The sequence below is a fragment of the Turicibacter sp. TJ11 genome, from assembly GCF_021497505.1.
Lineage (GTDB): Bacteria > Bacillota_I > Bacilli_A > MOL361 > Turicibacteraceae > Turicibacter.
In genome coordinates this window covers 2,538,701-2,596,371 of sequence record NZ_CP069349.1, presented here as the reverse complement: position 1 = coordinate 2,596,371, position 57,671 = coordinate 2,538,701, and the positions used below count along the sequence as shown (strand labels likewise).

54 protein-coding genes (2 of these 54 running past the window's edge) are annotated in these 57,671 nt (G+C 31.5%); 9 read left to right on the top strand and 45 right to left on the bottom strand.

The window, feature by feature from the left end; translation table 11 throughout:
• The 13 genes from JRC48_RS12440 to JRC48_RS12380 all read right to left on the bottom strand — a co-directional run.
• A protein-coding gene (locus JRC48_RS12440; protein ID WP_235071073.1) for a DUF1430 domain-containing protein crosses the window boundary here: on the bottom strand, positions 1–231 show its 5' end (the start). Its footprint begins 1,926 nt before the window's first position; the window shows 231 of its 2,157 coding nt (coding positions 1–231); it begins with the start codon at positions 229–231; its stop codon lies beyond the left edge, outside the window.
• Positions 232–333: 102 nt separating this feature from the next.
• A complete protein-coding gene (locus JRC48_RS12435) occupies positions 334–714 on the bottom strand; it encodes a lactococcin 972 family bacteriocin (protein WP_235069805.1) in 381 nt (126 codons plus the stop codon).
• Between the two features lie 356 nt (positions 715–1,070).
• Positions 1,071–1,643, bottom strand: coding sequence for an accessory gene regulator B family protein (locus tag JRC48_RS12430; RefSeq protein ID WP_235069804.1), 573 nt, complete (start codon positions 1,641–1,643; stop codon positions 1,071–1,073).
• A 49-nt stretch (positions 1,644–1,692) separates the two neighbouring features.
• The gene (locus JRC48_RS12425; protein WP_082411241.1) at positions 1,693–1,839 is read right to left on the bottom strand and encodes a cyclic lactone autoinducer peptide; all 147 of its coding nucleotides are present in this window, start codon (positions 1,837–1,839) and stop codon (positions 1,693–1,695) included.
• An 11-nt stretch (positions 1,840–1,850) separates the two neighbouring features.
• Complete coding sequence (locus tag JRC48_RS12420) at positions 1,851–2,030, bottom strand: GHKL domain-containing protein (RefSeq protein ID WP_235069803.1); 180 nt, start codon at positions 2,028–2,030, stop codon at positions 1,851–1,853.
• Positions 2,015–3,047, bottom strand: a protein-coding gene (locus tag JRC48_RS12415) for an IS630 family transposase (RefSeq protein ID WP_235069802.1) whose coding sequence is annotated in 2 segments (ribosomal slippage) — positions 2,015–2,548 and positions 2,550–3,047 — 1,032 coding nt in all. Because the reading frame shifts where the segments join, the coding sequence is not laid out codon by codon here. Before JRC48_RS12415 ends, JRC48_RS12420 begins: the two co-directional genes overlap by 16 nt.
• Before the next feature lie 115 nt (positions 3,048–3,162).
• Complete coding sequence (locus JRC48_RS12410; protein WP_235069801.1) at positions 3,163–4,338, bottom strand: GHKL domain-containing protein; 1,176 nt, start codon at positions 4,336–4,338, stop codon at positions 3,163–3,165.
• Positions 4,332–5,045, bottom strand: a complete 714-nt coding sequence (locus JRC48_RS12405) for a LytTR family DNA-binding domain-containing protein (RefSeq protein WP_235069800.1) — start codon at positions 5,043–5,045, stop codon at positions 4,332–4,334. The genes JRC48_RS12410 and JRC48_RS12405 overlap by 7 nt, the downstream gene beginning before the upstream one ends.
• Before the next feature lie 322 nt (positions 5,046–5,367).
• On the bottom strand, positions 5,368–7,596 hold the full coding sequence (locus JRC48_RS12400; protein WP_235069799.1) for a S8 family peptidase: 2,229 nt from the start codon (positions 7,594–7,596) through the stop codon (positions 5,368–5,370).
• Between the two features lies 1 nt (position 7,597).
• A complete protein-coding gene (locus JRC48_RS12395; RefSeq protein WP_235069798.1) occupies positions 7,598–8,641 on the bottom strand; it encodes an ATP-binding protein in 1,044 nt (347 codons plus the stop codon).
• Between the two features lie 1,389 nt (positions 8,642–10,030).
• A complete protein-coding gene (locus JRC48_RS12390) occupies positions 10,031–10,795 on the bottom strand; it encodes a hypothetical protein (RefSeq protein ID WP_235069797.1) in 765 nt (254 codons plus the stop codon).
• Positions 10,796–10,822: 27 nt separating this feature from the next.
• A complete protein-coding gene (locus JRC48_RS12385; RefSeq protein WP_235069796.1) occupies positions 10,823–11,524 on the bottom strand; it encodes a hypothetical protein in 702 nt (233 codons plus the stop codon).
• Between the two features lie 78 nt (positions 11,525–11,602).
• On the bottom strand, positions 11,603–13,297 hold the full coding sequence (locus tag JRC48_RS12380) for an ABC transporter ATP-binding protein (RefSeq protein ID WP_235069795.1): 1,695 nt from the start codon (positions 13,295–13,297) through the stop codon (positions 11,603–11,605).
• Positions 13,298–13,630: 333 nt separating this feature from the next.
• On the opposite strand from JRC48_RS12380, the gene JRC48_RS12375 reads away from it, so the two are divergent.
• Positions 13,631–14,575, top strand: coding sequence for a hypothetical protein (locus JRC48_RS12375; protein WP_235069794.1), 945 nt, complete (start codon positions 13,631–13,633; stop codon positions 14,573–14,575).
• Positions 14,576–14,891: 316 nt separating this feature from the next.
• Here JRC48_RS12375 and JRC48_RS12370 read toward each other — a convergent pair whose 3' ends face one another.
• The 9 genes from JRC48_RS12370 to JRC48_RS12330 form a co-directional block, all read right to left on the bottom strand.
• Positions 14,892–15,503 carry an ATP-binding cassette domain-containing protein gene (locus JRC48_RS12370; protein WP_235069793.1) on the bottom strand — a complete coding sequence of 204 codons (612 nt, stop codon included), beginning with the start codon at positions 15,501–15,503 and terminating at the stop codon, positions 14,892–14,894.
• A gap of 637 nt (positions 15,504–16,140) precedes the next feature.
• Positions 16,141–16,776: a hypothetical protein gene (locus JRC48_RS12365; protein WP_235069792.1), complete on the bottom strand. Its 636-nt coding sequence runs from the start codon at positions 16,774–16,776 to the stop codon at positions 16,141–16,143.
• Positions 16,769–17,653: a hypothetical protein gene (locus tag JRC48_RS12360; RefSeq protein ID WP_235069791.1), complete on the bottom strand. Its 885-nt coding sequence runs from the start codon at positions 17,651–17,653 to the stop codon at positions 16,769–16,771. Before JRC48_RS12360 ends, JRC48_RS12365 begins: the two co-directional genes overlap by 8 nt.
• 62 nt (positions 17,654–17,715) lie before the next feature.
• A complete protein-coding gene (locus JRC48_RS12355; RefSeq protein WP_235069790.1) occupies positions 17,716–18,147 on the bottom strand; it encodes a hypothetical protein in 432 nt (143 codons plus the stop codon).
• A gap of 637 nt (positions 18,148–18,784) precedes the next feature.
• Positions 18,785–19,012, bottom strand: coding sequence for a DUF3791 domain-containing protein (locus JRC48_RS12350; protein WP_235069789.1), 228 nt, complete (start codon positions 19,010–19,012; stop codon positions 18,785–18,787).
• Entirely contained in the window at positions 19,012–19,491 is a 480-nt protein-coding gene (locus JRC48_RS12345; RefSeq protein ID WP_235069788.1) for a DUF3990 domain-containing protein, read from the bottom strand. The genes JRC48_RS12350 and JRC48_RS12345 overlap by 1 nt, the downstream gene beginning before the upstream one ends.
• Positions 19,491–19,715 (bottom strand): DUF3791 domain-containing protein, encoded by a 225-nt coding sequence (locus JRC48_RS12340; RefSeq protein ID WP_235071071.1) that lies wholly within the window; start codon positions 19,713–19,715, stop codon positions 19,491–19,493. Before JRC48_RS12340 ends, JRC48_RS12345 begins: the two co-directional genes overlap by 1 nt.
• A 52-nt stretch (positions 19,716–19,767) precedes the next feature.
• The gene (locus JRC48_RS12335; protein WP_235069787.1) at positions 19,768–20,538 is read right to left on the bottom strand and encodes a Fic family protein; all 771 of its coding nucleotides are present in this window, start codon (positions 20,536–20,538) and stop codon (positions 19,768–19,770) included.
• A gap of 460 nt (positions 20,539–20,998) precedes the next feature.
• Positions 20,999–21,544 carry a GyrI-like domain-containing protein gene (locus JRC48_RS12330; protein ID WP_235069786.1) on the bottom strand — a complete coding sequence of 182 codons (546 nt, stop codon included), beginning with the start codon at positions 21,542–21,544 and terminating at the stop codon, positions 20,999–21,001.
• Between the two features lie 260 nt (positions 21,545–21,804).
• Here JRC48_RS12330 and JRC48_RS12325 point away from each other — a divergent pair, with 260 nt between their 5' ends.
• Positions 21,805–22,020: a hypothetical protein gene (locus JRC48_RS12325; protein WP_235069785.1), complete on the top strand. Its 216-nt coding sequence runs from the start codon at positions 21,805–21,807 to the stop codon at positions 22,018–22,020.
• 248 nt (positions 22,021–22,268) lie between these two features.
• Here JRC48_RS12325 and JRC48_RS12320 read toward each other — a convergent pair whose 3' ends face one another.
• Entirely contained in the window at positions 22,269–23,207 is a 939-nt protein-coding gene (locus JRC48_RS12320) for a hypothetical protein (protein ID WP_235069784.1), read from the bottom strand.
• A 286-nt stretch (positions 23,208–23,493) separates the two neighbouring features.
• On the opposite strand from JRC48_RS12320, the gene JRC48_RS12315 reads away from it, so the two are divergent.
• On the top strand, positions 23,494–24,912 hold the full coding sequence (locus JRC48_RS12315) for a VanZ family protein (protein ID WP_235069783.1): 1,419 nt from the start codon (positions 23,494–23,496) through the stop codon (positions 24,910–24,912).
• Positions 24,913–25,020: 108 nt separating this feature from the next.
• On the opposite strand, the gene JRC48_RS12310 is transcribed toward JRC48_RS12315, so the two are convergent.
• From JRC48_RS12310 to JRC48_RS12255, 12 genes are all read right to left on the bottom strand, one after another.
• Positions 25,021–25,338, bottom strand: a complete 318-nt coding sequence (locus tag JRC48_RS12310; RefSeq protein WP_235069782.1) for a cation transporting ATPase C-terminal domain-containing protein — start codon at positions 25,336–25,338, stop codon at positions 25,021–25,023.
• Between the two features lie 229 nt (positions 25,339–25,567).
• Positions 25,568–27,367, bottom strand: a complete 1,800-nt coding sequence (gene pepF / locus JRC48_RS12305; RefSeq protein ID WP_235069781.1) for an oligoendopeptidase F — start codon at positions 27,365–27,367, stop codon at positions 25,568–25,570.
• Between the two features lie 794 nt (positions 27,368–28,161).
• Positions 28,162–29,136 carry a CehA/McbA family metallohydrolase gene (locus JRC48_RS12300; RefSeq protein ID WP_235069780.1) on the bottom strand — a complete coding sequence of 325 codons (975 nt, stop codon included), beginning with the start codon at positions 29,134–29,136 and terminating at the stop codon, positions 28,162–28,164.
• A complete protein-coding gene (locus JRC48_RS12295) occupies positions 29,114–29,587 on the bottom strand; it encodes a hypothetical protein (RefSeq protein ID WP_235069779.1) in 474 nt (157 codons plus the stop codon). The genes JRC48_RS12300 and JRC48_RS12295 overlap by 23 nt, the downstream gene beginning before the upstream one ends.
• Before the next feature lie 41 nt (positions 29,588–29,628).
• Positions 29,629–31,161: a sodium:solute symporter gene (locus JRC48_RS12290; RefSeq protein ID WP_235069778.1), complete on the bottom strand. Its 1,533-nt coding sequence runs from the start codon at positions 31,159–31,161 to the stop codon at positions 29,629–29,631.
• A gap of 20 nt (positions 31,162–31,181) precedes the next feature.
• Positions 31,182–31,856 (bottom strand): glycerophosphodiester phosphodiesterase, encoded by a 675-nt coding sequence (locus tag JRC48_RS12285; RefSeq protein ID WP_235069777.1) that lies wholly within the window; start codon positions 31,854–31,856, stop codon positions 31,182–31,184.
• 224 nt (positions 31,857–32,080) lie between these two features.
• Complete coding sequence (locus JRC48_RS12280) at positions 32,081–33,034, bottom strand: TDT family transporter (RefSeq protein ID WP_235069776.1); 954 nt, start codon at positions 33,032–33,034, stop codon at positions 32,081–32,083.
• Positions 33,035–33,186: 152 nt separating this feature from the next.
• Complete coding sequence (locus JRC48_RS12275) at positions 33,187–34,431, bottom strand: conjugated bile salt MFS transporter (RefSeq protein ID WP_235069775.1); 1,245 nt, start codon at positions 34,429–34,431, stop codon at positions 33,187–33,189.
• Between the two features lie 78 nt (positions 34,432–34,509).
• A complete protein-coding gene (bsh, locus tag JRC48_RS12270) occupies positions 34,510–35,499 on the bottom strand; it encodes a choloylglycine hydrolase (RefSeq protein ID WP_235069774.1) in 990 nt (329 codons plus the stop codon).
• A gap of 669 nt (positions 35,500–36,168) precedes the next feature.
• Positions 36,169–36,996, bottom strand: a complete 828-nt coding sequence (locus tag JRC48_RS12265; protein ID WP_235069773.1) for an MIP/aquaporin family protein — start codon at positions 36,994–36,996, stop codon at positions 36,169–36,171.
• Between the two features lie 108 nt (positions 36,997–37,104).
• A complete protein-coding gene (locus tag JRC48_RS12260) occupies positions 37,105–38,544 on the bottom strand; it encodes a 6-phospho-beta-glucosidase (RefSeq protein WP_235069772.1) in 1,440 nt (479 codons plus the stop codon).
• Positions 38,545–38,573: 29 nt separating this feature from the next.
• Positions 38,574–40,457 (bottom strand): beta-glucoside-specific PTS transporter subunit IIABC, encoded by a 1,884-nt coding sequence (locus tag JRC48_RS12255; protein WP_235069771.1) that lies wholly within the window; start codon positions 40,455–40,457, stop codon positions 38,574–38,576.
• Between the two features lie 231 nt (positions 40,458–40,688).
• Here JRC48_RS12255 and JRC48_RS12250 point away from each other — a divergent pair, with 231 nt between their 5' ends.
• Positions 40,689–41,396, top strand: a complete 708-nt coding sequence (locus tag JRC48_RS12250; protein WP_235069770.1) for a GntR family transcriptional regulator — start codon at positions 40,689–40,691, stop codon at positions 41,394–41,396.
• A gap of 92 nt (positions 41,397–41,488) precedes the next feature.
• Here JRC48_RS12250 and JRC48_RS12245 read toward each other — a convergent pair whose 3' ends face one another.
• The 3 genes from JRC48_RS12245 to JRC48_RS12235 form a co-directional block, all read right to left on the bottom strand.
• Positions 41,489–42,808 carry an MATE family efflux transporter gene (locus JRC48_RS12245; protein WP_235069769.1) on the bottom strand — a complete coding sequence of 440 codons (1,320 nt, stop codon included), beginning with the start codon at positions 42,806–42,808 and terminating at the stop codon, positions 41,489–41,491.
• 75 nt (positions 42,809–42,883) lie between these two features.
• Complete coding sequence (locus tag JRC48_RS12240) at positions 42,884–43,666, bottom strand: MerR family transcriptional regulator (RefSeq protein WP_235069768.1); 783 nt, start codon at positions 43,664–43,666, stop codon at positions 42,884–42,886.
• Between the two features lie 332 nt (positions 43,667–43,998).
• A complete protein-coding gene (locus JRC48_RS12235) occupies positions 43,999–44,301 on the bottom strand; it encodes a hypothetical protein (protein ID WP_235069767.1) in 303 nt (100 codons plus the stop codon).
• A gap of 215 nt (positions 44,302–44,516) precedes the next feature.
• Between JRC48_RS12235 and JRC48_RS12230 the strand changes: the two genes are divergently transcribed.
• From JRC48_RS12230 to JRC48_RS12210, 5 genes are all read left to right on the top strand, one after another.
• Entirely contained in the window at positions 44,517–45,191 is a 675-nt protein-coding gene (locus tag JRC48_RS12230) for a GerMN domain-containing protein (RefSeq protein WP_235069766.1), read from the top strand.
• Between the two features lie 168 nt (positions 45,192–45,359).
• Positions 45,360–46,169, top strand: coding sequence for a MerR family transcriptional regulator (locus JRC48_RS12225; protein ID WP_235069765.1), 810 nt, complete (start codon positions 45,360–45,362; stop codon positions 46,167–46,169).
• Between the two features lie 334 nt (positions 46,170–46,503).
• Complete coding sequence (locus tag JRC48_RS12220) at positions 46,504–48,444, top strand: FAD-dependent oxidoreductase (RefSeq protein ID WP_235069764.1); 1,941 nt, start codon at positions 46,504–46,506, stop codon at positions 48,442–48,444.
• 395 nt (positions 48,445–48,839) lie between these two features.
• Entirely contained in the window at positions 48,840–50,822 is a 1,983-nt protein-coding gene (locus tag JRC48_RS12215; RefSeq protein WP_235069763.1) for a penicillin-binding transpeptidase domain-containing protein, read from the top strand.
• 381 nt (positions 50,823–51,203) lie between these two features.
• Complete coding sequence (locus JRC48_RS12210; RefSeq protein WP_235069762.1) at positions 51,204–51,845, top strand: undecaprenyl diphosphate synthase family protein; 642 nt, start codon at positions 51,204–51,206, stop codon at positions 51,843–51,845.
• Positions 51,846–52,040: 195 nt separating this feature from the next.
• On the opposite strand, the gene dapF is transcribed toward JRC48_RS12210, so the two are convergent.
• From dapF to JRC48_RS12175, 7 genes are all read right to left on the bottom strand, one after another.
• Positions 52,041–52,871: a diaminopimelate epimerase gene (gene dapF, locus JRC48_RS12205; protein ID WP_235069761.1), complete on the bottom strand. Its 831-nt coding sequence runs from the start codon at positions 52,869–52,871 to the stop codon at positions 52,041–52,043.
• Between the two features lie 108 nt (positions 52,872–52,979).
• Positions 52,980–53,690, bottom strand: a complete 711-nt coding sequence (gene dapD / locus JRC48_RS12200) for a 2,3,4,5-tetrahydropyridine-2,6-dicarboxylate N-acetyltransferase (protein ID WP_235069760.1) — start codon at positions 53,688–53,690, stop codon at positions 52,980–52,982.
• An 11-nt stretch (positions 53,691–53,701) separates the two neighbouring features.
• Entirely contained in the window at positions 53,702–54,463 is a 762-nt protein-coding gene (gene dapB / locus JRC48_RS12195) for a 4-hydroxy-tetrahydrodipicolinate reductase (RefSeq protein WP_235069759.1), read from the bottom strand.
• Positions 54,464–54,479: 16 nt separating this feature from the next.
• Positions 54,480–55,349 carry a 4-hydroxy-tetrahydrodipicolinate synthase gene (dapA, locus tag JRC48_RS12190; protein ID WP_235069758.1) on the bottom strand — a complete coding sequence of 290 codons (870 nt, stop codon included), beginning with the start codon at positions 55,347–55,349 and terminating at the stop codon, positions 54,480–54,482.
• A 14-nt stretch (positions 55,350–55,363) separates the two neighbouring features.
• Positions 55,364–56,344, bottom strand: coding sequence for an aspartate-semialdehyde dehydrogenase (gene asd / locus JRC48_RS12185; protein WP_235069757.1), 981 nt, complete (start codon positions 56,342–56,344; stop codon positions 55,364–55,366).
• Position 56,345: 1 nt separating this feature from the next.
• Complete coding sequence (locus JRC48_RS12180) at positions 56,346–57,488, bottom strand: M20 family metallopeptidase (RefSeq protein ID WP_235069756.1); 1,143 nt, start codon at positions 57,486–57,488, stop codon at positions 56,346–56,348.
• Positions 57,489–57,502: 14 nt separating this feature from the next.
• Positions 57,503–57,671 carry the end of an aspartate kinase gene (locus tag JRC48_RS12175; RefSeq protein ID WP_235069755.1) on the bottom strand. It continues 1,028 nt past the right edge of the window, so the window shows 169 of its 1,197 coding nt (coding positions 1,029–1,197); the start codon falls outside the window, past its right edge; the stop codon is at positions 57,503–57,505.

Below are 57,671 nucleotides of genomic sequence, written 5' to 3'. Positions count from 1 at the left end.
GACAACAAATTGCTGTCTAAAAAAATTAACCTGAAGTTCGTTTGCAATTCTCTCCAAACAAGGATATATTCTCTCTGGATCACTTAGTTCTACACTATCTGGTATTTCAAATGCTTGACCTATTCGATATTCTACACTTCTAACATTATTCATTTGCTTAACATTTACTCGATTTTCTACTACACTGAATGAGAAAATTGAGATAAGACAAATAAATAAGCTCACTAACATTCTCACTAAAACTTCCTCCTAATAACTCCATCAAACTATATTAAAACCTCTTCATCATAAAAAGCAAACTATGTAAATTACACAGTTTGCTTAAAATATTCTTTAATCTACAAGATTCCATTGTGCATATCCTGTAGCAGATCTTTCTCCAGTTGCACTAGCTTTTGACCATACTGCTGCTTTAGTATCTCCACTATATGACCATGTAGATCCTGATCCTACCTTAGCAGATGACCCATGCTTTTTAGTTTCATGGAAATAATTAGAATGAGTTTTTTTCTTTAAACTAATAGTTAGTGTTGATCCGTAATCCCATTTCCCTCCTCCAACATCTGTCGTAACACGTGCATCTTTTGTAGTCTCTGTTAAAGCGACAGTCCCACTTGTAGCTGATGATGAATCATATGAAGCTAAAGCAGATTGACTCCCGATTCCTAAGCCTAGTGCTGCAATACATGTTAGTGCGATTACTTGTTTTTTCATTCTCTCATACTCTCCTCTATATGTCTTTTCTTGCACCTTTAAATTCAACGCAAGAAAAATTTACCACAAGATAGTCTTATATTGTAATATAGATGTGCTAACTGGTCGTTAACTGTAGCTATTTAGTCAAAATGAGATCATTTAACACTATTTTAATAATAAAGAACTATAAAAAACTTTAATTTTATGACTTACACAATTCAATATTTGCTCCATCACTAGCAATGATATTTGTTTTAACAAAGAAATTACAATTATCTATTTGATAAAAATCTAAAGGTAAACAGTAATACCGGTTTTAACTATAAAATAATTATATTTTATGTCAATAACCTTTTATAATGGAAGCTAATATTTTATTTTTTATACCGCCCTAAAACTAATAAGATAGCTATCCAAATTATCGCACATACCGGATAAAAAATATAAGTTGTAAAAATATCAAGTATCAGGGTAATTCCAATCAGCATACCTATCACTTTTACTAAGTTGATCGCCACATTTTTATACTGTTTCTTCTCTTCTTCACTCAATGGTTTATTTCGATGGTCTAATGGGGCAAATCGATAAATAATAATGAGGCTAATAATTAATAAAATGAGTAATGGAATTTTCATCTTATCCACCTCAAGATTATTCGTCAACAAAACTGTGACTAAATAAATTATAGTAAATATCAATGTACACTTTGTATAACTATTTGCGTGATAGCCCCCTGTAAACTGCCTTATGGTACAATAACACCCTAAAAATAAAAGTGTGTGAATAAATTTGTGAAAAAGAATCCCAATAAATACTGCTATTGAAAGGTTAACAATAAAATAAATTAACATCTCAAATCCATATCGATAAATTTCTTCATCTTCTTTTCCTATTATTTCATAATTAATTAATACCATTGTTATTTTATTTGCTAGATAAACAAACATACGATCTCCTTAAATACAAAAAACCTCCCTTGCTTAACGGGAGATTTACTTACTTTCTTTTCTTTAATTGTTCTAATTCTTTTGGTTCTTTCGGTTGATGGATAAACCACGTACTTGCACTATTTGCTGATAATACTGCTATTCCAAAACTTAACATTGAAAGTTTTTTAAGTAATTTAAATCCGATTTTTTTCATTTCTATCTCTCCTAACTAGGTATTGGAATCATAATGTTCAATATAAACTCATCATCAGAATAGTTAATAACAACTTCACCATTATATTTATCGGTAATATACTTGATACTTGAAATTCCGATTCCATGCCCAACTTTATCTACTTTAGTGGTATATATATAAACAGATAAGTTTTTCACATTTTTTCGCATAGTCTCTGGATCACTTCCGAAGGTCTCTCATTGATACGTCGAATAAATCCTTGAACAGCTTTTCTAATCTCATTTATATTTTTATAAAAGACGTTATGAATCACAGATTGTTTTAACCATTTCCATAATCCTTCAATTAAGTTTAATTCTGGACTATATGGTGGTAAAAAGATTAACCTTAATCTATTTTTGTGTTCGTTTAAAAAAGGTTGGATGAGTTTAGCGTGATGAATTCTTGCGTTATCTAAAATCATGACAATCTTTCCCGTTGGATATTGTTTCAGTACTTTTTTGAGGAATTCTAAAAAGATATCTGCTGTATAACGTTCTTCCTCCTGGACATAAACATGACCTGTCTCATAGTTAAGGATTCCTATTAATTTGACACTTTTATTATTTCCGTAAGTAGGAATAATCCGTTGTTTTCCTTTAGGAAACCAATTGTTGACTAATGATTGATAATCTCTGATAGAACTTTCATCTTGAAACAATAAATGATCAATCTCTCCACGAATCAAAATTTTTTAATTGTTCAAATTCCTGTTTAAATCCCTCTTGTTTTTCTTGACTCGCTCTCGCTAATGAGTAAGTCGGGCGTGTGTAGCTAAAACCTAAGCGTAACAACATGTCACGCATTCCACCTTTAGAGAATGAAATTCCAAAGGTTTGCTTCACCCAGATGCATAATAGCTTACAATCCCAAGTCATGTACGGTTCAATCCCAACATCAGCGGGCGTTTTATGGATGAGGGTATGGATTAACTCAGCTTCTTGCTCAGGTGAAAGTTTCTTCGGACAGCCTGATTTTGGGCGTGGGTTTAATCCCTCAAGTCCATATTTTTTATAATTTCTAACATGTGTTCCGATGGTCTGAGCAGTAAAGGGAACTATCCTAGCGATTTCTACATTTTTATATCCTTGTAAGTGTAAATAGATGACTTGATAACGAGTATAAAGTTGTTTCGATGATGTTTCACGCATCGCTGTTTCAATTAATTTTAATTCTGTCTGATTCATAGTTGCCTCAATTTCTATCCTAAAATGTATAGTTAATATCTACTATTTTAACATACATTTTAACGAATTTTGACTACAAGTATTTGAACTAGAAAACTATGAATTACATTTCTGTTTATATATATATTTGATCATCAATCACTTTTATCACATTTGATTTTGAATTAATAATCTTAATAATAATAAATCCTTTAATATCCCGACAAGTCACACTAATGTATTTTTTTGCACAAGATTCCATCTCTATACAAGCTTCAATTGCATTATCTAGAGCATTCGCAAACAGAGCGCATATCTCAAATTCCGCCATAAAATCTAATTTAGTTATTATAATATTATCCTCATATTCAATCCCATCTTTTTTACAACGATATATCTTTTCACCTAAAATGATATCTAATGTCCTATTTCCTGTATCCCTAAAATCTTCAAAACCTTCAATTTGCAATTCTAAATTAGTAATATAATCCTCTATTTCAGCTTTAGTTTGGAAATTTTTAAGACACAACAGATGATTTTTCAAATCATGATATACGTATCTTATCTGTCTATGGGCTTCATTTATCCGTTCATAATTTTGATAATTCACTTTAATTCGATTATTAATCAATTGAGATTCTAACCTTTTTTGTTTCTCTTTTAAAATTTTTCTAATAATGATTAGCAGTGAAATGGAAGATAACATTATCAAGACAGTGATTATAACTATCATTAAAATATTATATCGATTTTCAATATGTTGATTCAAATTATATCCATAGATGACTAATAAACTTGCTATATTCGTTGTCACAGGGATACCGATTAAAAAACTATCTTTCAACTTAAAGTCCACAGATAACTTAAAATACCTCCCCCCTATTAAAGTAATAAAAAGCAAAAATTTTGATAATACGATTGCTTGGAACCTTAAGGATCCCCCCCTTAATAATGGAGTAACACTATCAAGACCATTAAATAGAACCACCACTACTGTAGATATAGACTCGCTAATCATGAGGACAAGCCAAAACAATAGATTAACAATCATACATTTATAAAGACTATCTTCATATAAATATTTACAAAATAACACACCCATTACTATACATAAAATCATCCGCATATTAGGTGATATTTCTACAATATTCAAACATCCAATAACGAATAAAAGAAGAATAGCCACTAAGATATATTTTTTACTATTATCTTTTCTTCTTCCCACCCTATTAATTACAAAGAAAAAAATCAGCCAATCTATCTCAATCGTGAAAAAATCAATGAGCTTCCATAAAGTATCATGAGTTAACATACGATATCACCTAATGCATGCGTCATAGCAATCTTTAAACCTTTAAGTCGGTATTTACTAATAGGAATCTCTTGACCTTTTAGCATAACTGAATGATTTTCTATTGATTCTACGAACTTTAAATGAATGAGATAGCTGTTATGACATCTAAAAAAGCCATAACCATTTAGGCTTTTTTCTATTTGCGAAAGACTCATCCTAATTGTATATTGATTTTCAGATGTATAAATGATGATATTAGGACGCTGCGTTTCAATATAGATAATTGAATCAATCTCAATTCTATGAACAGAGTTTTTTACGTTAACAGTTAAGTAAGAACTTTTTTTTTGAAGAAGTTCATTAATACAAGGTAAAATATGTTTTAAAACCTTGTTTTCATTGATTGGTTTTAATATATATCGATAAGCCTTAACCTCATATCCTTCTTGTATAAAGTCAAGCAAAGAGGTCATAAAGATAATCTCTACTCTTTGATCAAAAACTCTAATTTCTCTTGTAGTATCCATCCCGTTTAATTTTTTCATTTGGATATCCATTATTAGTATATCTAAACGCTCAGGGTAGTTCGCTAAAAGCTCCTCACCTGATGAAAACTCATAAAAACGATACTCTATTGAACTTGATCTCAATATTGAATGCAATACCTCTTTTATCTTTGACCTAAAGTTTTCTTCATCATCACAAACTCCAATCTGGATAACCACTAAAAATCCCCCTTTCCCCTTCATTATTATACATATTTTATCAATTTTTTTAAAATTTTACAATTTTGTATTTTCTATAACGTGAATTGTCAATTTAAATCACACAATTATTTATCACAATTAATTAAATTTTATATTCATTTAAAGGCCTTCTTTGTATAGATTTGAATAGGTTACAATTAATTAGACAGTCTTTCTAGAACCTGTAGAATTATAAATAAAAAAGGAGGTTAGCATAACTAGCTAATCTCCCTCATTAATGTTCAGTATACTTTTCATTATATTGAATTCAATTTTAAATCTTTCGGAGTCATATCAGAATTTATTCAAATTCAATTGTTTCATTCGCAGTTTCATAAATATCGAGTCTATTTTCAATATTAATTCTATTAACTAACCACCCTCTAAAACTACATTGATGAATAAAATCTTCTATTCTATTTACTCCGTTAATTTCTTTTAACGTGACCACAACTCCAAATCGTATTCCTTCACCATCTCTACTATTCAATCTTTCTTTAGTCTTAATACTCATCCCCCACATTCTATCTTTATATACTTTTTTCCCCTTTGATCGTGGTTTAATTCCTTCACTAATATGTTTAATATTATCCCATTTTCTAAAAATTTTTCTCGCATCTTCTTCATGTAAATAATGATTTTCCCCTTCTATACTTTGTTTGTTCTCATTAACACTTTTAATTTCTCCCTTATTGTCCAAACGACCAAAGTAAATGTCTAGCTCTGTGTTCGTATAATCAACACCTTGGTTTCTTGAACATTTAGGAAAATAGCACAATGTCGCTTTTGCAATATAGGGATATTTATTATTAGCTACAGGAACCGGGAAGTTATAATTAAATGTATCGTACTGTTCAGAAATTCCTGACACTACAAATTTAATTTCATCATCAGGCGATTGAAGAATATCTTCTATTCTAACAGGAACCACACCATGCCCCTTTAGTGCTAAATCTAAAAAATCTGTATTCGCTTTCCATCCAATCGCAGAATCAATCAACATAGCTTTTGCAACCTCTCGATTAAGACCAATAATATCAATTAAATAAGATAATTTTCTAGCAATCCACGGTGCTGCATAAGATGTTCCTGAGACATAAGCCTTCCCTAAAGGTTCACAAACCGCCATGTAATTATCTGATGAACCACCATAATAACTTACATCTGGTTTTGTAAAAAATGATAAAACTATTCCTTGACGTGAATATGTCACTGGTTGTTTTTTTGAATCTACTGAATTTACTATTATTGAATTGATTGAGTCTGCTGGAGATCCAATTTTTTTCTCACCTTCAAAAGATCCTTTATTTGTTCCTGCAATTACAAAAATCACATCATTTTCAAATTGAATTTGATCAAGTACTGCAGCCTCTGCCGATATAAAATTTTTATTAATTTCTTCATTGGAACCTAAAGATAAATTCCAAACACGGATATCTGGATTTAGTGCAACTATTTCCTTTATTGAACGAATTATCGTAAATGAATTAAATGCACTGCGAGTCGCTACCCCAAAATGACGGACTTTAAACCTACCACAACCATCATCCAATTTTGGGTTTAAAGTTGGACCGTCAACAATTATAGAAGAGACTGCTGTCCCATGCCTATAGTCTTCTGAAGTAACGGGTATATTTTTATCAATCATATTATGAAACTCTACCCATTCACTAAAATAAACATTCTCATCAAATAAAGTATCAATCACACCAATTACTGGTTCTTGTTTTGGTCTAGGAATTAGATTTCGTTCGTATCCAACATTTTCTAAAAAATCGCTTGGTGCCAATTCAGATAGATTCTCAGTTGCCATCGCAACTAGATAAGGAGCCTTTTGCATCAAAATTTCTAAATAATTCGCATCCAACAAAACAGTTGTATCATTAATAATTCTATCATCTAAAACTTTAATACCAATTTTATTCAATAACTCTTTAGTATTCATATCTGTATTGTATATAGTAACAATAGCACTTTTATGTGATCCAAAATCACTATTTTCAACACCGAATTTTTCGACATAAGAGGAGTCAACAATAATATGTTGAAACTTTGTTTTTTTTATTGTGTATTTTTCAAAATCAATAGCATTTATATTGCTTTTTTCATTAAATTTAATATAATCTATTGAACCCCCGAATTCCTCATTCAAAATTCTAATTGCCTGTTCAATTGAAAGAATTGAGGCGTCGATGACTTCCATTGAAATATAATGCGTAATAATATGCTTATTACTTTTATCTGAGAATTTTGCACCAACTATCGATGAATTAGCAGGTTGTTTCGAGGATGATAAGAAACCACTAATCCTATTACTCTTGGCTACTACCTTGTTATAATAAACACTTATTAAAGCACCACTTAAAACTTCTTGTGATTCCCAGAATTCTTTGAGTACAATTAAATCAGTTCGCAAGCTTTCTAGATGAGAAACATTAACCATTGATCCTGAAGATAATCTGGGTGCCGCTGGTCTATTGTTACTTTTTTTTTGTTCAAATCTACCTTTTAGCTGCAAAATATCATTCATATTAATCCCCCTTTAACTCTCTTGCTACCTGGCTTTTCGATATCCCTGTAAGTACTTCAATTTCTCTAATAGTAAATCCTATATTATATAATTCTTTTAATCCGACTTCCTCAGAGTTTTTCACTACGTATTTTAGCAACCTTCTAAGATAGTCATACTCATTGTCAGGGGCACTAAATGCAAGTGAAATTTTAATCATATTTTTCAACTCTCCAGGATTCGGAATTTCATCCATACTTCGAATTATTTTTTTGAACAACTTCATATCTCTACCAGCATTTTTAAACTTCTTCAATAAAGAATTTAAAATTATTTCAGCAATTTCAACTAAGTCTTCTTTTTCATATCTATCGAAACTGATTACTGTATCAAACCTTCTAGTTAATGCTTTGTCAAATTTCTCAAATAGATTGGTAGTCGCCACTAAAACTACTTCCTCATTTAATTTGTCCAACTCTTTCAAAATTGTAGATGTAACTCGTCCCATTTCTCTTAAATCATTTGAATTAATCCTATCTAGTGCTATAGCATCAATTTCATCTAACAGTATCAATGCTTGAGTAGGAAAAGGCATCCGATTAATTTCATTGAACACAGTGACAATATTCTTTGAAGTTTGCCCCATTTTACTATCAATTAATTCGCTAAATTCAACGATATATAGTTGTCGTTCTAATAAACGTGCAACTTGCTTAACTGTTTCTGTTTTCCCAGTTCCTGGAGCTCCTTCAAATAAAAACTTATTAATTCCTACATTATGATTCACTGCATTTATGATACCCTTTATATCCTCAGCAATGGGTTTAGGGAGAGGAAGCGGTTCTGTGTTAAATTCAACTCTCTTTAAAAATAAACTTTCAAAAGCCTCCTCTTGTGGAATGAATGTATTGGTAGTCGATAAAAGACTCATAATATATTCTGCCAACTGATAATCACCAATTTGATCAAAATAACGTGCAATTTCAATAGCCTCATTTCTAAATTGAAACTCATTTTTTTCAGTATGGTATTTTATTAAATTTAATACATTTTTTTTCTTCAACATTAATCACTCCCATCTGTATTTAAATTCTTTTTCATCATTCCTATCAAGTAAATTATAACACACTTCGGGACAAAAAGTATATTTTTGGGACAATTTTAATCGATTATTATTCGAAATAAACTGAAATAAAAACAAATATTATCTTACTATAATGTTATAGTGTGCCATCTATGATACTAATTATTCGAACTTATCTTGATAGAGAATATCCAAAAATTCTACCACTTCAAAGAAAGAAAAAAATTCACTCTTTTTTTAATTATATTTCACCTTATATATATTTATCTTTTTACTACGAAACCAATCAATCATTAAATAATGAAATAATCTACGCCTTTTATTATTAAAAATTCTTCTATCTATTCCAAGCACTTTAACCGGGCAATTTTCAAAAATGTGTTAATTTTGGATTTTAACTTGACAATATTATAATGATAGATATAAAATAGACATTATTAAATTAGTGAGGTGAGCTACATGACAGGTCAAGAACTAATCGTTGTTCTAACGCTAATCTACCTTATCTGTAATAAGTAGTAGCGTAAAGTTAACAGAAAAGGGGCATTAATCTTAGCGCGCAAATTAGTGTTCCTAGAAAGTTAACTTGTACTAAAATAACTATTTTAGTCACCTGATCATAATGCCGAATATCAGCTTATATAAATATAATTAAATAGCAATAACTATACATAGGTGAAATACAATTCATATTTTTCTATATACTAACCATAGAAAAATATTTTGAAAAGAACTTATATCCAAATATTTTCCAGAATAAAAGTCCTTTTCATCTCATGTTAAAAAATTTCTACCATATATACACTTCAATTCTTAAAGATATACTTATAGAGTATTAGATAGTAACAGTAAATTAACCTAATTACATTTTATATCACTTTAATTTAAGCATATTCATACTAGCAAACTAATCTAATTACATTTTATATCACTTTAATTCATTGGTAATAATATACTTAATTAGTTAGATTTTGAATAAAAGATACCTTTGCGCGGAGGTATCTTTTATTTTTGAAAAAATCATAGTGTTAAATATCTTACATAAAAACACTAAGTTTAAATCTAATAAAAAAAAAGAATATGATTAAAATCTTGCTAGAAATTAAGAACTTAAATAAGATTTTTCAGTTCTATTTCGTACGTGTATTCTAACAGGTCCCCTCCTCATTCGAAGCATAGAAAAAGAGCTAAGTGGATGTAATAATCACTTAGCTCTTTTATATAATAGTAATTTTTTTTGCAACATTCGACATATATATTATCTCCTGACTAACTATCAAAGAAGTAATATATATTTATAAATGCAGTTGTTACATCTACTAGATGTAACTCCCCTATATTATCTAACTCATCTGTATATAAAAATTAATGTTATTTTGTTGTGGCTGGGAATGCTAGATCTGTCACGGATGGTAATGAGTTCGCGATATTTATTAGTTCCTCCCTTTCTTTTATATTCCCAGCTATAATAATAATCTTTTCTATATCATAGTAATACAAAAAATAATTTTCATAATCGTCTTTTGATATATATGCCTCATTTTCATTACTAAGTCTCACTTTTTGAGTCTCACTATTTTCAATAAAATGAAATCTATCCAATGTCGTAATGGTTATAATATTTTCTGGATCAACAAATACCCATAATTCTTGATTTTGTGAGTTAACTTCTACTTTTATTTTAAGAAAATTAAATTCTTCCATCGGCAGGTATAAGCCCTCTTTTTCCTTAAAAACAACATCTCCTATAGCCGATACTCTTAAAATAGCATCTAAAATCCACTCATCTTCCATATGATAAAGGAAGCTAGCATATCTATCCTTTCCCTCAGGAGAATGTATTGTCAATATCCCCTGATTGCCAATGATGGTTTCAGATATAATATCATTTTCAGTGGGTAATTGAGTACTTCCATCTTCAAAAATAACTTCAAATTGATGAGTAATAGCTTCCGAAGGTGTTTTACTGTGTTTTGGTGCTTCATTAATTTTTATTGATTCTACAATTTTTATGTTTTCTTCACTATTTTCTATATTAGCGTTACTACTGTACTCAGATTTAAAAGAATTCTCACAAGATAGAAGGAGTAATACAGAACAAAGTAATGAAAAAAAAGGTGTCATGTGCCATTTCATAAAGAGTGCTCCTTAGAAATAAATAATTTAATAGGGATATTTTTCTGTCTTTGCTAATTTTGCCTTATACTTTGGCCCTTTTACAGTAATATATCGTTTGTTACTCTGATTACAACTTTCTGTCAAATAATAATAATTACCTTTCCACGTTTCTGTATGAGCACCATAATCAATCCATCCCCAGTATCCTGGATCTACTGTTATAGTTGTTGCTTGCGAAGTAGTCCACGAATAACTACCACCTATTTCAAATCCAACTGTTGCTTCAATCACCTTCCAGTCAAATCCACCACTTCCTGTAATAGTACCTGAAACAGTTGCTGTACTACTAAGCTCAGATGTTTCTGTAATTGGCTTATTGGTTTTATTAATCACTCTAGTCCCCGATTTACCTAATGTAAAACCACTTGATGTTCTTGTACCATCGAACGCATTTCCCGCTATACACACGTTTGCGCATGGTTGACCCTCAGGTGTGCTTGCTTTATTTGTTAAATCATAGGGTAAATCAACCGTTAAACTTCCATTAATAAAATCATTTATTTGATTTTTGGGAACTTCATACTCAATTCCATCCACATAATAATAAGCATGTTGAATTGTTTGCGTTGCCATATCATCAATATTATTCTCCGTTGATTCAGCATGTACCTCTGAATTGAAATAAAAAAATAAAGAGGAGCAAACCGTCCCCACTAAAAGCATTTTAATAAATCTACAATTTTCCATATATCTTCCTCCCTATTGATTTTTCAAAACATCCATTTAATTTAATTAAAATATGTTGTTATTTTTATATAGTAATATTTACGATACAGTTTTCAAATTTTTGTAATGAGTGTCTGATTTTACCTTTCCTTGTTCCATTTCAATGATTCTAAAATCATCTTTGATAAATGTTTTTCGATGTGTTACGGATAAAACAGTAATTCTTTTTTCCTTACTGATGTTCTCTATTGTATTTAGAATTTTTTGTTCAGATTCTAAATCTAAACTTGACGTGATTTCATCTAATAAAAGTAATTTAGGTTGTTTCACGAGTGCCATCGCTAATGATAGTCGTTGACGTTCTCCCCCTGATAAGTTTAAGGCGTTTTCTGATAACTCGCTATCTAATCCTTGTGGAAGTCTCTCGATGACAGGTTGTAATTCTGCTAAGCGAATCGCTTCTAACATTTCTTTTTCTGTTGCTTTTGGATTAGCAATGAGCAAATTATATCGAAGCGTCCCTTTGAGTAAGTCCACATTTTGATTAACAAGAGCAATATTACTTCTTAAATTATTCATTGGGTAATTATTAATATCTACTCCATCAATTTGAATCATATGATTTGGCACACGATTAAACTTTAATAATAAATCTAATAACGTTGATTTTCCACAACCACTATCTCCAATAATCGTAACAAATTCACCTGGTTTTACTGAAAAGCTGATATCTTTTAAAATTTGACGTTGATCATAAGCAAATGATAAATGTTTAACTTCAATTTCTCCTTTTAAATGAGTTACTTTAGTTGAAGATGGCTCATCACTGTATTCATCATCTAATGCTAAAAATTTAAAGTTTTTATTTTGTAACCCTAACTGCTTTTGAACATAGACATTACTTCGAGCTAAACTATTCACTAAACTAAATAACGTTGGTAAATAGGTAATATAAGCAATCATTTCCCCAAGTGACATATTACCATTAATAACAGCAACAGCTCCTAAAATAAATCCAATTGCTAAAAATAATCCCCCAATAAATTCTTTCGATATCGATAACATAACCGTTTCCGCAATAACAGCTTTTCCAAAAATCTTTAAGTTATCTCTGTTAATTTTGTTAATTTCGTTAATTCGTTGTTGTTGTGCACACTGCGATTTAATTAATTTAATCAATTTAAATGATTCTGTAATTTTAGAATTAATATCTGAATTATAATCAGTTATTTGTGACGCTAATTTCTGTGAATATTTCCCTAAAAAGTGTGCTGGAATTAAAGAAAGTGGAACTGAAAGCAGCATTATCAATGTAATAGTGACATTCAACTTACATAAGATTCCTAATACGACTACAATCATAATTCCACTACAAATAACAGAAGGCAGATCATGAATCCAAAAATAGAAAAAATCCATTAAATCAACCCCAAGATATCCAGCTAACTCGCCTGAATCATGCTCTTTAAAAAAAGAAAGTGGCTGATTTAATAACTTTTCGAATATCTTACTTTTTACATCAAAAGCTAATTGCTTTACTTTAACATAAACATGATACGTAAATACTGTATGAATTGATGTTGAAATAAAGGGAATAGCCACCATAATAATCGTATAAATCAAAATATTTTTTAGATTTCCCTCCATAATATCTCTATCAATAATCTGTTGATACAAAGCTGGTGGAATTAGCGCCAATCCTTCAATCGCTAACAATAAAATCAAAGATAAAATAAAATAAATAGGATACTTCGATTCTTTTCGAAGTATCCTTTTAACTAACTTAACATCCATCAAGTTTATCACCTCTTACAACGAAAAAATTCAATTCTTTCATATTATTTATAAACTCGTTAACATCTTTTCTGATTATCTCTTCAATTTGATTACCATATTTCATTACCAACTGTTCAATAATCAGCTCTATATTTTTATATTCATATACTAGTAAAACCATAGAAATATAAACCCATATTAATTATAAATATTAATAATAAAATAGAGATTTTTTTTATCATCATTCATTCCTCCTCTTACAATCAATATGATATAATAATTTAAATAATTATTATTGGTCATTTTGACCATATTTTGAATTTTTTTGAAAAACAATAAGGTGAAGAGAATATGATTTGTAACTTTGACTATAACCAAGCATTAGAGTATATATTAAAAAAGGCTACATCCATAGGAATGAATAAATCTCAACTTATTGAAGGAATTTGTGATTATTCTAACTTTTCTAAAATGTGTAATGGAAAAAGAAAACCGAATTATGATTTAATTCTCCAGTTATCTCAAAAATTAAATATTAGTTTAATAGAGTTACAAATTCATAGCTCATTGAAGAATCCTGAAGAGTATTTAAAGCTACGTAAACAATTTCATGAATTCCGAGCAACTAGAAACTATCATGAAATTAAAAAACTTTATGTTTCTTACCAACCCCAAGAAATAGCTTCTGATATAAATGTTCAATTCCTCTTACTTTGGATGCAAGGAATTTATGAAGCGAATCAAAATCAAAATTATATGTATGCTATTGATTTATTCAGTAAGGCAATTAACCTCTTACAGCCAATGTTTTCAATTAAACAACCAAATTTAACTCTATTAACGATTGAACAACTAGATTTGGTACATGATATTTGCCTCTGCTATATGAACCTCGAAAAATATTCTCAAGCTATTTTAATTTATAAACAATTAATAGCCTATCTTGAAGATCATATTCTTTTGGATGATTTTTCTTTAATACCTAATTATTGTTATTCACTGGGAAGTATCTTACTTAAAACAAAAGAATACGAATGTTCTAAATTTTATTCTTTAAAAGGAGTCGAGTATTGTAATAAACATTTCAATTTGACTAAATTGCCCTTTCTTTACTGCAATCTTGCTATTTATGAACAAGTATCTAATAATTCAGCACAAGCAACCCAATATCTGATGGATGCTCTTTTCTTATTTAAAATGCAAAATAGACCTCCTTCTTTTTATAAAGGACTAAATGAATTTATAAAAAAATATAACTTTCATATTGATCTTAATAATCTTCAACTAGAATTTTAGTACTCATTACAAATACATTTAAACATCAATGAAGATGGGACGTGGATACTAACCGGAACGCCCCATACCCTAGCAAAGGAGGATTAGATTGTCTTTGACAATCTGCCAGGGAACCCATCTCCACCATAATATCCACGTCCGCAACTGTTACAGGAAAATGAATCAAAAGAAAAACCATTATCTGAGTTCAGAATTCATCTAAGTTAAGATAATGGTTTTTTATATGTGTCTAATTAATTGTAACTTATCCGAAATATTCTTTATCTACTTATGCTTCAATTATAAAATAAGGGGTATCTTATAAGTCTGTAATCGCTTAAGCTACGATTTCTTTAACCTGCCCGTTATTCAACTTAATTTTCACATCAAAGAAATCACTAATTTCTAGTGGAAGATTATGTGCTGCCACAACAATTAATTTCCCTTTTTTTTGTTCTTCTTTTAAAATCTCAAGTATACGATTTAAATTATCTTCATCTAGTGCATTAAAGGGTTCATCTAATAATAAGACATCTTGGTTTTCCATAATAGCTTGAGCAATTCCTAAACGTTGTTTCATTCCGAGCGAATACGTCTTAACCTTACGTTTTGCATCATTTAATAAATTCACACGTTCTAATGCCACATCAATTTCAGAATCGGCTATCTTATTTTGAATTGCCGCTAAATATTCTAAATTATAGCGCGCTGAATAATTTTCTAAGAACCCTGGTTTTTCAATTAAAACACCGTAAGAAAGCCCCTCTTTCTTCTGCACTTCTCCAGATGTTGGACGAATTAAACCTGATAATAAACGTAATAACATTGTCTTCCCACATCCATTATGTCCATGAAGAAGATATGCTTTTCCAAATTCGAATTCTAAATTAATATTTTTTAATACCTGATTATGCTTTATTTCTTTTGATACATTATTAATTTTAATCATTAGTTATCTCCCTCTTAAATACGCTCGTATTTACTAATAATAAAACTCGAAGCTATTATATTGAAAATAATAAAACTACAACTTATCATAAAACCATACACATATACACTTTTATCTTCTTTTACAAATAAGTACGCTGAGATTAAAATAATTGGTACCAAATAAATATAGTTCTGTTTCACCTTCAACAAATATAGAACAAATAAAAATCCAATGAAAGCATATAAGATGCCTAATATGTAAACATATCCGATTAACCATTCAGAACTAAACACAACCGCTCCAAACATTAAAATATCTAATATAACTTTAATTAATAAAATAGTAGAAATTGATATGAAACTAGATATTAGAAATTTTTTTACTATCAATTGACGATTATCTCTAATTAATATATAAATTAACATCGGTTCTACTTTATCAAATAGCAATACAAGTGGTGTAATTAAAATACTAGTATATAAAAAAATACTAATAAGAACCGACATTAAACTTCTATCCGATCCGTAGTCAATTCCAAATTGAATCCGAAGAATATCTGAACTATTTTCATTATTTAAATACAACAAATTAATCATGAAAAATAACACACTATAACTTCCTCTTCGATATACTGAATCTATTCCTAACTTACTCATCATAAAATTTCCTTACTCTTAATAGCATCATTAATAAAATGCAATATACCTACGCTCCCTATCACCAAAACAATGATAATCAATTGATTCGAGATTTCTAAAAATCGGACACCATTTATCATATCAGCGAGATAAATACAGCCCTTACCAATTAGAGAAGCGCCCAGAAATATACATACAGACAATTCATAATTTTCACTTTTTAAGTATGTATAAACTGTTGTACTAAAATAACATAGTCCGAATAAAAATAGTACGATAAATGAAAGTAACACTGAAGATACATCAGTAATTCTTTTAATTATAAGCAGTTCCATAAAGACATAAAAAATAACCAAACTACTTGAGTATAGCAAACTATTTCTTAAAATAAATTTCTGAATATACTCCTGTAAATCATTACTTTTCACTCTAACCATGAACATAGGTCTTAAAAATGGTGTAAATGTACATACTGCTAATATGAATAAGAATATAGCATGTTCAAATAATAATCTTGAAATACTGACTAAGCTGACTAATACGTTTTCTGATAAATTTGTTTTATACAAGTAAATAAAGCTTGAGAATACATACAAACAAACTAAAAATAATAAATACTTTAAAAGCTCTTTGAATTTTATCATTTTAAACATATTGATACTCCATTTTATATATACTTACACGGTAAAGAATTAATATACTAATAGCAATTAAAATAATTTGACCTATAACATACGGTGAAAATACTGTATAGTTATGAGTTAATCCACCAATGTAAACATCTGCAATAACGAAGTTAAATAAATGACTTACACCCTTTAATACATTACCTACTGATGATGCTATTATTAATATAATAAAATAACTTGCACATGGAAAAAGCTTTGCGATAACTTGACTTCTTGATAAATATCCTACAAAAGATCCTATCCATACTATGAATATTAGATAACTTGAAAACAGTAAGACATTACTATAGTAATATACGATATACATTAACGTATTATCTAAAGGCACGCCTAAAAATGAATCAATAATCCCATATGTCGTCATTCTTTCTACACCTATTTCAGGAGCCCCCCCTATTAAGCGTATAATAAACAAAATGATTGTAAAAGATACAAGATTAAAAATTAAAATATATAATGCTTGAATTGACATATACTGCTTAACATAAGTCGATGCTGTAATTCGAGCACGTAATTGATTTCCTATTCCTGTCATAACATGCTTGACAAAATAATCAGAAAATTTAATACCAAAGCAACCTAAGAAGATGATGAGTAATAAAGTTAGTTTATCATTATAAAAGTAATCTAACATATAACTATGCCAACTAAATCCTTTCACAATCCCTTCAAGAGTCTCATGCGATAAATCAAATTCTGGTTGGTTTAATTCTGCTAAAAACCCACTATGTGTACTGCTTGTGTCAGAAAAAATTATTAAACTTACTACTAATAAGATCACAAAAAACACTACAGTATCTTTTCCAAACAATAATCTTTTTAATTCTTTTTTACACAACATAATATCCACATCCTAATAAAGCGTACTATTGCAATAGTACGCTAAATCATTTTTAAATAAAATTAGTCTGCACTAATTTTAGCTGTTACAGTATCTGTTCCTATTTGATTCCAAGCAGCCTTTAGCCCAGCATAATAATAATGCCCTATAGCCTCCGAAGGTGATACTCCTGCTAAACTGCCCGAACCTTCATAGCCTGCCTTAGGCAAATCAATAGTTACCGAACGAGTTGCACCATCTGAGTTTACCAGTTTAAATGAAGGTGTTGACCACATTGTTTTATTTAGTGTTTTCACATGAAATGTTGCATTAGTAGTTCCTTTAGTATCCTTAATAGATGTACATCGTTTAAAGTTATTGCTATCTGAAATGGAACAATCACCTTCCGCCCCATAATACCAGTTACTTGCCTTTGTACTTACATTCGCTGCACTAACCATAGCGATAACACCCATTGCCCCTACAATAATCTTTACCTTTTTACTAATTTTCATAACTATCACCTTTTCTCTTTCCTAAATATTTTCTGTAATTATACAGGCTACTTAATCAACAACCCTAAATATATCCCCTGTTAATCACAGTTACAATATTACCATATATATAAAAAAATTGTAAATAATTGTAATATATAATTGGAAATATTATGTAGTATCAGATTTAATATTTCTTTCAATCAAATACTTTTAAAAATTATGGATGGGTAGGTTACAACTAATAGTTTTAATATTATTCTACTGAAAAAAATATTGATTAGAGTTAGGTATATTTTTCAAAAGAACTATAGTCTCACGTATAATCGAATATAAGATATATCTTTACTTATGCTTGGACGTGGATACTAACCGGAACGCCCCATCTCCACCAAAAAATTCTCGTCCGCAACTGTTACAGGAAAATGAACAAAACAAAAACCATTATCTGAGTTCAGATTCAATCTGATTTGAGATAATGGTTTTTTAGTTAAATTATTTTCGGTTAATTTCCTATTTTAACTCAATAAATCGATTGGTATTTTGTAAAGCATGTGAAACATTTTTTACTATATCATTATTTTCACCGTTATATTGTATTTATGAATTTACTCATTGAATATAAGATCTATTTGTATTGTATCTAACTATTTCATCTTTAATAATAACCAATATCTTTTTTCAGATGATATTCTAACATAAGTTCATCTACTAAATATCCATCACTATAACAATGTAAATCACTAATTCCTTGTGAAATGAGTTGATATGTTTTTGATGTATAGAATAACCCCATTGCTTCTTCTTCAGTTATATGAGCTTCTTTAGCTAAGTTATCAATAATTCTTGCAAATTTCCGTTGTAATAAGATTTTATTGGCTTCCATTACACATCTCTACTTTCTTTATAGGTCAAATAGTTATAAATGACTTCTTGATTAACGATGCAGATTTGAAAGTTTGGTTTATAATATTTTAATCTTCCTAAAGCCTCTTCTTTACTAATTAACTGATCCAAGTAAAGCTCAACTGTATTAAATACTTTATCATCTGCAATACCGCCTGCTATGACATCATAATCCTGATAAATCAATTCACCATTGCGGCACTTAATAATAAAGTCTAGCCATTCAGTATTGTATTCCTCAAATATTAGAGTGTGTAACTCTTGCTTTACTTTCTCAAAGTCAAACTCATACACATTTACAATACCTGGTTTTCCTAATCTCTTAAATCTAGATACCCAACTAACCGCTTGTTCTTCAATTGGAGTGACATAAAACCCTTTTCCAAAATCTAATTTATTTCTTGAATATTTAATATGTGGATTTATAATTTCACAGTAAGAACCATGATAAACTAGCATCAGATCAACTCCTTCTGCTTCATCATATCTATAATCTCATTTATAATATATTCCTTACTTTGTGTATGTAATGGCTCATAGGACGGCACAATATAGTCAAATAATAACCTACTTTTAACACCTAGTAATTGATAAATATCCTGTGCATTCATCTTTAAATATTCAGCAATATTTTCCACACAAAATACAGCAAACTCAATTTCTTTTTGACTCAAATAAAACACCTCCAAATAGCAATATCCTGTATCATTTTTATATTGATTGAAATTTGACTTCTTACCCAATTAAATATAAATAAGTATCAAAACTTCTATCGACTGCTTGTACAATAAATTCAATAAAATCATCCGTATTACCAGTCGTACTCGCTTTCTCTAATGCACTCATATAATCGACACGATCAGTATTTCTAATAACAGTTAATGGATATCCATTTCTTAATAAAATTAAGTTCATTAACAATCTCGCTGATCGACCATTTCCATCTATGGGTTCCCTAGCATTTTGTTCACAAAACAATCTCCCTTTGCTAGGGAAATTAGGATGGATATAAACATATTTAAAATGAAATAATGCTGCTAACTTTACGGGATGCATAGTTTGTTTATTTTCATGATACCAATCTAATAATTCCCTCATTTTATCTTCTACAAGAAAGTATTCTGGTGGTCGATGCATACTACCATTCGCTTTTCGATAAACACCAGCATTAGGATTATCAATACTCTTTAAAATAATGTGATGAAGATCTCGAATGACCCTTTCTGATAAATCAAACTCTTTACTAACAACATCTTGTACATAATCAATCGCTTCTTTATGATTTAAAACCTCGAGATGTTCTCTTAAACTTTTCCCACCACCTATTGTTAAACCGTCTTCTAAAATCACTTTTGTTTCAGTAATCGTTAACGTATTTCCTTCAATGGCATTTGAGTTATAAGTAAATTCAACATCAAAATATTTCTTTAAATTAGTTAAAACTTCTCTACTTAACGGGCGCTTACTATCTAAAAATTGTTTCTTATCATCTAATATTGCAAACATAAATCGTCACCTCCCTCGATAAATTTATTTATTTTATTATGGACTGTTGAAGTCGTTTATTGCAATCATCTAAGTAACATTAATTACTTTAAATAGTTATACTAAGACAATTATATCATAAGTGTGCTATCCATTTATGATATAGAGATTTATTTATTATAGTATTCCATCCATCTCTGGACGTGGATACTAACCGGAATGCCCGCACCCTAGCAACGGAGGATTCGATTGTCTTTGACAATCACCAGGGAACCCACCTCCACCATAAAATTCTAGTCCGCAACTGTTACAGAAAAATGAATCAAAAGAAAAAGATTAATCTGAGTATAGTAAGATCTACTAAACTGAGATTAATCTTTTTTACTTTTTAATAAGTTTTTATAAATTAATTACTTCTTCTAACTTTATATTTTAATATTGTTTTTAGCTTGTCTGTATCAACTCTTCTTACGTCAGATAACTAGATTTCTCGATGAGCTAATGTCTTAATTTCTAGTCCATTTTCATCAACGAATTCTTTCATTTGTTTAAATGATTCAGGTTCATGATCATAAGATCCTATGTGCATCATTTGAACAGCTAATCCATCTTCTATTTCATCAAAGTAGACTTCTTTAAGTAAGGCGTGTGGTTTTTTCTTATTTACAATTTCAAATGCCTTCTCTACAACCTCTTGATTAACAAACTCTGGTTGTCGAATCATGATCGTATATAACAATTCGTCTTTATCGAATTTTTGACGCCCTTTCTCTGTTAAATCCCACACTCCTTCTAGTGGATAAACGGTATACTCGAAGTACCCTTCCGGTGTGAACCCATTCTTTGGCATCATTCTAATCGCATATGCTAGAGAGTATAACACTCCAATTCGTTCGGAAAAGTCTTCATTATTAGGATTTCCTTTTCCCTTTATACAAAAAAACTTTTGTTTAGGAACGACTACTAACTCGGGCTTAGTTTTAGGGGCATATAACTTTTTCTCATGCTTTCTATACTCATGCTTCATTGTGCTTAACCTCTTCTCATTATTAAATGTTATTCTACTAACTATCATTAAGTAGTTGATAGTTTTATTATAAGATGAGTTGTTTATATTACCAAGATTTCTTTCAACTGATCTCATGTATAATTAATGCATATATATAAGAAAGGCTCTGACATACTCTGATAAGAATTCTAAACGAAATATAAAAAATATCCCATAAGATATACGAAGAGTCTCAGAAAAAAGTGTATAATAAACTTAGAGAATTAGGAGGTCAAAATATGATAGATGCAAACTTAGATTTATTAGAAAACGTATTAGACTGTATGGTCGATTTAAAAGACTCCCCAAATAGGCTAAGTAGCATGAAAGATAGTGAGTTAGAAGAATTATTAAGTGATTTAGAATCATTGAATAATCAATTAGATATAGCCATTAAAAATCAAAAGCCTCTTATGGATATAAAAAAGTTACAATCTTTCTTAAATAAGTATTAGATTGACTTGTAACAATACATACAACAGCTAAAGGCTGTTTTTTATAGTAAACATCATTATTACTATAACAAGTTTTATTCATTCCATAAACTCCCAGATTAATGGATCTTTTAAATTTACAGGGCGTGTCAATTCTCTCTCTAAAACAGCTACACCTGTCAAACTTTCAAATAAAAAACATATCTAAGAACAGAAAGATCTTCTGAATTTAGATATGTTTTTTTATTATAGGGTGTCACTTTGGTTAACTAATAGTCCCACACTCCTTTTATAGTTCTAATTCTTTTAACTTGATGACTTGGCATTATAATTTCATTCGCTTTGGCTTCAAAGTCATCCCAGTTAGCTCCATCTTTTAAAATGAACAATGCTGTAATTGCTTTTTGATTAAGAAGATTGAATTGATAGTTCTTTTCTATTTCAGCCCACCATGATTTATTTTGATATACTTTTTTATGAGCATTATGAGCATTGTCAAAATAGAAGTTACGGGCATATTCAACAAATGTTTCAGGAACAAAAATCTCATTTGAAAGTTCAGGAACCTCATCTGTTTCATTTTGAGTGTATATGCCGATCACTTTAAATTCGTAAGTTTCCTTAGTCACTAAGTTACTATCTACATAAAGCTTGGCTAAATCCAAATCCTCATTCGTGAATGGAATAAAGTAGACATTATTATCTAAAGAGAAATTGGAACCAATTGTTAGATGATTAATATTCGCAAATTCTTCTGAAACTAAAACAGGTACTTTTTCAAAGTTAGTTTTCATTAACTCTTCTTCATTAAAACTTCGGCCTTCTTTTAGCAGAATCACCCCTTCTTTTAAAAGAGCAAAATGACAGCTTGAAACACCTCTAACGAAAAATTGATTAAATAATGTAGATTCGTTTTCATACGGATTTTTCAACTCTTGATTATATAACACAAAATCTAAACTGTATTCTACCTCTTGTACTTCGTCTAGTTTAGCCATTTGATTGACCTGTTCAAGTGTGACATTCTCATAATTTGGATCCATCACACTGACATTTGGATTAAATGTAATTCTCGCCATTGAAGAGAGCTGATTAGGTGACGATTTGACTGTTGTGATCATAGACTGACCACTCATTGTATTCATGTAGAAAAAAGTGATCAAACACATAGCGAATACAAAAACCTTAATCATTGCTTTGCGATTCATTTCATGCCTCCTAAAATCATTTAAACTTTATTTATATTGTGCTAATCTACGTGATATGTATTCTAAAAATAGACTGATTTTTCTTAATTGGCCACTTTTCATTTAAAAGTTAATTTGTAGATTTCCGGGGAAATATAGATTTTAGGAAAGAAGGATTTAATGCTTACTTTAAGATTTATAGATCTTTATTTATTAAGAAAATCTTAAGATTTATGATGATAATTTCTTAAGTTTTTCTCAGTATAATGAATAACTGTTAATAAATTAGATTTTGGAGGAGCTATACATGGATATTATGACAATTATATATCGATTAATTCCTTGGATTTTGTTAGCGTGCATCGTGTTAGCGACGCTTGTGATTGCTTATTTACTTTATCAAAAGTTTATTAAAAAAACAAAACCAGGTTTTTCTGCTAAATCAACTACACTTCTTTTATTAATTAGTTGGCTCGTGATTGTTTTAGGTTTAACTTCATTTAGTCGTGGAGCCAACTATTCAAACATGATTAATTTAAATCTTTTTAGCGGATACAAAAATGCTTGGAATCAATGGTCTTTAAAAGAGTTCCAATTAATTACTTTTAATATGCTGATGTTTACACCGTTAGGGTTCCTATTACCCCTTTATAGTGATAAATTCAAACGATTTTTACCCACATTTATTGTTTCTTTTTCCGTCACTCTCTTAATTGAAGTCTTCCAATGGGTGACTCATCTTGGAATTTTCGAGTTAGACGATCTTTTCCACAATACACTCGGAAGTTTAGTGGGCTACTTTTTCATGATGGCTATTTTAGATTGTCGTAAGCAAAAGCGTTTTGTTTTATCGTCAATCTTTAAGGCGTTAATGATTCCTTTAGCTTTTGTTGGCTTAATTGGCTCAGCCTTTATTGTCTATGAAACTAAAGAGTTTGGTAATTTATCTATTATTCCAGATAAGAAACAAAACATGGACCATATTTCTGTTAATCTAGAAACCGATCTTAGTGAAAATCAATCCACTGCAGCTATTTATGTCAATGAAGCTGTGCATAATGTTGAAAAAGCAAAAGAAGTCGCAAAATTACTACAACATGAATTTGGACTAACTCAACAAGGAAGTATGGTCATTGATAATCATAACCGTACTTTTATTCTGACTGATTCAAATCAACATCAATATCAGTTAACTTATTTTTTAAGAGATGGATCATGGTCCTTAACGAATCCATCATGGGAGGTTGAACAAAAATATACGACTCATTTGGATTCATTAAAAAATGATTACCAAGCGTTCATGGAGAAGTATGAATTAATTCCAAGTGAAGCGATTTATTCGTTACAAGATGAATCTATTCTTCGCTGGGATGTGTCAGCTCCTAGTGACTTGTCTTCATACAATCAAGATTTTCAGACAGGTATGGTCATGATTACGCCTTCTGATCAAAAAGTACCTAATGATTTCTTATTCGCTATCGTTACTAATCATTATGTAAAACAAGTGGATATTATTTCTGAACAAGAGGCTTTTGAGCAGATTATGAACGGTAACTTTTATGTTTATAACGACTTAGTTTCTGGTGATCATTTAGTGATTACGGATTGTCAGTTGAATTATTTTTATGATACAAAAGGATACTATCAACCTATTTATACGTTTGAGGCTTACTTAAATAATGATGACTATCCTCTACAAATTCAAATTCCTGCTTTAAAACATTAATCTTTAACGCGCGATAATCACTTTTTATATAGAAAAAGAAGCTAACCCACTGGTTAGCTTCTTTTATGTTTCTCAATAAAATCTTTATAAGAATTAATTTTTCAACTCTCACTTTTTCATTGTTCTTAGAATAAATTTAACTAAATCATTAACTACAATGATCATTGAAGCTAAAGCTAAAACTTTTATCCACATGATAAAACTTAATAGCACTGAGTTGAAGAATGCATTAAAGATTTGTGTAAATAAAATTTGCATAGCTCCTGTCAATAAGATCACTTTAATCGCTAATTTATTTTTCATAAAGTTTGGAATGATACTATCTGTTCCAAACTCACGACACTTAAAGGCATTAAATAAAGCACTAAAAGCAAAAATTGAAAATATAACCGTTCCCATTTCAGCTATTAAATTTAGTTGCAACAAAAAAACGAGATCACATATAGCTAAAAAAGCTATACATGAGTCTCGTTTTTTTAGATTAGATCAGACCAAAGTTAATATGTTGACCTAACCACATATTTCTATGCAAACTACTCTCTCAGGAATACCTAAATTTAATTTAATTAATGCTTAAAAAATATATCATCCCGATTTTTAATTGTAAACTGTTAATCTGTTAATTCAGTTATTATTTTCAAAATTTTTCTATTCTTTAAATTAACTCTTCTAACATATCAAGTAATTCATTAAATCTCTCAATAGTCGCTTCTAGTGGTTTTGGTGTTGTCATATCTACTCCAGCCTGTTGCAATGTATCAATTGGATATAAAGATCCTCCTGCTTTTAAGAATCCTTTATACTTTTCAACAGCCGTTTCACCATTTTCTAAAATCGATTTAGCAAAAGCTGATGCTGCGGCATAGCCGGTAGCGTATTGGTAAACATAGAAGTCACTATAGAAGTGTGGAATTCTTGCCCATTCAATTTGAATTTCTTCATCTACAATCATCTCAGGTCCAAAATATTTTTTATTTAAGTCAAACCAAATTTGATTTAAATCATCAGAAGTGAGTGAACCACCATTCTCTAACGTTTCATGTGTGATTAACTCAAATTCAGCAAACATTAATTGGCGATAAACCGTTGTTCTAATTTGTTCAAGTTCTTGGTTGATTAAATATAATTTTTTGTTTTTATCTTGCTCTTTATTAATTAAATCGCTGATCAGTAAAATCTCATTTGTTGTTGATGCTACTTCAGCACAGAATAACGTATAGTTTCCATACACATATGGCTGTTCTTTTCTTGTGTAATATGAATGAATGGAATGTCCCATTTCATGAGCAAGTGTTGAAACGTCATTTAACTCATAATTATAATTTAATAAGACATAAGGCATTGTATCATAACTTCCCCATGAGTATGCCCCGCTTCTTTTCCCTTTGTTTTCATAAACATCTACCCATCCTTCATGAATTCCTTCATCAAAGATTTCTAAATATTCTTTACCGAGTGGCTTTAATCCTTCTTTAACCATTTTAACGGCGTCATTATATTCAATATGCATTTTAGGAACATCAATCACTGGAACATATAAATCATACATATGCATCTCATCTAAGCCTAATAATTTTTTCTTTAACTCTACATAGCGATGAAGTGATTTTAATTGATGATTAATTGTTTCAATCGCATTTTTATAGACTTCTACTGGAATATCATTAGGTTTTAATGACGCTTCTAAAGATGAAGCATATTTTCTCGTTTTGGCATAGAAGATGAATGTTTTTAAAGAACTTGTTAAGCTAGTTGCTAAAGTATTTTCAAATTGTTTATACGTTCCAAATAATAATTTAAAAGCTTCTTCTCGCACACGGCGATCTTTACTTTTAATAAAAGAACTATAATTTCCTTCTGTTAATTCTACTTCATGATTATTTTCATCTTTAATTTTTCCAAAACTTAAATCAGCGTTTGTTAACATGGAATAGATACTTTCTGGAGCACCTAAGCAATCAGAGGCAGATGCTAATAATTCCTCCATCTCTTTAGAAAGAATATGTGGCTTTTCTTTTAATAAGACTTTAAAGAATGTATCGTATACCTTTAATTCGTCATCACTTTCAATCATCTTTTCAATCGTTCCATCTTCAAGTGATAAAATTTCAGGTGTGAAAAAGGCACTATAACTTGAAAACTCAGCCATGAATGGATCAATTTTATTCACTAACGTTTGGAATTCAGAGTTTGATGTATCTTCATGACTCTTCATATGAGCGAAAACATATAATTTCTCTAATAATCGCGATAATTCCTCTTGTACCTTTAAGTATGCTTTTAAATCAGTGATATTTCCAAGACGTCCTTGGAACTCTTTTAGTTGAGGCGCATGTTCCTTTAAGTATTGAAAATCATGCTCCCAAGCCTCTACACTTGCATAAACTTTATCAATCTTCCACTTAGACTCCTCTTCAATTTCATTACGTGATTTTAAACCCATTGTCTGACTCATTTTTTCCTCCTTCTAATCAATCTCAATTGATTACTTTTTCTAACATACTATTATTTTACTACCATTAACTACTCATCATTCATCTTAATGACTTTTTATTGTATAATTAGCTCAACTGATGACATACTGTTCATCTATATAGACCCTCACGCCTCGAGGGCACCACCATAAACGAAAGTGAACGACCTTTTGATAGATTCTAGTTTTACCATAATAGATTAAACAAGGAAGACAAGATGCGCCTTTCATTTTTGTATGCCTTTATCCCTTATTTTAAAGACCTACACGAGGAGGTCTTTTCAAAGTCGCCTTCGTAGAGAGAGTTTGTATTTATTTTCATAGTAGAAACTGATCAGTATTTGACATCTAATGTTTATTATCAAAACTAAGGATTACTTGACTTATCAAGACATTCTATAGTCCAGCTAAAAATTTTCTCTGAAGAAAATTTATCTGGACTTATGTATCTTTCGAATAGACAAGTAAACTATATCGGATTTGAAGCTTCTAGTATATAAAGCTTATAATTTAATATCTAACTAAATCATAACATGTTATGCTAGTTTATTCTACGATAATACCGTAATAATAACTAGAATTAACTAATTTAAGTACTTACTACCAATTGACCCATTATTGAGACAACTATCACTATACGTTTAAAGATAAAAACCATTACCTAAGCTGAGAGTTAACATGATCTTAGATAATGGTTCTTTCAATTTATAGTCCTTTCAATAATTTTTATTTTTGTGATGATTAAAAAATGATGTGATAACCACTCATTTCTACCTTTATTCAATGTAAAAGGGATTAGTAAAAGCTAATCGAGAATTTTCTACTCCTAAATATTCTCCTATCAAATCTACTCTTAACCATCCCTTTTCAAGATTTAGTAGAATCTCGTGCTCTTCTTCATAATTAGTTTCATAAATAATTTTGCCGTTATGAATGAATTTAATTTCTTTTGGCTTTATATCAAAGATTTGCCACTTACCGATATTTTTTTTACTATCTATTTGAATTTTAATCAATGATCTTCCTGGATTAATGACATCCCCCACTTCATAAACTTGATCATTTTTCTCGATTTGAGCCGTTAATAATGGTCCCAATGTTACGACTATTCTTCCCTTTTTGATAGCCTTCACAATCTGTGTTGAATCTAGTATTTGTTGAATATCTATTCCAATATAGGTATTTCCATAACTAACTGGTATTCCGTCCGCTCGATGATAATCGCGCCCACTTGTTCCTGTAATTTTATAACCTTGGTTTAACTTTTCTTCCCACAGTTTAAATGCTCTAATTGTTCGAACTTTCCCTTCAGGAAAATCACGTGACCAAACTTCAATAAAATCAACCAGAGAATAATCTTCAATATTAAATTGAAAATCATATCCCGTATTGATTGGAGTTGAAAGTGCATAAGGATGAGCAATACCCGATATCCCTCCGCTTTCATGAATCGCTCTTAAAGAAGCATCTAGATTATTCTTCTTTGATTGACGCCAATCACATTTCCCTTCTTCTCCTAGTACTAAAAGATGTCCAAAATAAGTCGTCCACTCAATCCCTTTAACTCCAATAAACTGATATTTCTGTAAGGCTTTTTCAAACTCATCATAGCCTGAAAAGGTATTATGATCCGTTAAACAGACGGCACTAAAATCTAACGATTGTACCGTTTCAACTAACTCATCTAACGTAAAATCCCCATCACTATGATAAGTATGTGTATGTAACTCAACCGCATGCCACTTCATCATACTCCCCCACCACCTTTAACTCAACATTCACTAATTCTGTAAAAATTTGATGACAATGTATAGTTACTCCCCACTCACCTTCAATCATATGAGGTGAAATAAAACCTGGGGTTACTTTATTCTTAGAAATTTCAATTGTTTGATTAGATTCCCACTTATGACGATTACCAATAAATCTTCCATTACAATCAAGAGAGATTGTTAACAAATTTTTAATGGTATCAAAATTCTCTACTTTAAGTTGATCTAACTTCCCATCAAATTCACCATAGTATTTTTTTATGGCTTCGCTTACTGATTGAGAAAATAAGGAACGATCGGTCACTTGATCAGGAGAATAACTAAATAATAAACTTATTTTTTTAATTCCTCTTGGAACACTAAATGAAGTAAAATAATCTTTTTCTGAAAAATCTTTTGTCAATTTAATATTTTTCTTTAATAATATCATCTTGTAAACTCCTTAAGTCATAAATGAAAGCCTAGTTAACACTAGGCTTTTAATGGTTTTAGATTCATTTTTTGTTCTTCAGCTTCACGTGATAACATGACTAATTGAACACGCTCTTGCTCTGAATGAACTGGGTTTGGTGTTAAATAACTCACGACAACTCCTGTCACAAAAGTTAATAATGTCACTGGTAAAGCTGGTCCTCCAAAAACGTTCACCACCCACGTATTGAATGGAGTAATTAGTAAATAACAAATTCCGAAAATAATTCCAATCGAAATAGTTGCAATTCCTCCTTGCCAAGTAGCACGTTTCCAAAAACGTCCTAACAGTAAGGCCACTCCAATACCTGGCATTAATGATCCAATAACATTACTAATATAACTCATAACATCCGTAGCAAAGATTGTCATTACAAATGCAGAAACAAGAATAATCACTAATAAAATACGAGAATATTTTGGAATATCTTCGTCTTTGACATGACGATTAAAAATTAACACATAAATATCTGTCAAAAAGGTTGTGACACCTGCAATAGCATCCGAATCAGCTGATGACATAATAGCTGATAACCCTGCAATTAAAAATAATAATCCAATGATTGGGTTGAATACAGTTGTTGCCATATATGAGAATGCAAAGTCTGGATTTGCTAACACATGATCAGCCCCGTTCATAGTTGCTAACGTAAAACCAGACATTCCCACAATAGCTGGTAGAATAGAGAAGCAGCCAACAACGATTGCTGCAACTAAAATACCACGTTTTGCAGTTTTTTGATTTTTAGCCGTATAAATGCGCATGTGTGCAGTTGGTCCTGCCATCGCACCGTAAAATGAAGCTAAAGCAATCGATAAGACTGAATTAAATCCTAACTCACCAATTCCAAATAACGTTAATGCTCCTGCTTTATCAGCCGCTTGATAAGTTGCCACAATATTTTCAAAGCCTCCTGCAGCTGGTATCGCCATAAACGCAATAAATAAAAATCCTGTAAATAAAAGAATAGCTTGAATAGCATCCGTATAAACAACTGCCATATATCCCCCAATAAATACGTAAATAGCAAAGGCAAAAACAGTCATCACTTTAGCTGGTAATAAAGGCATTCCAATCAAATATGATAAATAATTTGCTCCTCCATTAATGGCACTTCCAACCCAAATAATTGAAACTACAAATATGATAACAGACATAAACTTTCGCATCGTATGACTACCATCATAATAAAACTGTAATTCTTCACACAATGTTCTAAATTTGAACTTTCGCACATGTGAAAAACAAAAAGCTACTGTAATTAATCCCATAGCATTTGCCAATGGATAAACAGCTCCAAGCCAACCACTTCTAAATCCATTAGCTGTTGCTCCAACGGACGTTCCTGTTCCAATAGCAGTAGCTGCTGACGTCGCAATTAACAATAATAATCCAATGTTGCGCCCGCCCATTAAATAACCTTCACCTTCAGTACTTCCTTTTTTGCTACTAAAATAAGCGATTGCAATCATTATTCCAATATATACAACTAATCCAAAAATAAATAATACTGGATAATTATTTGTGATCATCGTTCATTCTCCTAACTTATTTATGCAATTTTATATTCTCTCTTCTTTAATTTATTTAATAATATTTCAATTTCATTTGTAGTAATGGAATCAACCCCTAGTTTAATTAATCGATTCATTTCTGTTTCTTCATCAACGGTCCAAACGGAAACAAGTCGTCCACTTTCATGAAACAAATCAACTAACATAGGTGTGACCTCTTTGTAATTTAAGTTAATCCCTAATGCCTCAGTTGAACAAATCTCATCTCGAATGTTACGAACATAATCGGCATCCTGATATTTTAGGTCGTCTAAATGAAAATTAACATAATACGGAATCCCAATATGTTTTACGTTTTCCATCTGTTTAAATTCAATTCCTGTCAAAAATGATCGTTCCATCATGTCGTATTTTTCTAACAGTCGTTTAATAATAGATATTTCACTTAACTCTTTCATATCTAAATTAACACTTACTTGTTTATATGGACTTAACACTTTAAGTGCCTCATCTAGTGAAATATAATCACTTTTATCTTCATTAATTGGATCATGACTTAATACTGGACATCCATTTTTCAAAAACCTAACATCTAATTCGACAATACTAATAGGATACTTTAGAGCTACTTCAATGGAACTTAAACTATCTAACTGAGTATTCATACATCCCGCATGTGCAGCAACCATTATTTCTTTACTCTCTTTCTCCATGCCTAATCTCCTTTCCAATACTTCATGCTCTCATATTACTTTATAATTCATCATTAAAGATTAACTGAATGTAAATGTATCGTTAATAATTGTTAATAATATTAAAATTTTATTAATTATAAAATGATCCGCACAAACAATCTTAATCTCTTTAAAATCATAAAAAACTACCCATCTTATGAGTTTCATTCACAAAATGGGTAGTTTCTTTTATAAGCAATATGCTATTTAGCTAATTCTCTTCGATAGGATCTGACAATCATACGAATAAAGTTATAAACAACAAACGCAATAATTGCGGTTGTTAGATAAATTTGAATTCCTGTTAATTGGTGTAAGAATTCTCCTATGACAAAGTGCTGTTTTTCAATGACATACGCACTAAATCGTTGTGTAGCAACGGTTCCGATAGCCATCGGGAACGTAAGTCCCGCAAATCCTGGATGGAAAGAGAAACGAAAGAAATGAGGAATATGATAAATAATATAAATAAACGCACTAAAAATAATGACGTACAGGGCATATAAAATATTAGGATTAGGATGTTCATATACGTTTAATAAACTAACTAATATCAAACAGCCCGGCGCCATTAAGATAGCCGCTGTATGATAGACTTGCTCTGCTAATGGACGTTTTAAAATACGAAAAAGCATGAATGGCATAATCAAAATAAACATGATTAAACCATATAAAACAATGATTCTTGAAATGATCGGTTCATGCATATGAGATCCAACAACAGTTGAAACAAGTAATCCATCATACGTAACAAACCAAGTAGGAATAAAAGACTCTTTATCAAATCTTTTAATAACATGGGTATAGGTAAAAATAACAGTATGAATCAGATGAATTCCAATTGCAATCAACCAAATGGTTTTTCCTAAGTCATAAAAATAATCTGCAATAAAGCTTCCTAAAATCATGGTCAACATCGCAAATGTAGCATATAAACTAGCAGGAATCACATCTTTATATTCTAATTTCACTTTTTCAAAATGTAAAATTAATTTTAAAACGGCAGCTAACCAAACGAGTGTTGCCATAGTAACTGATAGATACTTCACCCAAGTATATCCTAATGCAAAATAAATATTAGATAGTGTGACTAATCCAATAGCCGTTGCAATGACACCTACTGGTAATTTTCCGATTTTCTCTAAAAGTATTTTCATCTTCATAATTCCTATCTTTTATTTTACGAGTTTGTATGAGTGACTCATATGAAGCAATATTAAGGAGAAGCTATTAAAAATCACTATACACCTTTAAATATTTGCTTTAAGTTAATATCTTATACACATGCGCAAATAAAAGATTGATTATTCTAAGATAACGATTTATTTTTATATCCTTTAACTCCTGTTAATAGTAAAGAATATCCAATAATTGTACATCCGAGTAAAGTAATCCATGCAGCAGTAAAACCTGATCGATCTACAATCATTCCAAATAAACTTGATCCTGCAGCAAATCCAACCGCAAATGCTAAACTAATAATTCCAAGCTTAACACTAGCTTCTTTTTTACCAAAGACATCACTTGCCATAAAAGCAGGGGCAGACATATATGAGTAAACATTTAATCCATAACCGATTGAAAATAAGAAAGCTGCCATTGGGATATATTCTGCTAATAACATCGCGAGAATAGCAATAATTTGTAAAAGCATGGCAATAAACATTGTTTTGAAAGTTGCAAATCTATCAAATAAAACTCCACCACCAATATTTCCGATTAAACAACAAGCCGCAAAGACAGAACCAAGTGTTCCAACTAATGTTGGGCTAAAATGTAGTTCTCCTGTAAAGTAAGTCGCATATTGTGTACTTAATGCTGAAATAGCAATCGCCATAATGGCATATCCCACAACAAAAATCCAAAAATATTTACTTTTTCTTACTTCTGCTGCACTTAATCCTTCATCTTCAACTAAAGGATTAACTGCTTCTGTTTCATTTTTAGATTCTTCTACTTCTTTAGGTAAGCGGATAAAGAATAAAATAACAGGTAAGCTAACAATTAAAGAAAGAAGTCCGAACATGATATATGACGCTGAAGGACCTTTAGTCGCTAATGATTGTGAGGTTAATTGTTGTAAAAAGATATTACCGATTGATCCACCAGAGAAGGCAATTCCTAATGCTTTCCCGCGTCCTTTATTTGGAAACCAGTTATTAATAACATAAGGAACTCCTAACCCTGAAAATAGGACACATCCTACTTGTTGAATTCCAGAATATAAATAAAACTCAGGTAGAGTTTTTGCAAAACCAAAACCAACAAAGGCTAAGCTTGATAAAGCTGTCCCGATAATAAATAATAATTTAATATTAACTTTTCCAAATAGTTTCCCTAAAAATGGTGAGAAAATGGCAGCTGCCACTGCACCAAATGTAAAAATTAAACTAAAAGAAGCTAATGAAAAATTAAATTTTTCAACCACATATGGAATAAAAAGTGGTTGAATATTTTGAGCAATTCCAAAAGGAATCGCTTGAATAAACATACAGACAAAAATAATAAAATATTTTTTTCTATCTATTGATGAGTTACTGATTGTTTGTTCCATAAAAATCGACCTTTCTACATGACTAATTAGAGATGCTCCTTAAACTTAAGGAGCATATTTTTGATAAACAAGTTTTTATTAATTTTGTAAAGTCACAGCAAATTCATCATTAAATTTAAATGATTTAATTTCTTTTGCGTCTAAATCTTCATTATGCATATTAATAGCTGAAATCGTATGATTTGTATAAGTATTATAATAATAAATTCCACGTTCTTGATCCATACAAGATGTATATAACGTAATGTCATTTAAATGTTGAGGAGTAACGACTGATCCTCGAACCATTGCCACTCCATTTAAGATGTGGAAGAATTCACTGATTCCAGAGTAATTAACATTTGCATAATCGATATTATTACGTAAGAAAGCAGCTTTAACAAAGCGTGATGGTGATGAATAATCTCCTGGTAATGAGAAAGCACCAAGCCCTTGTCCTAATGGATGTAATTCTTGTTCTCCGAGTGTTGTATCTTTTGGTTGTGTCGACGTTAATCCCATGTATTGAGTTAAGTTTGTTAAATGCCAATCAAAAGTTGGCGCATTCGTTAAAACTCCTACTTTATTATCCATAACACTTAAACCATTAACTGTTTTTTCTACAACGATACTTTCACCTGTTTTATCACAAATCATCCAGTGTAAAGGAGCAATTGGAGTTTGTTCATTGACAGGAACATCAACTAAAACAACATCTTTTAAAGCTTCTTTTACCTCTTGAACAGTTTCAAAGTTTGCAGTCACCCATAAAACTAAATCATAAGGAGGAATATTTGTTTTTCCTTCGATCGCTTTTTCATCCCAGTGTGCGTAGTTAGGGAAGTTTAATCCCGCTGCTGCTAATCCTTTTTCATTAAAAAGCTCTGCGTAACATGGATGTTCATCAATAATGGTTCCCATTCCAATGACTGCATACTTTGTTTGATTCATTTCACCTGTTGCACGATTTTTATAGTCAAAGCGACGTGGTGTTAATAAAATTGACTGATTAAATGAATATTCAATATCCATATTTCTACCGAATAAATGTGAACCATCTTTTGCTGTTAATGATAATGCTGTACACATATGTTAAGTCTCCTTTCGATCACCTTACAAAGTAATTTGATCTCCTTTTATTTTTGACAATTTTTTTAGAAATGTTGATAGATAATAAAACTAACATTGAAATAAATTATACTAACTAACTAGTTATTAAAAATCTTTATTTCAACCGCTCTAAGTTTCAATACTTACTTAAAGTAACGGTCTATTCTTATGATGTCTATTTTTTCACGACTTAAACCTATAATCTACTTTGTACCGTTAATATCTATTGACTCAAGTAACTTATATCTCATAAACTCATGTCATTATTAGCTAAAAATTAGATTGTTTAAAATGTTTAATCACTATGAAATAAACATATAGATTGATTAAGCCTAAGTCACTCTTATTTTTACTGTTATGGATTATATTTTTGAATCAGTCTCTTTTTATTCATTATGTCAAAACCTCCTAATGAATTTCACAGTTATAGTTTAATCCCATTGCAACCATAAGTAAAATAAATTATTATTATAAATTCTATAATATATACTTATAATAAAACATTAAATCTCTTACATTAGACAAAAAAAACCATTCTCTTACACCAAATTAAGAGAATGGTTTTTTAGCGACTCTATAAAAAACAATCAATATTTTTCAATCCTAAAAGATGACTCAATGATCAAAAAATTTTAATTTAAATCGTTATCATGACTTATGCATTTTAATGAAACTTAATTTTTTTAAATTAATTTTTGAGTTGACTTTGATTAAAGATAAAACAACTATATTTAGGAGCATGATCACAAATAATCTTACATCGATGACTTTTTCATAAATAGCTAAATAAACAAATGTAGCTGTAATTCCTCCAAGCAGTGGAGCAGTAATTGGAATCCATGCATATCCAAAATCACACGATCCTTTTCCCGGAATAGGTAATAAAAAATGAGCTAACCGTGGACCTAAGTCACGAGCTGGATTCAAAGCAGCACCTGTAACGCCTCCAAAACAAGTTCCTAATGAAAAAATGATTCCTCCAACCACTAATGGTTTTATTCCTTCTACGAACTGATTTTTATCAAGGATAAACAGAAAAAAGATTAACGTAAAGGTGACAAGATATTCACTGATAAAATTCCCCATCGTATGTTGAATTTGTGGTGAAGTCACAAAAACATCAAGCTTTACGGTTTCATCTTCCGTTACTTCCCAATGAGGTAAAAACTCTAAATAAACTAAAAAACTTCCAAACATCGCCCCTAAAACTTGTGCCAAAACATAGCCCGGAACAAGTGTCCAGCTTAGATTTCCTCTTAATGCTTGTGTCACACTAATGACAGGATTTAAGTGAGCTCCACTAATATCTCCTACCGCATACATGGCGATTGCCACCGCAAATCCCCAAACTAAATTAATCGCTAACGATCCAACTTTAAATGTTCCAGATTCTTTTAGTGAATTTCCAGCAATCACTCCACATCCTAAAAAAATCAGGATACTAACTCCAATAAATTCAGCTAAATAAACACTCATTGCACTCCTCTGCTTATAGTCTTTTACCTGTCTTTTTAACTACTCATCTTTATAAAAGAAGGAACCACTTCTAATTAGGTGATTCCTTCTTTTACTATATTTTATGACTTAGCAGTTTTCGCCTTGTGTCGCAATAACTTCTTTATACCAATAGTATGAATCTTTTCGTAAACGTTTCATTGTTCCTTTACCTTCGTTATCACGATCTACATAAATCATTCCATAACGTTTTTTCATCTCACCTGTTGTGAATGAAACTAAGTCGATAATTCCCCATGGTGTATATCCCATTAACTCAACACCATCATAGTTGACTGCTTTTTTAATTTCTGCAATATGTTTTGATAAATAATCAATACGATATGTATCATGAATTTGCTCATCTTCTTCTACGATATCGTGTGCTCCAAATCCGTTTTCAACAATGAACATTGGAAGTTCATATCGATCATAAATACGATTTAATGTATAGCGTAATCCAACTGGATCAATTGGCCATCCCCAATCACTTGCTTTAATATATGGGTTTTCAACTGAATTAGATAAAGCACCGTTTACAACATCTTCAGCGTTTTCATTATGAACATCTGCCTTAACAACTGTTGACATATAGTAACTAAATCCAATATAGTCTACTGTTCCTTGTTTTAAGATGTCTTCATCGCCTTCTTGCATTCCAATATCGTATCCTTTGCGTTCAAACTCTTTTAAGGCATAACGTGGATAATGTCCACGAACATGAACATCTAAGAAGAAGAAACGTTCACGCATGGCTTCTTCGGCTGCCATGATATCTTCTGGATTACAAGAGTATGGATAAATTGGAACGTGTGATACCATACATCCGATTTTAAATTCTGGATTAATTTGACGACCTTTAATCACTGCTTTTGCACTCGCTAATAATTCATTATGTGCGACTTGATATAATACCGCTCTTGGATCTTCATCTTTTGTTAAAGTAACACCTGAGTTTGTCCATAAGAATAATGGATTATTGGTATCCATTTGATTATTAATTTCATTAAACGTCATCCAGTATTTTACTTTATCTTTGTAACGTGTAAAACATACTTCAGCAAAGCGCTCAAAGAAATCTACTAATTTACGGTTTCTAAATCCTCCGTATTCTCTAGCTAAATGAAGAGGTAATTCAAAGTGAGATAATGTAATAACTGGTTCAATTCCATATTTTAATAATTCATCAAAAACATCATCATAAAATTTTAATCCTTCTTCATTTGGTTCTAACTCATCTCCTTTAGGAAAGATTCGTGACCAAGCAATTGATGTTCTTAAGCATTTAAGTCCCATTCCTGCTAATAAAGCAATGTCTTCTTTATAACGACCATAAAAATCAATCGCTTCATGATTGGGATAGAATGTATCCTCTAAAATTGTTTCTGTAATTTTTCGTGGAACACCGTGTGCTCCAGCTGTCATGACATCAACAACACTTGGACCTTTTCCACCTGCATTCCATCCTCCTTCAAATTGATGAGCGGCAAAAGCCCCTCCCCATAAGAAATCTTTCGATAATTTATTCATAACTTATTTCTCCTTTTTTCTTCATTTAACTACATATTTGTCATTTTCTTTAAATTAAGAATTGGTTTTCCTTTTTCAACAACTTCTTCAACACAAATCGTCTTTTGTTCAAAACAGTGACTGTTTGTAATAACGACTGGTGTCACTAAAGAATATCCTTCTTGCTCAATCATTTGACGATCAAATTCTAAAAGTAAATCTCCCTGTTTTACGGTTGAGTTAGCTGAAACTTTTAAATTAAATCCTTTTCCATTCATTTTAACCGTGTCCATTCCAACATGAATTAATAACTCAATTCCATCTTCTGAGCATAATCCAATCGCATGTTTTGTCTCTGCTACGAAAAGCACTGTTCCATTAAATGGTGCATACACCTTATTATCACTTGGATCAATCGCAATTCCATTTCCCATAGCACCTGAAGAAAAGACTGGATCATTTACATCTGCTAATGCCATTACTTTACCTGCTAATGGATTTTTTACTTCTGTATCATTTGCCATTAAAACAGGTTTAACAGGTTGTTTTTCTTCAACTTCTTCAGTTTCTCCAAATCCTACAATTTGAACTAAAATAATAGCTCCAAATAATGAAATAGCTGCACCAATTAACATTCCAATAATTGAATTTGGATTATCTGGTGTAATCGCATTAACCACTGTTAAGACTCCTGGTAATCCTGCATACGCATAATATGCAATATTAAAGAATGATCCAACAGCAGCTCCAATTGCTCCTGCAATACATCCACAAATAAATGGTTTTTTAAATTTTAATGTCACTCCATAAATCGCTGGTTCAGTAATTCCAAATAATCCTGTAATTCCAGCTGATAAAGCTAAATTTTTTGTTGCCATGCTTTTTGCCTTAATAAAGACCCCTAAAGCAGCACCTGTTTGTGCAATAACAGCCATCGTTTGGAACGCTTGGAACGTATCCATTCCGTATAAATCATAATTTGCTAAACACATTGGTGTTACTCCCCAATGTACTCCAAAAATAACAACAGCTTGCCATAATCCTCCAATGACTGCTGCAGCAACAACTGGTGCAAAATTATATAATGTGTTATAAGCATTCGCAATCGCTGTCGCTAAAGCATCTGATACCGGTCCAATCGCTAAAATAGTTAACGGAACCATGATTAGCATACAAAGTAATGGTGTAAATAAAGACTTAACGACATCTGGTAATCTTTTTTCAATAAATCTTTCAACATAAGATAATAACCAAACTAAAAATAATGGTGGTAAAACTGATGATGTATAAGTCGTTTCAGCTAAGCTGATTCCTAAAAATTTAATACTTTCTCCCGAAGCGATTCGTGCCGCCATTTCTGCCCATGTTGGACTGACTAATGCAGCAACACAACCAATTGCAATAAACATATTACATTTGAAGTGTTTCGATGCTGTGATCGCAATAAAAATCGGTAAGAATGTAAATGGTGCCCATGACATGAAACTTAATACTTCATATGTTCCAGTCGCTTCAAAAGCTGGATTAATCATGTTAATTAAGATCAACGCTCCTTGTAAAATCCCTGCTGCTGCTAAAATATAAATGAATGGAGCGAATACAGCAGACATCGTCGCAATGATTCGATTTAAAACACTTCCCTTTGGAGCATCTTCTTCTGAAGCTTGACTATCTAAGTTTAATTCACTAGCTACTTTATCAAAAACTTTTCCTACGTGTGTCCCAATGACAACTTGAAATTGTCCGTTATTCTCGACAACAGTGATAACCCCTGTTAGCGCAGATACTTCCTCTTTAGCATTTGCTGGTGTTTCTTTTAAAACCAGTCGAAGACGAGTCGCACATCTTGATGCCTTACTAATATTATTTTTTCCTCCAACAGCATGAATAATATCTACTGCTAGTTTCTCATAATCACGTACTGAACCGGACATATTAATCCCTCCATAATTTTTTACAAATTTAACCCTCTACAATACTTTGAAAGATTAACCCCTTTTAAAAACCCTTACAAAAAATATTGTATGATTATATTTTAATTATACCGGTATAATTGTTCAAGCGTTTTCAGTTTAAATTTTACAAAATTTAGCGATATTGGTTTTTATTTTGAATTATGCTATACTGAAAAAAAATAACTATAAAACATAATAAAGGTGTAATTTATGCTGAAATACGAACAGATCGCAAACGAAATAGAAAACTATATTTATGAAAATAATATTCCTCAAGGAACGAAGTTACCCACCGTTGAAAATTTAGCAGCAGACTATCAGGTTAGTAAAAGTACGATTGTTAAAGCCTTAGAATCTTTAGTGTTAAAGGGGCTTGTTTATCAGGTTCGAGGAAGTGGAATCTTCGTTAGAAAAAAAAGTAGAAATGGTTATATTGATTTAAATGTTATGACCGGTTTAACCAATTCTTTAAAAGACTTTCATATCACATCTAAAGTATTAGAATTTGACGTCATTAGGCCCGATGAAGAATTAATAAAATCTCTTGAATGCGATCCTAATGAAGAAGTTTATATGATTAAACGAATTCGATATCTAAATGACGACATTATGTGTTACGAAGAGTCTTATTATAAAAAAAGCATTGTTCCATTTTTAACAAAAGAAATTGCTGAACGCTCTATTTTTGAATACTTAACGTCAGCTTTAAATTTAAATTTAGGTTTTTCTGATAGCTATATTCATATTGAACTACTTGATTCAAAAGTAGCTAAGTTACTGGATTTAGATACGACAAGTCCCGCCATGATTTTCTTACAACAACTATATTTATCATCTGGACAGTTATTTAACTTTACAAAATTAACGTATCATTATAAACATGTGAAATTCTTTCTTCAATCAAGCTCAATTAAATAGTGTATTGTTATCATTCATAATAAAAATGCTCATCAAACATAACCTTGTTGATGAGCTTTTTTATATCATTATTTAATGAGAGGTATCTCTATTTAATTAGATACTTTTTTTCTTAACAAAAGAATTCCAAGAATAACTGTTACAAATTCAGCAAACGGAATCGTTAACCAAATTCCATTTAATCCAAGAAGTTTTGGTAAACAAATGATTCCTAATAGAATAAAGATGAACCCACGACTACTTGCGATCAGTACCGATTTCAGTGCTTCTCCGATAAAAGTGAAGTAACCTGAATTAATAATATTAAAACCATTCATGAAAAAAGCAATGGAATACAGTTTAGCTCCTTGAGTCGCTAAATGAATAATTTGTGGATCTTCTTTAATAAACCATTCAATAAAAGTTTGACCAAAGAAAAATAACGTCATAAACACTAAACTTCCAATTCCTAATCCAACAAAATATGATAGTTTTAACGCTTCTTTCACTCGATGATAAAGTTTACCACCGTAACTATAACTAATAATCGGTCCAATTCCATCTGAAATGCCGAATAAAACATAGACACCAAACTGCCCGATATAATTAATAGCTGTAAAAGCCGCTACTCCACTTTCACCAGCTATATTCATAAATGCCATGTTAAAAATATAGGCACTAATCGCAGCAGATAATGAACAAATCCCTTCAGACGAACCATTATATAACACAGGTAATATCGTCGTTTGATCAAACGTTCCACTAAAAACATTGATGGTACTTTTTTTACTGAACAACGGATGGCTTACCATTAATAAAGCAGACGAATAAGACATTCCAGTTGCGATGGCGGCCCCAACAATTCCTAAATCCAGCTTAGCGATCAAGATGTAATTCAAAAATAAGTTACAAACTAAACTTAAAAGCATTCCTTTAAAATATAAGTCTGGATGCCCAATGAGTCGATTTGAAAACCCAAACAAAAACATAATAGCCATTGGAATCGTAAACATAGAAATTGTTTTAATATATAGGCAAACAGATTCTTTTAAAACGTCGCTAGCACCTAAAAATAAAGCAATTTGTTCATTAAATCCAATTCCTAGTATCGTAATGATGATTCCAGCGATTACGATAAAGATAATAAACGTTTTAAATGTATTTTGGGCCTTTGAAACGTTACCTTCTCCGATTCTTAATCCCATATAACTTTGCGTTCCAACACTAACAACCATACTTAATCCTAAAATAAGTTGCATAAACGGAGCAGCAATATTGATACTTGCCATCGCATTTGATCCTAATATATTTCCTACAAATAATCCATCAATCATCGTTTGCATACCTGCTATTAGCATCGATAAGATGGCCGGAATACAAAAAGTTAAAAATAATTTCGGAATTTTTTCATGATGTAAAATATTGTCTTGCATTTCATGTCCTCCACTCTAACTACTCATTCTTTGAAAAGAATAAAGTATGGAGTAACTCTAGAGTCAAGAGATATTTTAATGAGTGGGAATATAAATATTAGCAAAGTGAATTGTACTATCATCACTTCTGACCATATTAAATGTACACTCAATGATCGGAAAAACTGCTTCATTTAAAATAGAAGTGATTTGATATTTTTTTATAGCTTCATTTAAATAATCAATTAAATTTTCAATAGTATCTTTTCGTGATAATACAATACACTCTCCTTTAAGGTGATACTCTAAATAATTTTTATATTCCTTCTGATTAACAGATTCTTCTTTCATAAGTTCAAATCCAATGATGCTACTATCCACGACTAATTCGTTAGCTTCATTTTTTTTCGTTGTAATTATTAAATCTCGATTTTTAACAATCTCTGCTAACGATTCTTCCCCATTTTGACTCACAAATAGAATTTTTTTATCGATAAATTTTTTGATTAGGGTATCTGGTAAATGAACATTTTGAAACTTTCCCATCGCTAGTGCTTTTTGTTTAAATCGTCCAACTTCTTTTTTTAATTCATTTAAACTCTTTATCTTCTCTTCGATAAACGTTTCATGACTAGAAAATAGTTCAATATATTCATCGATATTTCCCTTATCCAAAATCTCTTTTAACGTCTTAATAGGGATATTTAATTGACGGCTTAATAAAATAAACTCTAATAATTCAATATCACGAATGGTATAATATCGATACCCGTTTTCGTTTCTTACCGTTGGTCTTAATAGACCGATTCGATCATAATATCTAAGCGTATCATGTCGAAGATGATACATTTTAGTCACTTGGCCAATTGTAAATAACATGCTCATTCACTCCTCTGTCTAACTTGATGACATTCATACCATAAAGATTTCATAAACACACTCAATAAAAACATTCACCATTCATTTCTATCATTTTATAATAAACATCTTATTGACGGAATTTTCATTGATCGTATTTAGTATTGCAAATCATGATCTTGTTAAAATAAAAAATACCGCATATGTAGATAGCCCCTCATTCTACATCTTTTCCTAGGAAATATTCCAATAAACGAATCTTTTCTTCTTTATCTAACATTTTTCTTTTCATAAATTTAAAGAACAAGAAAAAAGATTATCTTACTAATGAAGATAATCTTTTTCACTATGATTTAATAATAGCCATGTTCACATAACAATTCGTAACAATCATTGACTTGATCATCGGTAAATAATTCTGCATATTCTGCTTTTACGATTGTTGCTTCCATCGTCAATTCAAGACGCCCTGCTTCAGCTAATTTATTAAAACAATCTGAAGTTCTTCTTTTTCTTAAAATTTCTTGTGCTGTTTTCACAATTCCAAATCGCTCGATCGTTTGAATAAATCTTGTCATCTGACATCCACATTGTTTTTCGGCTAATTCACAGTTTTTAAGGACTTCGGCTTGTAGTTTTTTCTCTAATGCTGTCATTTTTACACTCCAATATTCATGATATTTTAACTAACTATCATTAGTTTATCATAAAAATCGATTTAATACTTGTCATAAAAAAGATCGATTACAATGAATGACATGCATTCTTCTTTTTCAGATGATTTCATTTTTTAAGAAGCACCATAATATAACCTTTTTTTACAACTGACTTTGTTATAATACTGTTGATTTAATTAACTAAGGAGGTTCTTATGAAAAAATTTATGTTATCAGTTTTTATCGTTATCTTTACACTGTTTGGTTTAGTTGGGTGTTCTTCACCTGCTAATGAAGAAAAAAACGAGGCGAATCAATCAGAGCCAGCTAAAGATAATCCATTAACAGATGACACTTCACAAGAACAAAACTCCACACTACAGAACAATGATTCAAACACAGACACCGACTCCACCGATGATTCAAATGCTGATGAAACCGATTCATCTGAAAAAGATGAAGTCACACAATCTAAAATGAGTCGACTTTATTACTATGATATAGAAAAAGACGAAATGTTCTATATTGATGAATCAGTCGACGTCGTTGATGGAGCGTATATTAACGCTTTAACTAAAGGACTTAAAGATAATCAAAACAATGAAGATTTTGTTACAATGAATGAAGAGACATTTGTAACATCTGCTAAACTAGATGAGGAATCTGGCATATTAAATATTTATTTTAATGATAGCTTCTATCTCTCAACTAATTTAGGGTCAGGTATTGAAGTAGGATTTATTAATGCACTCGTCAATACTTACGGATATAACTACAATGTTGATAAAGTTGCTATTTATGTTGAAGGTAAACTCTACGAAGATCAACGAGGCACTATGCCAAATGGCTACTTTCCTGTAACAGCAGAGTCCGCAACTAAATATGAATAAAATAAAAACAGATAGATCGAGCATCGATTTATCTGTTTTTATTTTGACTAAACTTCACTTCAGCGTGAACTATCGCTTTGCGTTTGTGTAAACAGTTTATAGATTTTTACTAACGCTTCTGATACAATAAACGACATATCTTTCAACCTTAAATTTACAGGAGGAATTATGTCACATTATAAAATTGGGCAATTAACAAAAACTATGGGGGTTTCATCTCATCTACTTAAACATTATGAAAAGTTTGGCCTTATTTATCCACACAAAGATGAAGAAACAAATTATCGCTACTATGAATTTGGGCAATTTGGGCGATTAATTCAATCTAAAAAGTATCGTAACATTGGACTTTCGATTAAGGACACTTCCGATATTGTTAACTCTTACGATAACGAAAGTTTAAATCAACATATTAAACATCATATCAAAACACTGGAACAAGAAATTTCTCAGTTAGTTATTCAAAAAGAATTAACGGAACAATTATATAGAGAAAGTTTACAATGCGATGAAAACCTTAATCAATGGTATATTGAAATGATGCCAACTTACTACATCCTAAAGCAAAGTAATAATAAAGAACTTATTGAAGAAAATCATAGCATCGTTAACAATCAAATCAACTTAATTGATCATCTTCCTTTGACTGAATCCTTAATTTATATGCCTCAGTCGAATTTAACTGATTCTCAGTTTAGGTATCACTGGTGTTTAGGTATTCAAGAAAAGTTCTCGATAAACTTAGGTCTTACCCTTGATGAAAGATTTCTCACTTTTCCTCAGCACCGTGCGTTTGTCACTTATCTTAAACTCCCTACGCCATATACTAACAATCAACTTCTTATTAAAACGATTAAATCTCTTTTTGATCACTACCCTTTTACCTGTTGTGGGGATTTAATCGGCATATTAATTAAAACAACACAAGAAGAGGGAAAAACCTTTCACTATTTTAAAGTCTATGTTCCTATTGAATAAGTTAAGGTTTACCCTCAAGTTTTTTACCATTTTCTTTATAATTAATAAAAATAAAACAAAATATACTTCATTTTATCTAAATATATATAAAAACAGAAATGTATTTCATTATTATATGTCAGTCTTAGTTGAACGATTACTTTAATACTGAGGCAGACTATAGTCCAGCTAAAAGTTTTCCGATATGAAAAACTTATCTGGACTTATATATAAGAAAAAATGTGTAATATATATATAATTTTTTCACAATTCGCATTGACTTGCTGCTTACCCTCAGATTTAAACTATGATTTGTGTAATAATGAACAAAGTTTTTGAGGAGGATGAAGTAAGTATGAAACACTTTTCTAAACGTAACGCGGCAATCGCTATCATGATCGCTTTAAGTTCAACATTTGTTGGTTGCTCAGCTAACGAGGGAAATGAAGAAGTAGGGATTTCACAATCAGAAAAAACATTTAAAGCCGGAACTTATACAGCAACAGGACAAGGAAACAATGGTTCTATTAAAGTTGAAGTTGTTTTAAGTGACACAGCAATCGAAAGTATTACTATTTTAGAATCATCTGAGACAGCAGGTCTTGGGGATACTGCCTTACAATCATTAATTGAAGATATTATCGCACACCAAAGCTTAGGTGTTGATACAGTAACAGGAGCATCTAATAGTTCAAAAGCCTTATTAAGTGCTGTTGAAGCTTGTTTAAAAGAAGCGGGGGCTGATGTTGAAGCTTTAAAAGAAGCGATTGTTAAAACAGGAGTGAATGAAGAAATTTCAACAGAAATCGTTGTTGTTGGTGGAGGAGCTTCAGGAAGTGCTGCCGCTTTACAAGCTGTTGAAGATGGTGCAAAAGTTACGTTAGTTGAAATGACAGCTTCACCTGCTGGACAAGGAACAATGGCTGGTGGATTATTCGGAACAAATTCAACACAACAACAAGAACAAGGTAAAACAGTCGATGGAAAATGGTTCTATGACCAATTTATCAATACAAGTAACTACACAGCTAACGGTGGATTACTTTCAAAAATCATTCAAAGATCAGGTGAAACAGTTGACTGGTTAATTGAAAACGGAGTTAACTTAATCTTAGCACACCCATCAACAGGTGGATACGAAGAACATAAACATACACATCCTTCATCAACCATTCATGGATATGTTGATGGTGGGACAGTAGCTATCACAACATTACATGAACAAATTGAAAATAAAGGTGGAGAAGTTTTATACTCAACAAAAGCCACTGAATTAATCATCGAAAACGGTGAAATTAAAGGAATCAAAGCTGAAAAAGAAGATGGAGGAATCCTAACAATTAAAGCTGATGCAGTTGTTTTAGCAACTGGAGGATTCGCCGGAAATGAAGAATTAGTTAAAAAATATTTTGGAGAAGAAGTTGGAACAGGTCGCGTGGCGACAAACATCGGAACAGGAATTGAAATGGCAATTTCTGCAGGAGCTGCAGCAAGCTATGAAGACGCTATTACAATGCACTATGGAGTTAACCGCGGAGGTACAACTTGGGGATCAGCATTAAACTCTGCTTTAATTAACCCATTCCTTTTCGTTGATGTTGATGGAAATCGATTCATGAACGAAGAATCATTCATTTTTGAACCAATTAAAACGTCAAATGTTATTAAATCATTACCTAAAATGACAGCTTATCAAATCTTTGATCAAACAATGATTGATATCGTTAAAGAACAAGGACCAGCAGGATTAACAGACGTTTACACAGATGAATTAGCAACTGACCCAACCATCTTCATTGAAGTTGGACATGAAGTTAATACAGCTAAAGCAGCTGAAGTAGCACATACACCAGCAGACGTTATGCCTGATATTGAAGCTTTAGTTGAAGCTGGAAGTATTATTAAAGCTGACTCTGTAGAAGAATTAGCTGAAAAATTAGGAATGTCTCATTTAGTAGATACAATCAACCGTTATAACGAGTTAGCTGAGGCTGGTGAAGATACAGATCACTTCAAATCTGCTAAATACTTAGATAAATTAGAAGGAACATTATATGCTGTTAAAACAACGCCTTCTGTCTTCTTAGGAACATTAGGAGGAATTGACATTAACGATAATGGAGAAGTTTTAGATCCAAACGGTAAAGCCATTAAAGGATTATTTGCTGCAGGATGTGAAACAAACGGAGTTTACGGAAATAGCTATGTTTACTTCGAAGGTGGAACATTAGGATATGCTTACGGTTCAGGTCGTATTGCCGGAGCTAGTGCGGCACAAAGCGTTAAAGCTGAATAATTAAAACAAAAAGATGATTTCTTTTAAATAAGAGATCATCTTTTTTTTATCTATATAGAAACAGAAATGTATTTCATCATTCTACCTCAGTCTTAGTTAATCGATTGCTTTAATACTAAGACAGACTATAGTCCAGCTAAAAGTTTTCCGATATGAAAAACTTATCTGGACTTATATATTATCCCAATAAATTCTATCGTCTTTCACCCTACTCTTCTTTCATGAACTCAATCATTTTCTTAAAAAACTGTCGTTCATTCAAACAAAATAGTTCATCCGTTATAATGACTTAAATTGCATCATATGATTGTTTTAAGCCACTTTAATAAATATTATAATTTAGCAAAACAGTGCTACTATGGTTATACCGAATGAGAAAGGAATGAGGAATTAGAATGAACCGTTTTTTTAGTATACTTTTACTTTGTCTCTTACTATTAGTGGGATGTTCTTCTAATAAACAGGAGCTATTATTTAACAGCTTTTCAGAAAAATTAGTCAATGAAGATTATGAGAACTTATATCTTCTACTTAGTAGTGAGTCACAGCAATCAGTATCACAAGAAGATTTTATCACAAAATACAAAAATATTTACTCAGGAATTGAAGCAACTAATATTCAACTTGAAATGGGAGAAGTTGATAAAGAAAATAACCTAATTCCTTTTAACTTATCCATGGATACAAAAGCAGGTGAAATGAGTTTTTCTAGCTTTGAGCTTCCATTTGTTAAAGAAGAGGGTGAACTTCGTATTGTATGGTCAGAAAAGCTTATTTTCCCTATGATGGAAAATGGTGATAAAGTCAGAGTTCGTACGCTAAGCGCAAACCGTGGAAGTATTTTTGATCGAAATGGTGAAGCAATTGCAAAAGATGGAACCCTTATCACAATTGGTATTCACCCTTCTGTTTTTGATCAAGAAAATAGAGACAGTAAAATTAAAGAATTAGCGACTATTTTAGATATCAATGAAGAAACGATTATTAAAAAATTGAATGCTAATAAAAATCCGGATCATTTCGTTTCAATCGTTGATCTGTTAGAAGAATCTCCTAAGTTAGCCTCACTACAAAATCGTCAAAATGAAGGAATTTTAACACAAGCAAAACAAGGTCGCGTCTATAAAAATGATGAATCTTTCGGACGACTGTTAGGCTACATTAGACCCATTACAGAAGAGGAATTAAAAAACGATGAAGAAGGTGTTTATACAACAACGTCTCTTATTGGAAAAGCTGGACTTGAACAAGTATATGAGTCAACATTACGAGGAATCAATGGTGTTGAAATTTATATTGAGAGAGATGGACATAAAGTTGAAACGTTAGCTATAAAAGAAGCACAGCATGGTAGCAGCATCACCCTTTCAATTGACGCTCGACTTCAAAAACTTACCTATGACAAAATGAATGGAGAAAAAGGATCAGCAACAGCTGTTAATCCAACGACAGGTGAAATTCTTGCTTTAGTAAGTTCACCGTCTTATAACTCGAATTGGTTTACTACTTATATGACAAAAAGCGATCAACAACATCGTGAAAACATTAAGTATGAAGATGAGAAAAATCGTTTTGCAAGTTTATACTCTCCAGGCTCTACATTTAAGCTGATTACAGCAGCAACAGGACTTGAAACTCAAACAATCAACCCAACTGAAATTAAAACTATTAACGGTAGTCAGTGGCAACCAGATAGCTCTTGGGGAAATTACAACATTAGACGAATTAATTCTCAAATGAACATTGATTTAAGAAAAGCAATTAAATATTCAGATAATATTTACTTTGCCATGAGTGCTCTAAAGATGGGAAGTGATTCTTTAATTCAAGGAGCGAATAACTTTACAATTGGAGAGAAACTAAACGTTGGTTACCCAATTAATCAGAGTCAAATATCAAACTCAGGAACGATTAATTCTGATATTTTGTTAGCCGATACTGGTTATGGACAAGGTGAGATTATGGTAACGACATTAAATATGGCCCTTGCTTATAGTGCTCTATCAAATAAGGGTAACATTATGAATCCAACGCTTGTTTTAAATGATAATTCCTCAGCAAGTGTCTTAAAAGAATCTGTTATCTCAGCAGAAAACTTACCGATTTTACAAGATGCCTTTTCAGCCGTTATAGAAGAAAGTGATGGTACTGGTCGCTTAGCTAAAATTGATGGTGTTAAATTAGCTGGAAAAACAGGAACAGCTGAAATTAAATCTTCTCAAGGAGAAACGGGACATGAAAATGGATGGTTTGTCGCAACTGATCTTGATTCATCTAAAGTTTCGATTGCTGTTGTTGTAGAAGATGTGCAAGAAGGTCTTGGTACACTAGGGGTTGTCTCAATTGTTCATGATATTCTTACGGATTATTTAAAATAATAACAGGATTAATTTTTACTGAAATTACAAAAAAGTGTTGCAACTAGCAACACTTTTTTTATTAAGTTTTGAAATGGTTTTATACTTCTCATTAACATTCAGTCTGCTTTAATGGTGGTCACTAATGTACTTCCCTATTTGTTTCAATCACTTTTTTATATTGATTTAAACTTTTTTTTATCAATTCTAACAATATATATTTTTAATAATTAACTCTTCTTATACTATCTTTGATTTATACTATAGATCAATATTCAATTAATAATATAGATATATATTCAAATATTTTAATTAGTTTACTTTTATTGTATTAATAATGAAATAATTGGAAATAATATATAGGATTAATCAGATTACAAATATATTTTAAGGGGTGATTTTATGAAACGTCCTAAGCATATTGGAATTATTCCTGATGGTAATAGACGTTGGGCTGAAAATAATGGTCTTTCGAAGGAAAAAGGATATGATAGTGGTATTAATCCAGGTCTTGTACTATTTAAAATCTGTCAAGAACTAGGTATTGAAGAAATAACTTATTATGGTTTTACTACTGATAATACAAAAAGACCTTCAAATCAAAAAGATGCATTTACTAAAGCTTGTATAGATGCTGTAAAATTACTTTCTCATGAAGATGCTGAATTATTAGTAATTGGTAATACGGAATCTCCTTGTTTTCCCTCTGAATTAATACCATTTACCGAAAGAAAGATTTTCGGAAAAGGTGGAATAAAAGTTAATTTTTTAGTTAATTATGGTTGGGAATGGGATTTAAATCTGTCTAGAAAAACATATGATAAAAGAAATAATTTAGATTTAGTCTTACACTCAAAAGATATTTCAAGAATAGACTTAATTGTTCGTTGGGGAGGAAGAAGAAGATTAAGTGGTTTTTTACCAGTACAATCTGTCTATTCAGATTTTTATATAGTCGATGATTATTGGCCTGATTTTAAAGCCCAGCATATATATGATGCATTAGATTGGTATTCAACACAAGATATTACATTAGGTGGATAAATCTTTAATTTAAGAAGATGATTAAAATGAAGAGAGTAATCGTTATAGAGCGAGGTATAGCTAGATTATCTGTTGCTTCTTATTACATGATGGTTTTAGGGTAGATTTATATGATTAATTAGTCGAAAGAAATTACAAAAAAAGTGTTGCAAATAGCAACACTTTTTTCATTATAGATGATTTTTAGTTACCTTGTTAATCTAAATATTCTCCTTTACAAATAAACGTTGTAGGTCCAGTCATATACATCTCATCCCCTAATAACTCCATGACTAGCTCTCCACCTTTAACCTGAACCACGATTTTTTTCTCACAATCGTAAAGTTTTTGACTTAAAAAGGCACACGCTACCGATCCTGTTCCACAGGCAAGTGTCATTCCAACTCCCTTTTCCCATGTTACCACTTCTAAATGATTGGAATCGATAACCATACAAAAATTCACGTTTGTTTTCATTGGATAAAGTGGATGTTTTTCAATAGCACTTCCCAGACGCACGACTTCAAATTCATCGATTTCTTCAACAAATAAAACGGTATGAATCGTTCCCATAAATAAACTACTAACCGTATAAGGGACTTGATCAATCTCAATCACTTGATTAATAAAAGGTTCACCCGATTCTAATGTCGGAACCGATGAATCAAAATAATTAGGACGTCCCATATTCACACAAACTTGACTTGTTGCTTCTTCATTCTCAATAATTTCGACGTTGAAAATTCCCGCTAATGTTTCAACCGTAAATACTTTTGTATCAACTAATTGATGGTCATACACATATTTAGCAAAACATCGAATACCATTTCCACACATCGTAGCTAAACTTCCATCCGCATTATAAAAAATCATTTGAATAGAAGCGACGGTTGATGGACTGACAACAATCATTCCATCAGCACCAATCCCAAATCGTCGATCACAAACTTTTTGAGCTAATAATGAATACTGTAAGCCCTCTAACTCACTCATCTCAAAAATAATAAAATCATTCCCCGTTCCCTCGTACTTCTCAAATCTTAACATCTAATTCCCCCTTAATTGAAAAGGTATATCATTTAGATATACCTTTTTGCTGTATAAAAAAACTCATCATTTTACATTTAAGATTGCTCATAAAAATGATTCTTCAATCTATCTTAAATCTTTTAAAATTTGTGTTTTACCTGCTGTTTGCTCATCTTTATCTTTAATCACACGTGCTGGCATTCCTGCAACCACTGTGTTTGGAGCTACATCTTCAGTTACCACAGCTCCCGCTGCTACGACAGCCCCATGTCCAACACGAACGCCTTCTAAGATAACGGCATTTGCACCAATCATAACTCCATCTTCAATAATAACAGGTGTTTTACTTGGCGGCTCTAAGACACCAGCAATAACAGCTCCTGCCCCAACATGAACATTTTTACCGATTGTTCCACGAGCTCCAACGACTGCATTCATATCAATCATTGTATTTTCACCAATTTCAGCGCCGATATTAATAACAGCGCCCATCATAATAACCGCATTTTCTCCAATATGTACTTTGTCTCGGATGATAGCTCCTGGTTCAATACGAGCGTTAATATGTTTTAAATCTAACATCGGAATCGCTGAATTACGACGATCATTTTCTACTTCATAATAGTCAATACGTGATTCGTTTTCTAAGAGTACTGCTTCAATGTCTTGGTACTGTCCAAAAACAATGACAGAATCTCCTGATCCAAATACTCGACAATTTAAAAATTCAATTCCCTCTAAATCCCCTTTAATGTACACCTTAACTGGTGTACTTTTTTTAGCTTCTTTAATGTAACGCGCAATCTCATATGGATCCGTTAACTTTACTTCACTCATTCTCTTTCCCCCTAATTCACATGCATTAAATCTTGCATGTTATAAAGTTTTGCTTGTTTATGTGAAATAAACGCCGCAGCTTTAATCGCTTGCTGTGCAAAAATCTTTTTAGATAAAGCCGTATGTTTAATCTCAATCATTTCATCTGGACCGGCAAAAATAACGGTATGTTCTCCTGGAATGGTTCCTCCTCGAACCGAATGAATTCCAATTTCTTTTTCATTTCGCTTCGTCTGATTACCTTGACGTCCATAATTATAATTCATCGATTCATTCAATTCTTCATTAATTGAACTTGCAATCATAAACGCTGTCCCGCTTGGTGCATCCACTTTTTTATTGTGATGTTTTTCGATCACCTCAATATCAAAGCTATCATTTAACAAACGAGTCGCCGTCTTTACTAAGTCAATTAAGACGTTTACGCCAAGTGATGTATTGTTTGAGCGAAAGATAGGAATTTTTTTTGAGGCTTCTTTGATTTTTTCTTCCTGTTCTTCACTTAAACCTGTTGTTGCAATTACTGCTGCTACTTCATGACTCACGCAATAAGCTAATAGAGGTTCAATATTTTCTGGTTTTGAAAAATCAATCACAACGTCACATCCCATTTCAATCTCACTTGCACTTTGATAAACAGGATAATCGTTGTCATATCGTTTAGGATCAATATCAATTCCAAAAACCACTTGAACATCATTCTCTTCTGCTAAAAGATCATGAATAATGCGTCCCATTGTGCCATTACATCCACTTAGACCTACACTTAACATATGCTTTCACCTCTTGCTATAGTCCGTAATTCGTTAATTCTTTTTTTAAAACGACTAAATTTGTTGCTGCCATTTCTGTGAGTGGAAGGCGGAAGCTACCAACCTCCATTCCTAAGACATTCATCGCTGTTTTAATCGGAATGGGATTAACTTCAATAAATAAAGCATGAACTAAACCATTCACGCCAAGTTGTAACTGGCGAGATTTTTTGACATCACCTTCTAAATAGCTACTTACTAAATCATGTGTAACCTGAGGTAAAATATTCGCTAAAACCGAAATAACCCCTTGCCCACCTAATGATAAAACAGGAACAATCATATCATCATTTCCACTGTAAACTAAAAAGTCCTCTCCACATAGGCGGATCATTTCAGCGACTTGAGAGATATCACCACTCGCTTCTTTAATCCCAACAATATTTTTAATTTGAGCTAACTTTTGAACAAGTGGTGGTGTTAAATTAACACCTGTTCGCCCTGGAACGTTATATAAAATAATCGGAAGTTGAACACTGTTAGCAATCATTTCATAGTGCTTTAGTAGTCCTAAATCAGTTGCCTTGTTATAGTATGGCGTGACGACTAACAAACCATCCACACCTACTGATTCGCAATACTGACTAAGTTCGACAGCATGTGCGGTATTATTACTTCCACTGCCAGCAATCACCGGAATTCGACCATTCACAACGTCCACCGTAAACTTAATCACTGCTTTTCGCTCTTTATCTGTTAGTGTTGAAGCTTCTCCTGTCGTTCCACAGATGATGATCGCATCTGTCTGATTAGCAACGTGCCACTCTAACAATTCTTTTAGCTTCTCGTAATGGACCTCTCCATCTTTAAATGGAGTCACAAGAGCAACCCCTGATCCTGTAAACATCATCTCACCACTTTCTACAGATAAGTTAATAATCGTTCGGCAATTTGAACGGTATTCGTTGCTGCACCTTTTCTTATGTTATCGGCAACTACCCATAAACTTAAACCATTCTCGACACTAAAATCCCGTCTAATTCGTCCCACATGCACCTCATCTTGTCCTTCAACATCAAGTGGTGTTGGATAATCTAATGGATTTTCTTTACCATGTAACACTAATCCATCCACACTTTGTAACAGTGTATAAACTTGATCTAACGTAAAGTCACGCTCAAATTGTAAATTCATTGAAACACAGTGCCCATACTTAACAGGCACTCGAACAGTTGTTGATGTTACTTGAATGCTTTGATCCCCTAAAATCTTCTTCGTTTCTTCTATCATTTTGATCTCTTCTTTCGTATAACCGTTCTCTAAAAAGATATCAATATGTGGTAGACAATTTCCTGAAATTTGATGTGGATAAAAGTCTGAAGTCCCCTCTTCCAAATCTTTTAGTCCTTTAACTCCTGAACCCGATACGGCTTGATACGTTGAATAAATAATTCGTTTAATTTTAAATGCTTCATGTAAAACTTTTAAAGGAACAACAGATTGAATCGTTGAACAGTTAGGATTAGCAATAATATAATGATTTTCATTTAAATCACTTGCATTAACTTCTGGAACAATGAGTGGAATGTCACGTTCCATTCGCCAAGCACTTGAATTATCCACGACACGAATTCCTTTTTGAGCAGCGATGGGTGCAAATTTTTTACTAATAGCACCTCCTGCTGAAAAAAGCGCCAGATCAATTTCTCGATTAAACGATTGCTCTGTTAATTCTTCAACAACATATTCTTTTCCTTTAAATTCAATGACTTTACCCGCAGAGCGACTCGATGCAAAACAGTATAGCTGGTTGATCGGAAAATTTCTTTTTTCTAACACCTTTAAAAAAGTCTGTCCAACTAATCCAGTTGCTCCTACAATGGCAAGATTAATCCCCTTCATCTTAGCACTCCCTTTCATAAACATCTAATAACTGACATACTTCATCATACAGCTTAATGCCATCCATCATCACACGTTCACTGAAATTAAATTTGGCATGATGTAACGGATAGGTATAGCCTAACGCTTCATTTCGTGAACCTAACATAAAAAATAATCCTGGTACTTCTTTTTGATAATATGAAAAATCTTCAGCAATCATCATCGGATCAATTTCAATTAAATGCTCACCTAGTTTTGACTGAGAAATCAGATCAAATAAAGATGGATCATTCATAATACTTGGATACATATCCGTCAATTGAGTGCTTACTTTAACATTAAACATCAGCTCAAGCCCATGATTGATTTCATTCATTCGTTTTTTAATCATTTCATAAACGTCTTCACTGAACGCCCGAATCGTTCCAGTTAACTCTACCTTTTGAGCAATAATATTTCGACGCTCACCACCGTTAATCGTTCCTATCGTTAGGACACCTGCCTCAATTGGATTTAAATTACGACTGATGATACTTTGATAACTATTAATGAGCTGTGCTGCAACAATAAGGGCATCATTTGATTTATGAGGCATTGCCCCATGCCCTCCAACTCCTTCAATCATAAGATCTAATTCACCCGTTTGAGCAGTCATCGCTCCTGGACGTAATCCGAATTTTCCCTCTTCAATCTCTGGATAAATATGCAGTCCAAAAATTGATTTAACGTTAAATCTTTTTAAAATGCCTTCCTTCACAATAACCTCTGCTCCACCTGGACCTTCTTCAGCTGGTTGAAAAATGAAGAGTAGACTTTTTTTCAAGCTTGAAAGAGTTGAAACGTAAGTAGCAAAGCCAAGAAGAATGGACATATGGCCATCATGTCCACAAGCATGCATTTGTCCTTCAATAGTTGAAGCAAAATCTACATTTGTTTCTTCTGTAATACTTAATCCATCCATGTCTGAACGAAAGGCAATACATTCTTCACTTACTCCTTTGCGGTAAGCGAGTATCCCTGTTTTAGCAGTCGAATACACCTCATAACCAAGCTTCTCTAGTTGCTCTTTTAAATAGGAGGACGTTTGAAACTCACAAAAACCAAGCTCAGGAATTTGATGTAAGTATTGTCGATGCGTTTGAACCACTTGTTTAAAATCCATAGGACTTTCCCCCCTTATAAATTCAACTCTTTTGATAAAACCGAAACAGCTGTTTCTTTATATTTAGTCTCAATCATGTAAGAAATACTAATTTCTGATGTTGTGACTTGTTTAACCTTAATGTCATGATTCGCTAAAAGTCTGAATAATCGTCCACTAACTCCACTTTGATTTCTCATTCCA

What these genes read in the sequence shown, in the direction of transcription:
- JRC48_RS12435 (WP_235069805.1), bottom strand. Translation starts at nt 714, where the DNA reads ATGAAAAAACAAGTAATCGCACTAACATGTATTGCAGCACTAGGCTTA.
- JRC48_RS12430 (WP_235069804.1), bottom strand. Translation starts at nt 1,643, where the DNA reads ATGTTTGTTTATCTAGCAAATAAAATAACAATGGTATTAATTAATTAT.
- JRC48_RS12425 (WP_082411241.1), bottom strand. Translation starts at nt 1,839, where the DNA reads ATGAAAAAAATCGGATTTAAATTACTTAAAAAACTTTCAATGTTAAGT.
- JRC48_RS12420 (WP_235069803.1), bottom strand. Translation starts at nt 2,030, where the DNA reads ATGCGAAAAAATGTGAAAAACTTATCTGTTTATATATATACCACTAAA.
- JRC48_RS12410 (WP_235069801.1), bottom strand. Translation starts at nt 4,338, where the DNA reads ATGTTAACTCATGATACTTTATGGAAGCTCATTGATTTTTTCACGATT.
- JRC48_RS12400 (WP_235069799.1), bottom strand. Translation starts at nt 7,596, where the DNA reads ATGAATGATATTTTGCAGCTAAAAGGTAGATTTGAACAAAAAAAAAGT.
- JRC48_RS12395 (WP_235069798.1), bottom strand. Translation starts at nt 8,641, where the DNA reads ATGTTGAAGAAAAAAAATGTATTAAATTTAATAAAATACCATACTGAA.
- JRC48_RS12390 (WP_235069797.1), bottom strand. Translation starts at nt 10,795, where the DNA reads ATGAAATGGCACATGACACCTTTTTTTTCATTACTTTGTTCTGTATTA.
- JRC48_RS12385 (WP_235069796.1), bottom strand. Translation starts at nt 11,524, where the DNA reads ATGGAAAATTGTAGATTTATTAAAATGCTTTTAGTGGGGACGGTTTGC.
- JRC48_RS12380 (WP_235069795.1), bottom strand. Translation starts at nt 13,297, where the DNA reads ATGGATGTTAAGTTAGTTAAAAGGATACTTCGAAAAGAATCGAAGTAT.
- JRC48_RS12375 (WP_235069794.1), top strand. Translation starts at nt 13,631, where the DNA reads ATGATTTGTAACTTTGACTATAACCAAGCATTAGAGTATATATTAAAA.
- JRC48_RS12370 (WP_235069793.1), bottom strand. Translation starts at nt 15,503, where the DNA reads ATGATTAAAATTAATAATGTATCAAAAGAAATAAAGCATAATCAGGTA.
- JRC48_RS12365 (WP_235069792.1), bottom strand. Translation starts at nt 16,776, where the DNA reads ATGTTTAAAATGATAAAATTCAAAGAGCTTTTAAAGTATTTATTATTT.
- JRC48_RS12360 (WP_235069791.1), bottom strand. Translation starts at nt 17,653, where the DNA reads ATGTTGTGTAAAAAAGAATTAAAAAGATTATTGTTTGGAAAAGATACT.
- JRC48_RS12355 (WP_235069790.1), bottom strand. Translation starts at nt 18,147, where the DNA reads ATGAAAATTAGTAAAAAGGTAAAGATTATTGTAGGGGCAATGGGTGTT.
- JRC48_RS12350 (WP_235069789.1), bottom strand. Translation starts at nt 19,012, where the DNA reads ATGGAAGCCAATAAAATCTTATTACAACGGAAATTTGCAAGAATTATT.
- JRC48_RS12345 (WP_235069788.1), bottom strand. Translation starts at nt 19,491, where the DNA reads ATGCTAGTTTATCATGGTTCTTACTGTGAAATTATAAATCCACATATT.
- JRC48_RS12335 (WP_235069787.1), bottom strand. Translation starts at nt 20,538, where the DNA reads ATGTTTGCAATATTAGATGATAAGAAACAATTTTTAGATAGTAAGCGC.
- JRC48_RS12330 (WP_235069786.1), bottom strand. Translation starts at nt 21,544, where the DNA reads ATGAAGCATGAGTATAGAAAGCATGAGAAAAAGTTATATGCCCCTAAA.
- JRC48_RS12325 (WP_235069785.1), top strand. Translation starts at nt 21,805, where the DNA reads ATGATAGATGCAAACTTAGATTTATTAGAAAACGTATTAGACTGTATG.
- JRC48_RS12320 (WP_235069784.1), bottom strand. Translation starts at nt 23,207, where the DNA reads ATGAATCGCAAAGCAATGATTAAGGTTTTTGTATTCGCTATGTGTTTG.
- JRC48_RS12315 (WP_235069783.1), top strand. Translation starts at nt 23,494, where the DNA reads ATGGATATTATGACAATTATATATCGATTAATTCCTTGGATTTTGTTA.
- pepF (WP_235069781.1), bottom strand. Translation starts at nt 27,367, where the DNA reads ATGAGTCAGACAATGGGTTTAAAATCACGTAATGAAATTGAAGAGGAG.
- JRC48_RS12300 (WP_235069780.1), bottom strand. Translation starts at nt 29,136, where the DNA reads ATGATGAAGTGGCATGCGGTTGAGTTACATACACATACTTATCATAGT.
- JRC48_RS12295 (WP_235069779.1), bottom strand. Translation starts at nt 29,587, where the DNA reads ATGATATTATTAAAGAAAAATATTAAATTGACAAAAGATTTTTCAGAA.
- JRC48_RS12290 (WP_235069778.1), bottom strand. Translation starts at nt 31,161, where the DNA reads ATGATCACAAATAATTATCCAGTATTATTTATTTTTGGATTAGTTGTA.
- JRC48_RS12285 (WP_235069777.1), bottom strand. Translation starts at nt 31,856, where the DNA reads ATGGAGAAAGAGAGTAAAGAAATAATGGTTGCTGCACATGCGGGATGT.
- JRC48_RS12280 (WP_235069776.1), bottom strand. Translation starts at nt 33,034, where the DNA reads ATGAAAATACTTTTAGAGAAAATCGGAAAATTACCAGTAGGTGTCATT.
- JRC48_RS12275 (WP_235069775.1), bottom strand. Translation starts at nt 34,431, where the DNA reads ATGGAACAAACAATCAGTAACTCATCAATAGATAGAAAAAAATATTTT.
- bsh (WP_235069774.1), bottom strand. Translation starts at nt 35,499, where the DNA reads ATGTGTACAGCATTATCATTAACAGCAAAAGATGGTTCACATTTATTC.
- JRC48_RS12265 (WP_235069773.1), bottom strand. Translation starts at nt 36,996, where the DNA reads ATGAGTGTTTATTTAGCTGAATTTATTGGAGTTAGTATCCTGATTTTT.
- JRC48_RS12260 (WP_235069772.1), bottom strand. Translation starts at nt 38,544, where the DNA reads ATGAATAAATTATCGAAAGATTTCTTATGGGGAGGGGCTTTTGCCGCT.
- JRC48_RS12255 (WP_235069771.1), bottom strand. Translation starts at nt 40,457, where the DNA reads ATGTCCGGTTCAGTACGTGATTATGAGAAACTAGCAGTAGATATTATT.
- JRC48_RS12250 (WP_235069770.1), top strand. Translation starts at nt 40,689, where the DNA reads ATGCTGAAATACGAACAGATCGCAAACGAAATAGAAAACTATATTTAT.
- JRC48_RS12245 (WP_235069769.1), bottom strand. Translation starts at nt 42,808, where the DNA reads ATGCAAGACAATATTTTACATCATGAAAAAATTCCGAAATTATTTTTA.
- JRC48_RS12240 (WP_235069768.1), bottom strand. Translation starts at nt 43,666, where the DNA reads ATGTTATTTACAATTGGCCAAGTGACTAAAATGTATCATCTTCGACAT.
- JRC48_RS12235 (WP_235069767.1), bottom strand. Translation starts at nt 44,301, where the DNA reads ATGACAGCATTAGAGAAAAAACTACAAGCCGAAGTCCTTAAAAACTGT.
- JRC48_RS12230 (WP_235069766.1), top strand. Translation starts at nt 44,517, where the DNA reads ATGAAAAAATTTATGTTATCAGTTTTTATCGTTATCTTTACACTGTTT.
- JRC48_RS12225 (WP_235069765.1), top strand. Translation starts at nt 45,360, where the DNA reads ATGTCACATTATAAAATTGGGCAATTAACAAAAACTATGGGGGTTTCA.
- JRC48_RS12220 (WP_235069764.1), top strand. Translation starts at nt 46,504, where the DNA reads ATGAAACACTTTTCTAAACGTAACGCGGCAATCGCTATCATGATCGCT.
- JRC48_RS12215 (WP_235069763.1), top strand. Translation starts at nt 48,840, where the DNA reads ATGAACCGTTTTTTTAGTATACTTTTACTTTGTCTCTTACTATTAGTG.
- JRC48_RS12210 (WP_235069762.1), top strand. Translation starts at nt 51,204, where the DNA reads ATGAAACGTCCTAAGCATATTGGAATTATTCCTGATGGTAATAGACGT.
- dapF (WP_235069761.1), bottom strand. Translation starts at nt 52,871, where the DNA reads ATGTTAAGATTTGAGAAGTACGAGGGAACGGGGAATGATTTTATTATT.
- dapD (WP_235069760.1), bottom strand. Translation starts at nt 53,690, where the DNA reads ATGAGTGAAGTAAAGTTAACGGATCCATATGAGATTGCGCGTTACATT.
- dapB (WP_235069759.1), bottom strand. Translation starts at nt 54,463, where the DNA reads ATGTTAAGTGTAGGTCTAAGTGGATGTAATGGCACAATGGGACGCATT.
- dapA (WP_235069758.1), bottom strand. Translation starts at nt 55,349, where the DNA reads ATGTTTACAGGATCAGGGGTTGCTCTTGTGACTCCATTTAAAGATGGA.
- asd (WP_235069757.1), bottom strand. Translation starts at nt 56,344, where the DNA reads ATGAAGGGGATTAATCTTGCCATTGTAGGAGCAACTGGATTAGTTGGA.
- JRC48_RS12180 (WP_235069756.1), bottom strand. Translation starts at nt 57,488, where the DNA reads ATGGATTTTAAACAAGTGGTTCAAACGCATCGACAATACTTACATCAA.